Source organism: Streptomyces sp. NPDC048211, from assembly GCF_043202315.1.
Lineage (GTDB): Bacteria > Actinomycetota > Actinomycetes > Streptomycetales > Streptomycetaceae > Streptomyces.
Genome location: NZ_JBIDAD010000005.1, coordinates 57,087 through 113,591, shown reverse-complemented (window position 1 = coordinate 113,591; position 56,505 = coordinate 57,087). Strand labels below are relative to the sequence as shown.

The 56,505-nt window shown below is 70.3% G+C and carries 50 protein-coding genes (2 of these 50 running past the window's edge); 24 read left to right on the top strand and 26 right to left on the bottom strand.

Annotated features, from left to right (window positions below):
• The 7 genes from ureG to ACGFZA_RS20115 all read right to left on the bottom strand — a co-directional run.
• Positions 1-290: the 5' end (the start) of an urease accessory protein UreG gene (ureG, locus tag ACGFZA_RS20145; RefSeq protein ID WP_385285500.1), read on the bottom strand. Its footprint begins 331 nt before the window's first position; only the first 290 of its 621 coding nucleotides appear in the window; it begins with the start codon at positions 288-290; its stop codon lies off the left edge, out of view.
• Positions 291-318: 28 nt separating this feature from the next.
• Positions 319-1,071 (bottom strand): urease accessory protein UreF, encoded by a 753-nt coding sequence (locus ACGFZA_RS20140; RefSeq protein ID WP_393680712.1) that lies wholly within the window; start codon positions 1,069-1,071, stop codon positions 319-321.
• Between the two features lie 5 nt (positions 1,072-1,076).
• Positions 1,077-2,801, bottom strand: coding sequence for an urease subunit alpha (ureC, locus tag ACGFZA_RS20135; protein ID WP_385285496.1), 1,725 nt, complete (start codon positions 2,799-2,801; stop codon positions 1,077-1,079).
• Entirely contained in the window at positions 2,801-3,247 is a 447-nt protein-coding gene (locus ACGFZA_RS20130; protein WP_393680709.1) for an urease subunit beta, read from the bottom strand. Before ACGFZA_RS20130 ends, ureC begins: the two co-directional genes overlap by 1 nt.
• On the bottom strand, positions 3,244-4,197 hold the full coding sequence (locus tag ACGFZA_RS20125) for a sirohydrochlorin chelatase (RefSeq protein ID WP_393680707.1): 954 nt from the start codon (positions 4,195-4,197) through the stop codon (positions 3,244-3,246). The genes ACGFZA_RS20130 and ACGFZA_RS20125 overlap by 4 nt, the downstream gene beginning before the upstream one ends.
• A 2-nt stretch (positions 4,198-4,199) precedes the next feature.
• Positions 4,200-4,505, bottom strand: coding sequence for an urease subunit gamma (locus ACGFZA_RS20120; RefSeq protein ID WP_393680705.1), 306 nt, complete (start codon positions 4,503-4,505; stop codon positions 4,200-4,202).
• A 64-nt stretch (positions 4,506-4,569) separates the two neighbouring features.
• Positions 4,570-5,532 (bottom strand): urea transporter, encoded by a 963-nt coding sequence (locus tag ACGFZA_RS20115; protein WP_393680703.1) that lies wholly within the window; start codon positions 5,530-5,532, stop codon positions 4,570-4,572.
• A 203-nt stretch (positions 5,533-5,735) separates the two neighbouring features.
• Between ACGFZA_RS20115 and ACGFZA_RS20110 the strand changes: the two genes are divergently transcribed.
• Complete coding sequence (locus ACGFZA_RS20110) at positions 5,736-6,206, top strand: fluoride efflux transporter FluC (protein ID WP_393680701.1); 471 nt, start codon at positions 5,736-5,738, stop codon at positions 6,204-6,206.
• Positions 6,203-6,577, top strand: a complete 375-nt coding sequence (locus ACGFZA_RS20105; RefSeq protein WP_393680699.1) for a fluoride efflux transporter FluC — start codon at positions 6,203-6,205, stop codon at positions 6,575-6,577. Before ACGFZA_RS20110 ends, ACGFZA_RS20105 begins: the two co-directional genes overlap by 4 nt.
• A gap of 78 nt (positions 6,578-6,655) precedes the next feature.
• Here ACGFZA_RS20105 and ACGFZA_RS20100 read toward each other — a convergent pair whose 3' ends face one another.
• Together ACGFZA_RS20100 and ACGFZA_RS20095 are read right to left on the bottom strand one after the other, a co-directional pair.
• On the bottom strand, positions 6,656-6,832 hold the full coding sequence (locus ACGFZA_RS20100) for a hypothetical protein (RefSeq protein WP_385286610.1): 177 nt from the start codon (positions 6,830-6,832) through the stop codon (positions 6,656-6,658).
• A gap of 333 nt (positions 6,833-7,165) precedes the next feature.
• Positions 7,166-8,650, bottom strand: coding sequence for an SDR family NAD(P)-dependent oxidoreductase (locus ACGFZA_RS20095; RefSeq protein ID WP_393680696.1), 1,485 nt, complete (start codon positions 8,648-8,650; stop codon positions 7,166-7,168).
• Between the two features lie 359 nt (positions 8,651-9,009).
• On the opposite strand from ACGFZA_RS20095, the gene ACGFZA_RS20090 reads away from it, so the two are divergent.
• From ACGFZA_RS20090 to ACGFZA_RS20065, 6 genes are all read left to right on the top strand, one after another.
• Complete coding sequence (locus ACGFZA_RS20090) at positions 9,010-9,900, top strand: RNA polymerase sigma factor SigF (protein ID WP_393680694.1); 891 nt, start codon at positions 9,010-9,012, stop codon at positions 9,898-9,900.
• Positions 9,901-9,926: 26 nt separating this feature from the next.
• The gene (locus ACGFZA_RS20085; protein ID WP_385286616.1) at positions 9,927-10,133 is read left to right on the top strand and encodes a hypothetical protein; all 207 of its coding nucleotides are present in this window, start codon (positions 9,927-9,929) and stop codon (positions 10,131-10,133) included.
• Positions 10,134-10,265: 132 nt separating this feature from the next.
• Positions 10,266-11,525: a PP2C family protein-serine/threonine phosphatase gene (locus ACGFZA_RS20080; RefSeq protein ID WP_385286617.1), complete on the top strand. Its 1,260-nt coding sequence runs from the start codon at positions 10,266-10,268 to the stop codon at positions 11,523-11,525.
• Positions 11,515-13,137: a CHASE3 domain-containing protein gene (locus tag ACGFZA_RS20075; RefSeq protein ID WP_393680691.1), complete on the top strand. Its 1,623-nt coding sequence runs from the start codon at positions 11,515-11,517 to the stop codon at positions 13,135-13,137. Before ACGFZA_RS20080 ends, ACGFZA_RS20075 begins: the two co-directional genes overlap by 11 nt.
• A complete protein-coding gene (locus ACGFZA_RS20070) occupies positions 13,134-13,577 on the top strand; it encodes a response regulator (RefSeq protein ID WP_393680689.1) in 444 nt (147 codons plus the stop codon). Before ACGFZA_RS20075 ends, ACGFZA_RS20070 begins: the two co-directional genes overlap by 4 nt.
• A 101-nt stretch (positions 13,578-13,678) precedes the next feature.
• Positions 13,679-14,134 (top strand): ATP-binding protein, encoded by a 456-nt coding sequence (locus ACGFZA_RS20065; RefSeq protein WP_385286623.1) that lies wholly within the window; start codon positions 13,679-13,681, stop codon positions 14,132-14,134.
• Between the two features lie 29 nt (positions 14,135-14,163).
• On the opposite strand, the gene ACGFZA_RS20060 is transcribed toward ACGFZA_RS20065, so the two are convergent.
• Positions 14,164-15,339 (bottom strand): PP2C family protein-serine/threonine phosphatase, encoded by a 1,176-nt coding sequence (locus ACGFZA_RS20060; protein ID WP_393680687.1) that lies wholly within the window; start codon positions 15,337-15,339, stop codon positions 14,164-14,166.
• Between the two features lie 80 nt (positions 15,340-15,419).
• Between ACGFZA_RS20060 and ACGFZA_RS20055 the strand changes: the two genes are divergently transcribed.
• Together ACGFZA_RS20055 and ACGFZA_RS20050 are read left to right on the top strand one after the other, a co-directional pair.
• Complete coding sequence (locus ACGFZA_RS20055) at positions 15,420-15,932, top strand: MarR family winged helix-turn-helix transcriptional regulator (protein ID WP_385286627.1); 513 nt, start codon at positions 15,420-15,422, stop codon at positions 15,930-15,932.
• Positions 15,933-16,181: 249 nt separating this feature from the next.
• The gene (locus tag ACGFZA_RS20050; protein WP_393680684.1) at positions 16,182-16,514 is read left to right on the top strand and encodes an STAS domain-containing protein; all 333 of its coding nucleotides are present in this window, start codon (positions 16,182-16,184) and stop codon (positions 16,512-16,514) included.
• 73 nt (positions 16,515-16,587) lie between these two features.
• Here the strand turns inward: ACGFZA_RS20050 and ACGFZA_RS20045 are convergent, their stop codons facing one another.
• From ACGFZA_RS20045 to ACGFZA_RS20030, 4 genes are all read right to left on the bottom strand, one after another.
• A complete protein-coding gene (locus tag ACGFZA_RS20045; RefSeq protein WP_393680682.1) occupies positions 16,588-18,939 on the bottom strand; it encodes a GH92 family glycosyl hydrolase in 2,352 nt (783 codons plus the stop codon).
• A 129-nt stretch (positions 18,940-19,068) separates the two neighbouring features.
• The gene (locus tag ACGFZA_RS20040) at positions 19,069-21,675 is read right to left on the bottom strand and encodes a PA14 domain-containing protein (protein WP_393680679.1); all 2,607 of its coding nucleotides are present in this window, start codon (positions 21,673-21,675) and stop codon (positions 19,069-19,071) included.
• 248 nt (positions 21,676-21,923) lie between these two features.
• Positions 21,924-22,565, bottom strand: a complete 642-nt coding sequence (locus ACGFZA_RS20035; RefSeq protein WP_385286635.1) for a GAP family protein — start codon at positions 22,563-22,565, stop codon at positions 21,924-21,926.
• 47 nt (positions 22,566-22,612) lie between these two features.
• Positions 22,613-23,320, bottom strand: a complete 708-nt coding sequence (locus ACGFZA_RS20030; RefSeq protein ID WP_393680676.1) for a (2Fe-2S)-binding protein — start codon at positions 23,318-23,320, stop codon at positions 22,613-22,615.
• A 223-nt stretch (positions 23,321-23,543) separates the two neighbouring features.
• Between ACGFZA_RS20030 and ACGFZA_RS20025 the strand changes: the two genes are divergently transcribed.
• Positions 23,544-24,890: a DMT family transporter gene (locus tag ACGFZA_RS20025; RefSeq protein ID WP_393680674.1), complete on the top strand. Its 1,347-nt coding sequence runs from the start codon at positions 23,544-23,546 to the stop codon at positions 24,888-24,890.
• On the opposite strand, the gene ACGFZA_RS20020 is transcribed toward ACGFZA_RS20025, so the two are convergent.
• Positions 24,860-26,209, bottom strand: coding sequence for a transglycosylase family protein (locus ACGFZA_RS20020; RefSeq protein ID WP_393680672.1), 1,350 nt, complete (start codon positions 26,207-26,209; stop codon positions 24,860-24,862). The genes ACGFZA_RS20025 and ACGFZA_RS20020 overlap by 31 nt on opposite strands.
• Before the next feature lie 251 nt (positions 26,210-26,460).
• Between ACGFZA_RS20020 and ACGFZA_RS20015 the strand changes: the two genes are divergently transcribed.
• Both ACGFZA_RS20015 and ACGFZA_RS20010 read left to right on the top strand, forming a co-directional pair.
• Positions 26,461-28,971, top strand: coding sequence for a glycoside hydrolase family 3 C-terminal domain-containing protein (locus tag ACGFZA_RS20015; protein ID WP_393680670.1), 2,511 nt, complete (start codon positions 26,461-26,463; stop codon positions 28,969-28,971).
• An 8-nt stretch (positions 28,972-28,979) separates the two neighbouring features.
• The gene (locus ACGFZA_RS20010) at positions 28,980-30,074 is read left to right on the top strand and encodes a LacI family DNA-binding transcriptional regulator (protein WP_393680668.1); all 1,095 of its coding nucleotides are present in this window, start codon (positions 28,980-28,982) and stop codon (positions 30,072-30,074) included.
• Positions 30,075-30,606: 532 nt separating this feature from the next.
• Here ACGFZA_RS20010 and ACGFZA_RS20005 read toward each other — a convergent pair.
• Positions 30,607-31,965 carry an ROK family protein gene (locus tag ACGFZA_RS20005; RefSeq protein ID WP_393680666.1) on the bottom strand — a complete coding sequence of 453 codons (1,359 nt, stop codon included), beginning with the start codon at positions 31,963-31,965 and terminating at the stop codon, positions 30,607-30,609.
• A 145-nt stretch (positions 31,966-32,110) separates the two neighbouring features.
• Here ACGFZA_RS20005 and ACGFZA_RS20000 point away from each other — a divergent pair, with 145 nt between their 5' ends.
• Genes ACGFZA_RS20000 through ACGFZA_RS19985 form a run of 4 tightly spaced genes read left to right on the top strand, consistent with a single transcriptional unit; the run spans position 32,111 to position 36,725 of the window.
• Positions 32,111-33,424, top strand: coding sequence for an ABC transporter substrate-binding protein (locus tag ACGFZA_RS20000; RefSeq protein WP_385286646.1), 1,314 nt, complete (start codon positions 32,111-32,113; stop codon positions 33,422-33,424).
• Positions 33,425-33,434: 10 nt separating this feature from the next.
• A complete protein-coding gene (locus ACGFZA_RS19995; protein WP_385286647.1) occupies positions 33,435-34,445 on the top strand; it encodes a carbohydrate ABC transporter permease in 1,011 nt (336 codons plus the stop codon).
• Entirely contained in the window at positions 34,438-35,346 is a 909-nt protein-coding gene (locus tag ACGFZA_RS19990; protein WP_385286649.1) for a carbohydrate ABC transporter permease, read from the top strand. The genes ACGFZA_RS19995 and ACGFZA_RS19990 overlap by 8 nt, the downstream gene beginning before the upstream one ends.
• A 20-nt stretch (positions 35,347-35,366) precedes the next feature.
• Positions 35,367-36,725 (top strand): GH1 family beta-glucosidase, encoded by a 1,359-nt coding sequence (locus ACGFZA_RS19985; protein ID WP_393680662.1) that lies wholly within the window; start codon positions 35,367-35,369, stop codon positions 36,723-36,725.
• Between the two features lie 300 nt (positions 36,726-37,025).
• On the opposite strand, the gene ACGFZA_RS19980 is transcribed toward ACGFZA_RS19985, so the two are convergent.
• The gene (locus ACGFZA_RS19980; protein WP_393680659.1) at positions 37,026-37,625 is read right to left on the bottom strand and encodes a L,D-transpeptidase family protein; all 600 of its coding nucleotides are present in this window, start codon (positions 37,623-37,625) and stop codon (positions 37,026-37,028) included.
• 209 nt (positions 37,626-37,834) lie between these two features.
• Between ACGFZA_RS19980 and ACGFZA_RS19975 the strand changes: the two genes are divergently transcribed.
• Positions 37,835-38,944 carry an RICIN domain-containing protein gene (locus ACGFZA_RS19975; RefSeq protein WP_393680657.1) on the top strand — a complete coding sequence of 370 codons (1,110 nt, stop codon included), beginning with the start codon at positions 37,835-37,837 and terminating at the stop codon, positions 38,942-38,944.
• 299 nt (positions 38,945-39,243) lie between these two features.
• Here the strand turns inward: ACGFZA_RS19975 and ACGFZA_RS19970 are convergent, their stop codons facing one another.
• Positions 39,244-39,837 carry a TetR-like C-terminal domain-containing protein gene (locus ACGFZA_RS19970; RefSeq protein WP_393680655.1) on the bottom strand — a complete coding sequence of 198 codons (594 nt, stop codon included), beginning with the start codon at positions 39,835-39,837 and terminating at the stop codon, positions 39,244-39,246.
• Positions 39,838-40,553: 716 nt separating this feature from the next.
• Between ACGFZA_RS19970 and gndA the strand changes: the two genes are divergently transcribed.
• Positions 40,554-41,993: an NADP-dependent phosphogluconate dehydrogenase gene (gene gndA / locus ACGFZA_RS19965; RefSeq protein WP_393680652.1), complete on the top strand. Its 1,440-nt coding sequence runs from the start codon at positions 40,554-40,556 to the stop codon at positions 41,991-41,993.
• A 205-nt stretch (positions 41,994-42,198) separates the two neighbouring features.
• Here the strand turns inward: gndA and ACGFZA_RS19960 are convergent, their stop codons facing one another.
• Positions 42,199-44,046 (bottom strand): glycoside hydrolase family 15 protein, encoded by a 1,848-nt coding sequence (locus ACGFZA_RS19960; RefSeq protein ID WP_393680650.1) that lies wholly within the window; start codon positions 44,044-44,046, stop codon positions 42,199-42,201.
• 300 nt (positions 44,047-44,346) lie between these two features.
• Between ACGFZA_RS19960 and ACGFZA_RS19955 the strand changes: the two genes are divergently transcribed.
• The 5 genes from ACGFZA_RS19955 to ACGFZA_RS19935 all read left to right on the top strand — a co-directional run bounded on the left by ACGFZA_RS19955 (position 44,347) and on the right by ACGFZA_RS19935 (position 47,911).
• Positions 44,347-45,711 (top strand): glutamate decarboxylase, encoded by a 1,365-nt coding sequence (locus ACGFZA_RS19955; protein ID WP_393680648.1) that lies wholly within the window; start codon positions 44,347-44,349, stop codon positions 45,709-45,711.
• A 266-nt stretch (positions 45,712-45,977) separates the two neighbouring features.
• Positions 45,978-46,406 carry a hypothetical protein gene (locus ACGFZA_RS19950; protein WP_393680646.1) on the top strand — a complete coding sequence of 143 codons (429 nt, stop codon included), beginning with the start codon at positions 45,978-45,980 and terminating at the stop codon, positions 46,404-46,406.
• Between the two features lie 168 nt (positions 46,407-46,574).
• On the top strand, positions 46,575-46,916 hold the full coding sequence (locus tag ACGFZA_RS19945) for a S8 family serine peptidase (RefSeq protein ID WP_393680644.1): 342 nt from the start codon (positions 46,575-46,577) through the stop codon (positions 46,914-46,916).
• Complete coding sequence (locus ACGFZA_RS19940) at positions 46,900-47,511, top strand: S8 family serine peptidase (protein WP_393680642.1); 612 nt, start codon at positions 46,900-46,902, stop codon at positions 47,509-47,511. Before ACGFZA_RS19945 ends, ACGFZA_RS19940 begins: the two co-directional genes overlap by 17 nt.
• 73 nt (positions 47,512-47,584) lie before the next feature.
• Positions 47,585-47,911, top strand: coding sequence for a hypothetical protein (locus tag ACGFZA_RS19935; protein WP_393680640.1), 327 nt, complete (start codon positions 47,585-47,587; stop codon positions 47,909-47,911).
• Positions 47,912-47,981: 70 nt separating this feature from the next.
• Here ACGFZA_RS19935 and ACGFZA_RS19930 read toward each other — a convergent pair whose 3' ends face one another.
• From ACGFZA_RS19930 to ACGFZA_RS19900, 7 genes are all read right to left on the bottom strand, one after another.
• Positions 47,982-49,274 carry a DUF2254 domain-containing protein gene (locus tag ACGFZA_RS19930; protein ID WP_393680638.1) on the bottom strand — a complete coding sequence of 431 codons (1,293 nt, stop codon included), beginning with the start codon at positions 49,272-49,274 and terminating at the stop codon, positions 47,982-47,984.
• 124 nt (positions 49,275-49,398) lie between these two features.
• On the bottom strand, positions 49,399-51,165 hold the full coding sequence (locus ACGFZA_RS19925) for a cation:proton antiporter (RefSeq protein WP_393680636.1): 1,767 nt from the start codon (positions 51,163-51,165) through the stop codon (positions 49,399-49,401).
• 48 nt (positions 51,166-51,213) lie between these two features.
• Complete coding sequence (locus tag ACGFZA_RS19920) at positions 51,214-52,272, bottom strand: cytochrome d ubiquinol oxidase subunit II (RefSeq protein WP_393680634.1); 1,059 nt, start codon at positions 52,270-52,272, stop codon at positions 51,214-51,216.
• Positions 52,269-53,738, bottom strand: coding sequence for a cytochrome ubiquinol oxidase subunit I (locus ACGFZA_RS19915; protein ID WP_393680632.1), 1,470 nt, complete (start codon positions 53,736-53,738; stop codon positions 52,269-52,271). Before ACGFZA_RS19915 ends, ACGFZA_RS19920 begins: the two co-directional genes overlap by 4 nt.
• A 37-nt stretch (positions 53,739-53,775) precedes the next feature.
• Positions 53,776-54,570 carry an SDR family oxidoreductase gene (locus ACGFZA_RS19910; protein WP_393681336.1) on the bottom strand — a complete coding sequence of 265 codons (795 nt, stop codon included), beginning with the start codon at positions 54,568-54,570 and terminating at the stop codon, positions 53,776-53,778.
• A gap of 322 nt (positions 54,571-54,892) precedes the next feature.
• A complete protein-coding gene (locus ACGFZA_RS19905) occupies positions 54,893-56,416 on the bottom strand; it encodes a gluconokinase, GntK/IdnK-type (RefSeq protein ID WP_393680630.1) in 1,524 nt (507 codons plus the stop codon).
• Positions 56,417-56,424: 8 nt separating this feature from the next.
• Positions 56,425-56,505: the 3' portion of a hypothetical protein gene (locus tag ACGFZA_RS19900; RefSeq protein WP_393680628.1), read on the bottom strand. The gene runs 63 nt beyond the window's last position; only the last 81 of its 144 coding nucleotides appear in the window; the start codon falls outside the window, past its right edge; its stop codon occupies positions 56,425-56,427.

Sequence of the window (56,505 nt, the reverse complement as noted above, 5' to 3'; positions counted from 1 at the left end):
GGGAAGCGCTCCAGCATCTCCGCGCCGGCCGCCAGGTTCATCGTGGGGTCGTCGCGCACGGCGGTGTGCGGGCAGGCGCCCGTCTCGACCCCGACGACCCGCTCGGGTTCGAGGACCCCGGCCAGCGTGCGGCGGACGTGCTGGGCGTCCTCCTGGGTGTAGATGTCGTTGGTGATGACGGCGGGGCGGTGGCCGCGCGCGATCAGCAGCGGGACCAGCGCCTCGATGAGCGCGGTCTTGCCCGACCCGACCGGTCCGCCGATGCCGACCCGCAGTACGTTGTCGTCCATGGTGCTCCCTGTGTGATTCGGGTGGATGTCAGCTGGCGAAGAGCCGGGCCTCGGCGCGTTCATGACGGCCCGACATGATGTCCGACGCGAAGACGGTGGCGCCGACGTCGTCGAGCTCGCGCCGCAGTGCGGCCTCGACGGTCTTCTCGATGACGGGGGCGGCGCCCCGGATCAGCGTCTGCGTCGTACGGTGGTCGGTCAGCCGCAGCCGCAGGGCGGCGCCCGCGAAGCTGACGCAGAAGGCGAACAGGTCCGCGGCGACGGCCTGGCGGACCGGGACGCCGGTCGCCGCGTAGATGACCCCTGCGGCCACCGCCTGCGTTCCGGGTGCCTCGCGCCGTACGACCCGGTCGAAGTAGGCGGCGATCTCCGGCCGCCCGAAGACCTCCTGGCCCAGGTCCAGGAGCTGACGGCCGGTCCGGGTGGCCGCCTGGCGCATCTCGCGGCCGAGCTTGGTGGCCAGGAGGTGCTCGTCGATCCGGACGACGGCCGCCGGGTCCCCGGCCGCCGTCGCACGGTGGGCGAGGGCGAGCGCGGTGGCGTCGGCGGGACCGACACCGTGCAGCAGCAGGTCCTCCAGCAGCAGCGGCAGACTGCCGGAGTCGACGGCCCCGGCCTGCGCGAAGCCCTCCAGGCTGTGCGACAGCGTGTAGAAGCCGCTCGGGAACGCGGAGTCGGTCAGCTGGAGGCCGACCAGCAACGGTCCGAGCCCCGTGCCGCTACCGGTCCCGGTCACCGCGGCCGCGCTGTCTGCGGCGGTGTCGCCCTCATCGCGGTACATCGGCCCTAGACCAGGAAGTAGAGATGGTTGAGGGGCAGCTTCTCGGCCGGGTCGATGGTGGCGACCTTGCCGTTGAGCGTGACCTTGAACGTCTCCGGGTCGACCTGGATGTCGGGCAGGGCGTCGTTGCGCACCATGTTGTGCTTGCCGATGGTGCGGGTACGGCGTACGGGAAGCACGGTGCGTTCCAGGCCGAGCGCGGCGGGCACCCCGGCCGCGATGCCCGCCTGGGACATGAAAGTGGCGTGTGTCGCCTGCATCGCCTTGCCGTACTGGCCGAACATCGGCCGGTAGATGACGGGCTGCGGCGTCGGCAGCGAGGCGTTGGGGTCGCCCATCTGCGCCCAGGAGATGATGCCGCCCTTGATCACCATCTTCGGCTTGGCACCGAAGGAGTGGATGGGCCAGAGCACGATGTCGGCGAGCTTGCCCTTCTCGATCGAACCCACGTGGTCGGAGATGCCCGAGGCGATGGCCGGGTTGATCGTGACCTTGGCGAGGTAGCGCAGCACCCGCTGGTTGTCGTTGCGGCTGGAGTCGCCCTCCAGCGTGCCGAGCTTGTCCTTGCAGTGGTGCGCGGTCTGGAACGCGCGCGTGACGGACTCGCCGATGCGGCCCATGGCCTGGGAGTCGGAGGAGAAGATGCTGATCACGCCGAGGTCGTGCAGCACCGACTCGGCGGCGATCGTCTCGGCCCGGACCCGGCTGTCGGCGAAGGACACGTCCTCGGGGATGTCATGGCTGAGGTGGTGGCAGACCATGACCATGTCGAGGAGCTCGTCCACCGAGTTCACGGTGTACGGCAGCGTCGGGTTGGTGGAGGACGGCAGGACGTTCGGCTCGCCGGCGATGCGCAGGATGTCGGGTGCGTGACCGCCGCCGGCGCCCTCGCTGTGGAAGGTGTGGATGGCCCGGCCGTCGATCGCGGAGCGGGTGTCCTCGAAGAAGCCGCTCTCGTTCAGGCTGTCGGTGTGGATGGACACCTGGACGTCGTACCGGTCGGCGACGTTCAGCGCGTTGTCGATGACGGCCGGGGTCGCGCCCCAGTCCTCGTGCACCTTGAGCCCGCACGCACCCGCGACAACCTGCTCATTGAGCGCCTCCGGCAGGCTTCCGTTGCCCTTGCCCATGATCCCGAGGTTGACCGGCATGGTCTCGGCGGCCTGGAGGAGCTTGCCGATGTTGTACGGGCCGGGGGTGCAGGTGGTGCCGTTGGAACCGTCCGAGGGACCGGTGCCACCGCCGATGAGGGTGGTGATGCCGTTGGTCAGCGCCTGCTCGGCCTGCTGCGGGGCGATCAGGTGGACGTGGGTGTCGATGGCGCCCGCGGTGGCGATGAGGTGCTCCCCCGCGATGGCCTCGGTGCCGGGACCGATGACCAGGTCCGGATCGACGTTGTTCTGCGTCTGCGGGTTGCCGGACTTGCCGATGCCGACGATGAAGCCGTCCTTGATGCCGATGTCGCACTTGACGACGCCCACCATCGGGTCGATGACGACCACGTTGGTGATGACGGTGTCGAGCGCCCCCTGGGCGGCGGTGGCCTGCGGGTCGGCGGCCATACCGTCGCGCATGGTCTTGCCGCCGCCGTAGACGACCTCGTCGCCGTACTGGCCCTCGCTGTAGTCCTTCTCGACCTCGACGATGAGGTTGGTGTCGGCGAGGTGGAAGCGGTCGCCGACCGTCGGGCCGAACATGTCGGTGTACTGCTTGCGGGGCAGGATGGGCATCAGCGCGAACCCTTCTTCTTTTCCTTGGTGGCCTTGGAGCCCTTGGAACCCCTGGCGGCGCCGGGGGTGACGCCCTGCGCGCCCTCGAAGCCCTGCTCGATGGCCTTGCGGACGGCCTCGACACGGGCGGGGTGGGAGGCGAGGCTGCCGTTGAGCAGTCCGCTGAAACCGACGAGACGGCCGGTTCCGGCGTACGCGCACAGCTCCACCTCGCGCGAGCCGCCGGGCTCGAACCGGACGGAGGTGCCGGCGGCGATGTTGAGGTGCATGCCGAGCGTCTCCTGGCGGTCGAACGACAGCGCCGAGTTGACCTCGAAGAAGTGGTAGTGGGAACCGACCTGCACGGCACGGTCTCCGGTGTTGCTGACCGTGACCTTCAGCGTGCGGCGGCCCGCGTTCAGCTCGATCGGTCCCTTGCCGTACAGATACTTCTGACGGAACGTCATGCGATGCTCCCGATGACTCGGTCCGCGCCGGGGGCGGACGGGTGGTGGTCCGTGTGCAGGGGTCCGGGGCCGCGCTCGTGCCGGTGGCCCGGATCGTGGTGGTGGCCGTGCCCGTGGTCGTGTTCCTCACCCGGGGCGTGGGGGTGCGCATGGCCGTGCCCGTGGTCGTGCCCCTCACCGTTCGGATGCGTGTGGGGATGGCCGTGACCGTGTCCCTCGCCGGCCGGATGCGTGTGGGAATGGCCGTGGTTGTCGGCGGCCGTCAGTCCGGACGCCACGCCGTCGTCCCCGTGCTCACGGCGGCGCCGCAGCGCGTCGGCCACCCGCTCACCGAGGACGCGCCGCAGTGCCGACGCCGGGATGAGCGGACCGGCCACCTCGGCGGGCACCGTGTCCGTCCCGGGCACATCCGGCAGTGCGAACGCGGCCGGGAGCAGCGTCACGCGCTCCGCACCGAGCAGCAGGCACCGGCGGACGCCCTCGGCCAGATCCGGGTCTCCCCCGGTGAACGCCACCTCGACCAGGCCGTGCCGGCCGTAGCGGCGTACGAGCGCGGCGATCCGGTACAGCTCGGCGTCCTCGAACGGGTCGCCCGACGGGGCGGTGACCAGCAGCGCGGAGCTCGCGGGCGCCCGGCCCGCTGCCGCCCGCAGCCACGCGACCAGGTGCTGGGCGGTGCCGAACGGTTCGGCGAGCACGGCGGTGCCGCGCTCACGTGCGGGTACGGCACGGAGCGTGCGGGCGGCGTCCGCGACGAGTTCGGGATCGCGGCCGAGCGTCATGGGGACGACCACCGTCTCCGCGCCCCGGCGGCCGTTCGCGGCGATGCTCCGGAACAGTTCGCGCCCGCTCGGCACGATGCCGACCCCGGCGTCCACGACGCCCTCCAGCGCACGCCCGTAGGCGGCTTCGTGACCGCACACGGCGATGACGGCGACGGGCTCGGCCACGGTCAGCCGCCGATGGGGTCGTGGCAGGACACGAGCTTGGTCCCGTCCACGAAGGACGCCTCGACCTGAAGCAGGCCGAGCATCTCCCGCACGCCGTCCATGGTGTCGGCCTCACCGACGACATGACGGCCCAGTTCCATGCAGTCAGCGACGCTCCTGCCGTCGCGGGCCGCTTCGAGGATCGCCTCGGTGATCAGCGCGACCGACTCGCTGTAGTTGAGCTTGAGGCCGCGGTCCTGGCGCTTGCGGGCCAGGTCGGCCACCACGTAGACCAGCAGTTTGTCGATCTCGCGAGGTGCGAGGTTCATCGTCAGTACCTTCCTCGGTGATGTACGGGCTGAGGGCGGGAGGGCCGGTGCCGGCCGGGAGCGGTCACTCGCTCCGGCGCAGCCGGGGCAGCAGAGGTACGGCCGCCATCAGCACCCAGGTGGTGAGGATGAACGGCCAGGTGAAGGTGTGGCCGCCGAACGACTTGAAGAAGGACGTCAGCGACGCGGTGAGGCCAGTGGTCGCCGCCGCGCCGAACAGTGCGTAGACCCCCGTCCAGACCGTGTTGGCCATGAAGACGGCACCGACGGCGATGCCGACGAGCACCGCGTTGTAGCCGTAGATGCCGTTGGCGATCAGCGCCGTCGGCGCGCCCAGCGCCCAGGCGGCGACGATCCCCATCACGCTGCCTGCCGCGGCGTAGAGAACGACGCGCAGGCCGGCCAGGGCGAGTCCGACGAGCATGATCAGCCCGACGTACCAGCTCTCGACCAGGAAGACCTGCGAGACGTTGTTGAAGAACGCGTGCCACAGGTCGCTCCACGACAGTCCGGTGTCACCGCTCGTCGTGCTGGAGACGGCGGCCGGAGGGCCGTGCCAGACCCGCGCGAACGAAGGGGCGCCCAGCACCATGACTCCGGAGACCAGACAGAACGGCGCGGTCAGGGGCGTGAGTCCGTAAGGGGCGAGGAAGGTGCCCAGGGCGGCCATCAGGAGGGTGCACATGACGGCGCCGACCACCGTCAGCACGTACGTGGCCGGATGGTTGCCCAACGAGGAGACGAGGGCGATCCCCGTGAGGCAGCCGGCGTACCCCTGGAGGCCGGGCGTGATGCTCGCGCGGTCGACGGCCAGGGCGTAGGCGGTCGCTGTGGCGATCAGTGTGCCGAGTGTGGCGAAGAGACCGGTCTCCCAGCCCGCCACCCACAGCGCGGCAAGGATCGCCGCACCGGTCAGCAGACCGGGCTGGAGGTCCACCTGTCCGACACCCCGCAGGGACGCCAGGATGTATGCGGACGGCTGACGCGTCTCCAGCCGCCGAACGGTTTCCGGCTCGGCGAGGGGCAAGGCTGGCTCCAACGTCTCGGGAGTGAGGAGTTCTCCCGGCCCGCGGAGGGGAAGAGAACCAAAACCCTTACAACCCACATCAAGACACAGGGTGACCGGTATGTCGCGTTATGTGGTTGCCCGGTTCCCCCAGTCAGGTACTGAGCCTCGACTGCCCGCGTGCGGGCCCGGGCCGCCCCCCGTCGGCTCCGTAGATTCGCGGCATGTCCCTCAAGATGCAGCTGCACCGCCGCAGTCACCCCGATCACCATCCCGGCGTGCAGTTGTCGGTGGTGGGGGCCGTCGCCGTCGGAGGCGCCGCCGGAGCCGCGGCCCGGTACGGCGCCGAGCGCCTGTGGCCGACCGGCACATCGGCCTTCCCGTGGACGATCCTGCTGGTCAACACGGTGGGCTGTTTCCTGATGGGCATCCTGATGGTCACCCTGAAGCTGCGCTTCCCCGGCGCGCCCCGGCTGATCAGTCCACTACTGGGTACGGGCGTGCTGGGCGGGTTCACTTCGTTCTCGCACTACACGGACAACGTGCGGGAGCTGTTCGAGAACCAACAGCCCGGATACGCGGTCGGCTGCCTGCTCCTGACCGTGGTCGCCGCGCTGGCCGCCGTGACCGCAGGCGCCTTCGCGGCCCATTTCGCCTTCGGACGCTCCTACGGAGAGGGGAGCGAGGCCTCATGACCGACTGGCTGCTCGTACTCGCCGGCGGACTGGTGGGGGCGCCGCTGCGCTACCTGCTCGGTGTGGACGCGAAGTACCGCCTCCACACCGCCTTCCCGTGGGGCACCTTCGCGGCCAACGCGGGCGCGGCCCTGATCCTCGGCTTCGTGGCGGAGGCAGTGTCCGACGGCGAGCTGGGAACCCGGCTGAACCTGCTCCTGGCCACCGGGTTCTGCGGGGCCCTGTCGACGTGGTCGACGTTCTCCTACGAGCTGCTCACCCTGACGTCCGCCCGTCGGCTGAGCCTGGCGGCGGGCTATCTGCTGCTCACCGTCTGCGCGGGGGTGGGACTCTCGTTCGCCGGGGCCGCCGTCGCGAACGCGCTCTTCTGACCTGCGTGCACACCGCGGCACGAACGAGCTCCGGCCCGCCCCCGGCGAGGGGCGGGCCGGAGCTCGCACGGGAAGCACTCAGTCGACGCCGGGCAGGATGTGCGGCTCGGCGAGGTCGTCCTCGTAGCCGGCCAGCCGGATCGGAGCGGACCTGGCCCAGACCTCGATGTTCCGGAGCTTCTCGGGCCTGCGGGCCCGCTCTCCGTACCGTTCGGCCGTCCCCTGTTCGTGCTTCGTCAGTTCTGGTGTCGTCACCGCGCACTCCTTTGTGTCGCGTAGCCCCGGGCGCATCCGACGTCCCGGCTTCCTATCCGGTGGTCGACCGCCCATGGTGCGGGGCAGGGCAGGATCTGTTCGGTCGCGGTGGCGCCGGGTGTGGGGCGGGACGGCGGCCCGGTTGACGGGCCTGTCCCAGGACGGTCGAGGAACCTTCGTGGATTCCCTGATGGCGTCCGTTCCCCTCAGCGTAACCAAATGAGCGCTTCCATGCTCGATGGACCGTGTGCTCTGGGTCACTTTCAGCCACCATCCACGGAAAAGACCCGGCCCAGGAGGGTTCCCGGACCGGGTCTGTGACGACGAGGTGTCCTACCAGTTGGCGGGGGCGTAGTCCTTGAGGAAGCAGCCGTACATCGCCTCGCCCGCTTCGCCGCGGACGATCGGGTCGTAGACGCGGGCAGCGCCGTCGACCAGGTCGAGCGGGGCGTGGAAACCCTCCTCGGCGAGGCGCATCTTGTCGGGGTGCGGGCGCTCGTCGGTGATCCAGCCGGTGTCGACTGCGGTCATCAGGATGCCGTCCTTCTCGAACATCTCCTGGGCGCTGGTGCGCGTCAGCATGTTCAGCGCGGCCTTCGCCATGTTGGTGTGCGGGTGGCCCGCACCCTTGTAGCCACGGCCGAACACGCCTTCCATCGCGGAGACATTGACCACGTAGGAGTGCTTGGCGGCGGTCGCGGCCATCGCCGGGCGGAGCCGGCTGATCAGGATGAACGGCGCGGTGGAGTTGCAGAGCTGGACTTCCAGCAGCTCGATCGGATCGACCTCGTCGACTGTCTGGATCCAGCTGTTGGTGTGGTGCAGATCCGGGACGAGCCCGCCCGCGTCGATCGCGGTGCCGGCGGCGATGCGTGCCGGCGAGGCCGACCCCGTCACCAGGGCCAGCTCGGTGACGTCCTGCGCGCTCAGACCCTCCTTGCGGGCGGCGGGCAGCGCGGCCACACGGTCGACGGTGCCGCTGCCGAAGGTGCCGATCACTTCGGCGGCCGGCAGCTCGCCCGCGGGCAGCGGGGCGGACTCGGCGCCGAGCAGTTCGCTGTACGCCTGCGGGGACCGGCGGACCGTCTGTGCGGCGTTGTTGATCAGGATGTCCAGCGGCCCCTCGGCGGCCACCGAGTCGGCGAGCGCGACGACCTGGCCCGGGTCGCGCAGATCGATGCCGACGATCTTCAGGCGGTGGATCCACTCGTCGCTGTCCGGCATCGCCTTGAAGCGGCGGATCGCGTCGTTGGGGAAGCGCGTGGTGATCGTGGTGTGCGCGCCGTCGCGCAACAGCCGCAGCGCGATGTACATGCCGATCTTGGCGCGCCCGCCGGTGAGCAGTGCCCGGCGGCCGGTGAGGTCGGTGCGCGCGTCGCGCCGGGCGCGGTTCTCGCGGGCGCAGTCCTGGCAGAGCTGGTGGTAGAAGGCGTCGACCTCGACGTACCGCGTCTTGCAGATGTAGCAGGACCTGGGCCGCTGGAGGACACCCGCGATCTCGGAAGCGGCGGAGGACGACGGCAGGACGCCCTGCGTCTCGTCGTCGATGCGCTCGGCCGAGCCGGTCGCGGTCGCCTCGGTCACGGCCTTGTCGTGCGCCGTCTTCGCGGCGCGGCGCTCCTGGCGGCGCCGCTGCTTCACGGTGCGGTAGACACCGGCGGTGGCGCGGCGCACCGCGATGGCGTCCGGGTGGTCCACCTCGATGGAATCGAGCTCGTCGAGCACGCTCAGGCAGACGGCCAGCCGCTCCGGGTCGATGCCGGGACCGAACTCCTCGATACCGGGCACGAGCTCCGGGCCGTCCTCTGTCACCGTCATTGCCGTTCCTCTGTTGCTTGTGCCGCCGGATTCTCTCGGCGGACCGTGGCGCGCCACCGAGCCGGGCTCATGAGGACTGACATCCACGGGCTGAGACCCGGCCGCGGGCTTCTGCGCAAAGCCGCCGCACTGCGGGCCGAACGCCCCCGTCAAGTTTGCCATGCCCCGGGCGTTGCTCCATTCGGGCGCGGGAGCGGCCCCGCCCGCGATGGCCGTCGGGGTGCGTGTGCCCGGACGATCCGTCGCGGCCGGCCCCGCCCGCGGCGGCCTTCGGAAAAAAATCGCGCCCGTCCGGCATGACCTCGCCATTACCGGGCACACGAGGGCCAACGCACTTGGCAACATGGAGGGGCGACATCATGACGAGCACGACGGAGCAGGCCGGCACCACCCTCGGCGACGCGCGCACGCTGCCCGGGCACGGCGGTGCGGAAGCTTCGGAGCTGCCGTGGATCGAGGACACCGGCAAGGTGGCCCCGAAGGACGCGCGCGCCCTGTCGAAGGTCTTCCTCGACCGACTGCAGGTCCTCGAAGAGGGCACGCACGAGTACCAGTACGCGCGCAACACCCTCATCGAGATGAACCTCACGCTGGTGCGGTTCGCCGCCTCGCGGTTCCGCAACCGCGGTGGCGACGACACCGAGGACATCATCCAGGTGGGTACCATCGGGCTGATCAAGGCCATCGACCGCTTCGACCTCTCGCGCGAGGTCGAGTTCGCCACCTTCGCCGTCCCCTACATCGTCGGGGAGATCAAGCGCTTCTTCCGGGACACCACCTGGGCGGTGCACGTGCCGCGACGGCTCCAGGAGCTGCGGGTCGATCTCGCCAAGGCGAAGGAGCAGCTCGCCGCCGACCTGGACCGCGACCCGACGGTCAAGGAACTCGCCGGCCATCTCGGCCTCCCCGAGGAGGAGATCATCGAGGGGCTCGTCGCGGCCAACGGCTATTCGGCCGGGTCCCTGGACACGCCCTCGGCCGAGACCGACTCCGGCAACGACCAGCGGTCCATCGCCGACGTGATCGGCGAAGTCGATCCGGGGATGGACACCGTCGAGAACCTCCACACGCTGGCGCCGCTGCTGGAACAGCTCGACGACCGCGAGCGCAGGATCGTGCAGATGCGCTTCGGCCAGGAGATGACGCAGTCCCAGATCGGTGCCGAGCTCGGGGTGTCGCAGATGCACGTCTCCCGGCTGATCGCGCGCATCATCAAGCAGCTTCGCGCAGGGATGTCCGTCGAAGCATGAGCCCGGCGCATGAGAGCATCCCGTCCATGGATCTCTCCCCGCTGGAACTGGCCGTGCACCGGCTCCGGGACGCCGAGGCGGCAGTCGACGCCGCCCGCGCGGACGTCGAGCTGGAGTCGGTGCTCGCGGTCCGCGCGGGCGCCGGCATCGACGTGGTGTCCGGGCTCGCCGGCATCACCCCGCACGATCTGCTCAGGCTGGAGAAGGTCACCGGCGACATCCCCCCGAGCTGAACCACCGGGGTCCCGTACACGACCGGCCGCCGGACGACGCCCGACCGCACAGCGGCGGGCGTCGTTCACATATGCTGCGGGGCGACGACGGGCACCCGCTCGGACGCGACGAGAGGGTGAACCGTGGCTGAGATGCGCACCAGTTCCCACTCCCGGCACACGGTCGCGGCGGCGTTTCCGGTGCAGGCCGGCTCCGCACCGGCCGAACGGCCTTCTGTCTGGGACCTCAACGCCGCCATCCTCCTGGTCGAGGACGACGCCGGCGACGCCCTGCTCGTCGAGGAGATGCTCGCCGACGGCGAGCTGGACTCCGCACTCACCTGGTGCAAGACCCTGACCGAGGCGCTTACCTTCCTGCGCGGCCACCGGACACCGGTCTGCGTCCTGCTGGACCTGCACCTTCCGGACGTACACGGCCTGAGTGCCGTGAACCGGATCCTGGAGACCACTCCGGACGCCGCCATCGTGGTGCTGACCGGGCTGGCGGAGGCCGAGGCGGGGCTCGACGCGGTGGCCGCCGGTGCGCAGGACTATCTCGTCAAGGGACGGATCGACCCGCAGGCCCTGTCGCGCGCGGTCCGCTACGCCCTCCAGCGCAAGCAGGTCGAGCGGGCTGCGGCCGCCCTGCGGGCCACCCAGCTGATGGCCCAGGAGAACGCCCGCCTCGAACGAGGGCTGCTGCCCGTCCCGCTGCTGAACGACGACGGTTTCGAGGCCGTCGCCCGTTACGAGCCGGGCCGCGCGCACGGACTGCTCAGCGGCGACTTCTACGACGTGGTCCAGAGACCCGACGGCACCGTCCACGCCGTGATCGGCGACGTGTCCGGACACGGTGCCGCGGAGGCCGCGCTCGGGGTCTGCCTGCGGGTGGCCTGGCGCACCGCGGTCCTGTGCGACACCGACCAGCTCGGACAGCTCGCGCTGCTCGAGGAGATCCTCGTCGCGGAACGTTCCGACCCCCATGTATTCGCGACCGTCACCTCGCTCGTCCTGCCCCCCGGCGGGGATCACGTCCTCATCGTCAGGGCGGGACACCCGGGGCTCCTGCTGCGCCAGGGAACCGACATCGAGTGGGTGGAGCCGGAGGGCGGCATCGCGCTCGGCCTACTCCCCGGTCACGGCCAGTGGGTCTCCACCGAGCACGCGCTGGCACCCGGCGCCGGTCTCGTACTCTTCACCGACGGCCTGTTCGAGGGCCGCACCGGACCGGACACCCGGCTGGGGGAGGAAGGCCTCCTGGCCATGGCCAGGGACCGGTCCGCACTGACGGCCCGGCCGTTCGTCGACGCGCTGGTCGCCGGCGCCTCCGAGGGGGCCGCTCCGTACGGCGGCCTCGCCGACGACGTGGCCGTGCTGCATCTCGCTTGGAAAAGGACACCTCATGAGCAGTGACTCACCGGACGACACCCCGCAGCGGCCGGGACGGCTGGCGCGGCTGTCGGTCCAGAACTGGGTCCATCTGATCCTGGGCTGCTTCGTCCTGGTGGTCTGCGGATGCCTGGTGGTCGGCGGACTCGTCCTGGCCCGAATATCCGACCGGACCACCGAACTCGTCGACCGTATCCAGCCGGCCCGCTCGGCCTCCTTCCAGTTGCAGAACGCGCTGCTCGACCAGGAGACGGGCGTCCGCGGCTACGCCCTCACCGGGGACCCCTCCTTCCTGCAGCCGTACGCGAACGGCAAGCGCGACGAGCAGCGGCGCATGGCCCGGGTCCGCGAGGCCATGGGGGCCGGCGACCCGTACGACCACGATCTGGACCGGATCGCCGCCGCCTCGGCGAAGTGGCGCACGGAACATGCCGAACCGCTGATCGCCTCCGTCCGGCGCGACGGCCCGGAGGGCCGGTCGTCCACCAGGACCGCCGGGAGCAAGGCGGCCTTCGACACGCTCCGGCGCCTCTACACCGTGCAGCAGTCCCATCTCGACGCCGCCAGAGACCACGCGCGGGACCAGCTCGACGACGCGCGCGCCACACGCGACCGGGCGCTGATCGCACTGGTGGCCTGTTTCGTCCTGTGCGTGATCGCCCTCAGCCTGCTGCTGCACCGGGTGGTGGGACGCCCGCTCAACGCCCTGGCCGAGGCCTCCCGCCAGGTGCGGTCCGGCACCTTCGGCCGACGGATCCAGGTGCGCGGGCCCTCCGACGTAAGGGCGGTGGCCTCCGCCGTCGAGGACATGCGGCGCCGGCTGGTCGAGGAGCTCGATGCCTCCCAGGAGCGCGAGGAGCTGCTGGCCCAGCAGGCGGAGGAGCTACGCCGCTCCAACTCCGAGCTGGAGCAGTTCGCCTACGTCGCCTCGCACGACCTCCAGGAGCCGCTGCGGAAGGTCGCGTCGTTCTGCCAGCTGCTGGAGAAGCGGTACGGGACCGAGCTGGACGCGCGTGGCAAGCAGTACATCGACTTCGCGGTCGACGGCGCCAAGCGCATGCAGGTGCTCATCAACGACCTGCTCACCTTCTCCCGGGTCGGCCGGGTCCACGACAGCTGGAGCGCCGTCGATCTCGACCACGCTCTGGACCGGGGCCTGGCCAACCTGGCACTGGTCATCGAGGAGGCGGGCGCCACGGTCGTGCGTGCGGACCCGCTCCCCGAGGTGCACGGTGACGCGACGACGCTCGCGATGATCTGGCAGAACCTGATCGGCAACGCCGTGAAGTTCCGCCGCCCCGACGAGCCGTCCGTCGTCACGGTCGGCTGTGTGCGGGAGGAGGACGTCTGGCACTTCACCGTGACGGACAACGGCATCGGGATCGCCCCCGAGTTCGCCGACAAGGTCTTCGTCATCTTCCAGCGTCTGCACGCCCGTGACGAGTACGACGGTACGGGCATCGGACTCGCCCTCTGCCGCAAGATCATCGAGTTCCACGGCGGCCGGATCTGGCTCGACCCCGAACCCCGCCAGGGCACCCGCATCCATTTCTGCCTGCCCGCCGACGCCGACACCTCCCCGGCAGCCGCCGGGGAGACGGCCGGCCCCGACGAGATCCTCGGAGACACCGCGTGACCAACCCCGTACAGCCCATCGAGGTCCTTCTCGTCGAGGACGACCCGGGCGACGAGCTCATGACGCGTGAGGCGTTCGAGGACAACAAGATCCGCAATACGCTCCATGTGGTCCGCGACGGGCAGGAGGCGCTCGACTTCCTCTACCGCCGCGGCGCGCACGGTGACGCCCCGCGTCCCGACCTGATCCTGCTCGACCTGAACCTGCCCAAGTACGACGGGCGCCAGGTGCTGGAGCAGATCAAGCAGGACCCCGAGCTCTCACTCGTCCCCGTGGTCGTGCTGACCACGTCCTCCGCCGAGGAGGACATCCTGCGCAGCTACAAACTGCACGCCAACGCCTATGTCACCAAGCCGGTCGACCTCGACCAGTTCATCGCGGCGGTCCGCCAGATCGACGAGTTCTTCGTGACCGTGGTGCGGCTTCCCGGACGGGCGTAATATCCGCTGACATCGGCCGGGAGTGGGATCTCCCGGCGCGGGTACACGATCAGCGAGAAGAGAGGCCCACAGCCTCCCCCGCTGCGCCCTGGCTGGAGCACATGAACGAACAGGCCATCTCCCGGCCGGACGACTCCACGAGGAGTTGTCCGCCCACGGAGACACTGCACAGCGCCGAGGTGTTCGACGGCGAGCCCGGGTGCATCGCCCAGGCGCGCGCCCTGGCCGACCGCTTTCTCGCGCGGCTCGTCGCCGAGTGGATGGCCGTGCTCGGCACGCACACCCGCAACGATCTGATGCTCGCCGTGAGCGAGCTGGTCACCAACGCCGACCGCTACAGCCACGGCCCCTACCTGCTCGAGCTTGAGGGCAACGCCGAGCGCATCAGCGTCACGGTGTACGACAGCAGCAGCGCGCTCCCGGTCTTCTACTCCCCCGACCCGAGCCGGCTCGGGGGGCACGGCATGGAGATCGTCGTGGCCCTGTGCGACCGCCTGACGGCCGAGCGGGTGCCGGTCGGCAAGCGCATCCGCGCCGAGTTCATGCTCAGCAGCTGATCAGCCCCGCCGGCCCACGAGCCGTGGCGTCAGCCCTCGCTCCCCTGCCTGCCGAACCAGTCGATGCAGACGACCAGCGCGTCGTCGAGCGTGTCCGCGTCGCGATAGTCCGCGAGTTCACGCAGGACCGCCCCCGGGACCGACGCCGCGGGCAGCAGCCGCGTCGCGAGGATCACCCTGGCCAGTCCGCGTTCCACGTACGCCTCGCCGTGGGGTGACAGGGTGTCGTACACCCCGTCGCTGACGAGCAGCAGCCGGTCGCCCGGGAGCGCCTGAAGGTTCTGGACCACGTACTGCGACTCCTCGAACATGCCGAGCGGCAGCTGGGCGTCCAGTTCCACCCGGGCGACCGTGCGGCCGCGCAGCCGCCACAGCTGCGGGGACCCCGCGTCCACCGCGCCGATCCTCCCGGTGGCGAGGTCGAAGCGGAGCAGCAGGGTCGACACATGGGCGCTGCCGCGGTGCTGCTCGTAGAGCGCCTGGTCGGCGAGGGCGGCCTGGTCCGCGATGCCGATGCCGGCCCTTCTGGCGTTGCGCAACGCGTTCACGGCGAGGTTGGTGAGCAGGGAGGCCTGGATGCCCTCGCCCCAGCCGTTGGTCACGGAGACGGTCAGCTGGTCCCCGTCCGCGGCCCAGTCGAAGTTGTCCCCGTGGATGGCGTAGGCGGGTTCCAGCTGCGCGCCGATGGCGTACTCGGCCGCGGTGAAGGCCCGGGCGGGGAGCAGTTGCCACTGCATCTCGGCGGCGAGCGTGAGCCGGTTGACGCGGCGGGCCCGCCGGTAGTGGTCGGTGTCCCGCTCCGCCACGACGATCTCGTGGCCCAGGAGGTCGGCCACGTGGGCCAGCTCGTCCATGGTCTGCGGGGTGACCGCGTCGGCCGGGAGACGCACGCTGAGGATTCCGAGGCGCTCGCCCCGTACCGTCACGGGAAGGTGATGGTCGACCTGACCGCCGTCACCGGCCGGCACCTCGTGCGGGCGCTGGCTGCCGAAGGCACGGCCCTGCGGGCTGTTGTGCATCGACAGGACGCCTTCGTGTTCCGGTGCGGCGCCGACCGGCTTGAGGACGGTCATCCCGTAGTCCGCCAGCAACAGCTGCACGGACCGGGCGTCGTAGGCGATGGCCAGTGCGTCGCGCACCGTCTCCACCAGGGCGTGCGGCGCGGCGGCGCGTACGGCTCGTTCGATCTCGGTACGGGCGTTCACGGTCTTCCGCTCATTCTTCGTCGGGTGACAGGGACGGGGCCGGGCTGACAGGAGGACGCTCCGGATGACAGAGTGGATGGATGCCCCACCGCACCGGCCGTCCTCACCGTCTCGAACGGGTTTCCGAGGACGTCTGCGCCGCCTCCGAACTGCTGGAGGTGCTGTGGGGCCGCGGCCAGGAAGCGGCCCCTCCCGGCACGGTCTCGCCCTCGCAGCTGCGGGCTCTGCTCGTGATCGAGCGGCAGGAGGGCAGCAACCTCCGCTCGCTCGGTGAGGCGCTCGGTTCGCGCGCCCCGTCGGTGAGCAGGCTCTGCGACCGGATGGAGGCCATGGGCCTCGTCCAGCGGGACCCCAGCGCGACGAGCCGCCGCGAGGTCGAGCTGCGGCTGACCGCACGGGGCCGCGCGCTCCTGGAGGAGTGCCGGGCGATCCGCACGCGCGAGCTCTCCGCCGTACTGGAGCGGATGGAGCCCGCCGAGGTGGCGGCGCTCGCCGACGGGCTCGCCGCCTTCCGCTCGGCCGCGTCGGAGCGGCTCGCCGCCGGCCGGAGTCCGGCCGACCGGCTTCGCGACGACATCCCGGACAGCGCCTAGCTTCATCCAGCCCCTGCTTCCGCGTACCGAGGCACTCCGCGAGGGGGTGCGTACGTTGATCATTGGGGTACAGATTGTTGCCCCATGAAGAATGTTGTCAAATGGCAACTGTTACTTCTATCGTTGGCCGACACCCGCCGCGAGCAGGGACGGACTTGCATCGGACCGTCCACATCAACCGGCGTTCTCCCCCGCTGTCCAGTGCATCACGAGGTGAACGTGCTTCCGTCCCCCAGCGCCGGCAAAGCCATGAGAATCGTCCCACGCCAGGACCGTGGAGCGCTGGTCCTCGCCGTGACAGGTGACCTCGACATCGACAACGTCGCCCCCCTGGGCGCCGCGCTGCGGAGCGCGGCGCAGGACGGCGACGGGCCGGTGGTCGTCGACCTCTCGGAGGTGGGTTTCGCGGACTCCACGACGGTGAACGTGCTTCTTCAGGGCCAGACCCTTCTGGGACCCCGGCTGCGGCTCGCCGCGCCGTCCCCCTTCATGGCACGGCTGATCGGCGTGCTGGGACTCGACAGCGCCCTTCCGGTCTTCCCGACCGTCGCCGAGGCGACCGACCCGCCGCTGCCCGCCTGAGGCCACCGCATGCGAGCGCCCTTCCTCCCGTCGGACGGGAGGAAGGGCGCTCGCATGGTGTGCGGTGTCCGCCTCAGCCCAGTGCGGGCGGAGCGTCCTCGGGCGAGGTGCCCCACGCCGACGGCTCGCTGCCCACCGTGAAGGAGAGCGACCGGGCCGAACGGATGTCGTCCGTGGTGAGGTAGGTACGCGACTGCTGCGCACCGTCGAGCCGCGCCGACTGGATGTAGCGCTCGGTGTCCGAGGCGCCGGGCGCGCTCACCGTGAGCGATCCGCGCGGGTAGTACCGGCGGTCGAGCTTGATGTCGACGCGCTCGAACGCCGGCGTGGACAGACCCCAGGTGTCGGTGCCCGGCTGGACCGGGAAGACCCCGATCGAGGAGAGCACCATCCAGGCGGACATGGTGCCGAGGTCGTCGTTGCCCGTCATGCCGGTCGGGCCGTTGGTGAAGAGCGTCAGCGCCGCGTGGACCACGTCGGTCGTCTTCCACGGCTGGCCGGTGGAGAGATAGGTGTACGGGGCGATGAGGTCGGGCTCGTTCTGCGGGTTGTACTTGTCCGCGTTGTAGTACGCGTACGGGCCGTTGACCCAGACCTCACGGGCGGTCTTCGCCGGGTCGGCGAGGAGCTTGTCGTACGCGAAGAAGGAGTCGAGCCGCTGGTTGGCGGCGTCCTTGCCGCCGATCAGGTCGACCATGCCGGGGATGTCCTGCGGCACCATCCACTGGTACTGCCAGGACGTTCCCTCGTGGAAGCCCTCGCTCTGCGCCGGGTCCGCGGGTCCGGTGAAGGCGCCGGAGGCGTCGCGGGCACGGAAGAAGCCGGTGGAGGGGTCGAAGATCTTCCGGTAGTTCTGCGCACGGGCGTCGTAGCGGGCGGCGTCGGCGTCGTGGCCGAGGTCGCGGGCCATCTCGGCGAGCATGCCGTCGGACAGGGCGTACTCCAGGGTGGCGGAGGCGCCGTGGTCGTAGTCGGAGTCGCCCGGCTTGGCGTGCGGGCGGTCCTTGATGTACGGGGCGAAGCCGTCCTTCAGGTACTCGACGTTGGCCTCGCGGCCCACCGGTGCGGAGTCCGTGGCCGGTACACCGTCGGCGTTCTTCTTCAGGGCGCGGTACGCCTCCTCCTCGTACCCCTTCAGCAGTCCCTGCTGGTAGGCGTTGGTGAGGAAGGGGGTGACCGGGTCACCGGTCATGATGTTCGTCTCGACCGTGCCGTAGCCCCACTTGGGCAGCCAGCCGCTCTCGGCGTCGATCCGCAGGACGGATATCGCCATGTCGCGGGACTCGCGCGGGGCGAGGAGCGAGAGGAGCTGGGCCTGGGTGCGGTAGGTGTCCCAGAGCGACCAGTTCTGGTAGTACGTGAAGTTCTCGGCGCGGTGCTTCTTCTGGTCCCAGCCGGTGTAGCGGCCGTCCACGTCGCTGCCGACGTTGGGCGCGAGGAAGGAGCGGTAGAGCGAGGAGTAGAAGGTGCGGCGCAGTTCGTCGCTGCCGCCCTGCGCCTTCACGCCTTCGAGGCGGTCCTCCCAGTCGCGCTGGGCAGCGCGCTCGACGTGGTCGAAACTGTGGCCGCCCTCGGCGCGCAGGTTGAGCGCGGCGCCCTTGGCATCGACGTAGCTCAGGGCGGTGGTGGCCTCGACGGTCCGGTCCTTGCTGGTGTCGAAGCGCAGCCATGCGCCGTTGCGGGCGTCGGTCGCCGAGGACTTCTTCGAGCCCTCGGTGACGGTGTCGCCGTTCCAGGTGCCGGACGTGGTGAAGGGCCGGTCGAAGTGGGTGACGGTGTAGACCGTGTACGCCTTGGTGTCCTGGCAGAAGCCACTGCCCTTGATCGCGGTGCGCACGGTCCTGTTGTCGAGGATCTCGACCTCGGACGAGAGCGTCCTGTGCAGCGACTGGCCCGCGTTGAGCAGGACGTTGGCCTTGTCGGTGGCCGGGAAGGTGTAGCGCTGCACCCCGGTGCGCCGGGTCGCGGTCAGTTCGGCGTCGATGCCTGTCTTGAGTCCGACCTTGTAGTAGCCGGGGCTCGCCTTCTCGTCGTCGTGGCTGAACTCGGCCGCGTACTTCGCGTAGTCGGTCTCGGTGACGTCACCGGTGGTGGGCAGGGTCGGCAGATCGCCGCCCAGGCCGCAGCCGACGCCGGAGAGGTGGACCGAGGAGAAGCCGCGGATGTGGTTCTCGCCGTAGTCGTATCCGGTGTTGTGGCCGGTGTCCGGGGAGAGCTGCACCATGCCGAACGGCACGGAGGCGCCGGGGTAGGTGTTGCCCTCGTTCTGGGTGCCGATGAACGGGTTGACCAGGTCGGTCAGCCGGCCGTCGGTCCGGGGCGCGGCCTGGGCCGCGGCCCCCGTCGTGAGGACACCGCCCAACAGCGCGGCGGCGGCGAGTGCGGCCGCCGGGCCGCGCAGGCGCGGCCGTGGGATCCGGTGCATGGGGATACTCCTTTGGACAACGTTGTCAGAGCGCGATCATTCTTGGTTCCCCGTTGATCCACGTCAAGGGGTCGGGACGGTGCGACTCCGGTCCGCCCGCTGCGGGGCGGACCGGAGTCGCACCACTGGTCACGCGGCGGGGCAGCCCGCCACGACCGGCTTCGACGCGTCGCGGATCAGCGACTGCTGGGCGTCGTGCACCCGCTTCACATCGGGCTTCACGACCCTGCGGTCGTAGGTGAGCAGGCCGTTCAGCTCACCCTCCACGTCGGAGATCTGCGTGTACACCGCTCCGTTGCTGCCCTTGCAGGCCAGCGCGTGCACCTCGTCGAGCTTGGTGAGGTAGTCGTCGGTGTAGGTGGCCGGGTCGACCGCGATGTACGACTGCTGCACGGCCCAGGCGTGGCCCGGTACCGCGAGCCCGAGTCCGCCGTACTCCCCGCTGATCAGGGCGCGTCGGCCGTCCGGCTTCGGCAGCGCGGGGCTCGGGTAGCCGTGCTCGTCGATGATGTCCCCGGTGCCTCCGTCGACGCCCAGGTTGATCCCGGACATGCTGTTGACCAGCCGGGTCGGGTCCCAGGACTTGGCCTGGTCGGCGATGCGGGCCTCGTCGTACTGGCCCCAGCCCTCGTTGAAGGTGACCCACATGACGACGGAGGGGTGGCTGGAGTGTTCGTCGATCATCTCCTTCATCTCGTGCTCGTACTCGGCACGCGCGGCGGCGGACGGGTTGACGGTGTTCATCGCCGGCATGTCCTGCCAGACCGTCAGGCCCAGCTTGTCCGCCCAGTAGAACCATCGGTCGGGCTCGACCTTGATGTGCTTGCGGACCGAGTTGAAGCCCATGTCCTTGTGCATCTTCAGGTCGTACGCGAGTGCCTCGTCGGTGGGCGCGGTGTGCAGCCCGTCCGGCCAGAAGCCCTGGTCGAGGGTGGCCATCAGGAAGACCGGCTTGCCGTTGAGGACGGTGCGCGGGGTGCCGTTCACCTTCTCGACGGCGATGGACCGCATACCGAAGTAGCTGCCGACCCGGTCCGATCCGACCGTGACCTCGAGCTGGTACAGGTGCGGATCGTCCGCGGACCACAGGTGCGGGTCCGGGACGGACACCTTCAGCGCCGATCCGGTCCGGCCGGTGACGGTGCCCACCTTGCGCTTTCCGTCGTACGCGGTCGCCGTGACCGGCACCCCGTCCCGTACGCCACGCACCTCGACGGCGACGCTCTCACCCGGGACGTCCGGGGTGATCTTCAGCGAGTCCGCGTGGTCGGCCGCGACCGGCTCCATCCAGACGGTCTGCCAGATACCGGAGGACGGCGTGTACCAGATGCCGCTGGGGTCGAGGCGCTGCTTGCCCATCGGCGGGTTCTCGCCGTCCTCGGCGTCCGTCGGGTCGTAGACGCCGACGATCAGCTCCTGGGTGCGGCCGGGCTTCAGCGCGTCGGTGATGTCGGCGCCGAACTTGTCGTAGCCGCCCTTGTGTTCGGTGACCTTGTGCCCGTTGACGTACACCTCGGACTGCCAGTCGACGGCGCCGAAGTTCAGCTGGAGCCGCTTGCCGGAGCCGACCTTCCAGTTCTGCGGGACGGTGAAGGTCCGCCGGTACCACATGCGGTCCTCGTGCCGTTCGATCCCGGAGAGCTGCGATTCGACCGGGTACGGGACGAGGATCTTCTCCCCGAGCTTCCTGCCCACCGGGGGCCGCTCCCCCGCCTTCGCCGCGGCGAACTCCCAGGAACCGTTGAGGTTCTGCCAGTTCTCGCGGGTGAGCTGCGGGCGCGGATACTCGGGCAGGGCGTTCTTCGGCCCCACCTCGTCGGCCCACTTGGTGCGGAGCTGGTACGTGGAGTGGTTGGGCCCGCTGGACCAGAAGGCGCCGACCTGCTTGCCGTCCTCGCCGGCCAGGGCCCCGTCGCCGTCATAGCGGATGTCGGCGAGCCCGGTGGCGTTGCCCGCCTTGTTGCCGACGACCGGCTCCTTGAGGGCGACGGTCACGCTGCGCGGGTCGGCCGGATCGGCCTTGACCGCCCCGAGCGGCCACTCGGCTCCGCCGATCACGGCGTCGAGGTGGTTCACCAGACCGGCCGGGAGGGCGCCGAGCTTCTGTGCGAAGTCGAGCTTGAGGGTGCGGCCGTCGGCGAGCACGGTGGCGCCTATGGCTCCGTCGTACGCGAAGTCGTCCGGCAGCCGGAAGGCGGACTGGGGTACGGGCACCTCGGTGCCGCCCGGTTCGGTCCACTTGAGATGGAGGTTGGAGCCTCCCTCGTGCTCGAAGTACTCCACCTTGAAGTCATAGGCGGTCCCTGCGGTCAACTCGACCGGCTGGGAGGTCTGTTCCTTCTCCCAGTCGTCGACCCAGTGGTCGATGACCGGCTTTCCGTCGATCCAGAGGCGGAAGCCGTTGTCCCCGATCATCGAGAACGTATGGGCTCCGGTCTTCTCCGGCACGATCTTCCCGGTCCACCGGATGCTGGCGTCGTCGGCCTGCCCGGTGGCCGAGGTCAGCCGTGACTCCAGGGTCGGGAAGTCGATGGAGGGGTCGAATCCGGTGGCCTTGAGCTCCCCGAAGTCGAAGGCGCCCGGGGCGGACTGGGTGTAGTACTCCCCCTTCAGCCCCTGCACGCCGGCGGAGCCTCCGGGGTCCTGGCCCGCGGCGGACGCGGCGGGGACGGCGGACAGTCCGGCGGCCCCGACGGCGGCTGCCAGAAACAGAATCAGTCTCTTGTCGATACGCACGGAATTTCCTTCGTGGGGAAGGGTGGCGGCTCGTTGCCACACGATGTACAACGTTGGAAGGAATGGCAGTTGGCATGACAACACGCCGGATGTGGCGCTGTCCAGGTCCATGACAAGCCCCGCTGCGGGGTGGAGGAATTCGGAAGAGCCCAGGTCAGAGGCCTCGGGATGACGGTGTGGAGCGGATCGCCACGCCGCTGTTCGGCCTGCCCGTGGGAACTCCGGCACGACCCGGACCGGCTGTGGTGTCAGACGAGCTGATAGACGCTCTTGGCGACGAGCCAGAATCCGGCCAGCAGGGACAACGTCACGATCACCTGGTCCTGGTGACCCTCGATCCACTCGCGCAGCGCGGCGAGTCGCGCCCGGGCCGGCTCGGGCCTGAAGGTCGTGCAGAGCTCCATCACCAGCAGCCCGGAGGTGGCCAGCAGACAGAACACCATCAGCGCCACATACGAACCGAGGGACGTCAGGTGCGCCTGCACGACGGTCGCGGCGCCCGCGGCGACCAGGCCCCAGGGCTGCAGGATGACGCCCAGCCCGGCGGCGGTCCACCCGGAGGCGCTGTCCAGCCGTCCCAGCCACTTGGGCGTCGGGCGCGGCCGGCTGCCCCGGCGCCGTTTGCGCTCCGCGTAGGTCACCATGGCGAGGCCCAGTACCAGTTTGAGCGCCAGGGCGACGGTCGACGGTGCGCTCCTGGGAGCGGGCGGCTTGCCGCCGGTCAGCAGGATCACCACGGCGAGGACCAGAACCAGACAACCGAGCCAGGCCAGGATGAACGCCAACCCCTTCCGCACGCCCCCGGGCGCGGAGAGCAGCAGGATGAACGCGCTGTTGTGCAGGGGCCCCAGGTTGATGGCCAGCCCGATGACGACGAGGTCCAGAACCATGCGCGGCGCTCCGCTCTCCGTCTACTTCGCAACCCGACCGCCGCGCCTCAACCTCCGTCGGAGCGCCCGGGCAGCCTGCGCGGGGCTTCGTCGAAGACGCAGTCACCACACAGTCCGCCGCCCGGGAGACGGTAGTAGAGGCAACAGGTGTTCCGCCGGAAGCCCGGCCCGTGCGGCGCCCCCGTGTCGCGCAGATCCGGGTGGTCGAAGAGCTCCGCGGCCAGGGCCCGGGTCCGCGCGGCGACGTCCGCGCGGCCGTGGGCCCGTGCCCACGCGATCAGTTGGCGCACGGCTCCCGCCAGCGCGGATCCGGCGTTGCCCCACAGCAGCCGGACCGGGACGGGGGTGTCGCGCCGGACCGCCGCAGCGAGCGGTTCGAGGTGCCCGTACTGGACGATCTCCCGGATCCGGGCGGCGGACCCCGGAACGATGCCGGCAGCGGCCGGCCACAGGTCGTCGGGGGTGGCCGCACAGGGATCCCAGTACAGGCTCTCGGCCCGCAGCGCGGGGAAACCGCCCGTGACGGCCGCCGGTCCCAGCGCGACGGACCAGAGCCGCGCGGCGAGTCCCAGGTGTGCGACGGATGCCGCCACCCGCCGTTCGGACGTCCCGAGCCGCCGGGCGACGGTGTCGATCCGGGCCGCGAGCGGTGCGTCGTCCCCCGCGTACAGCCGTGCCAGCGGTCGGTGCCCGTCCCCCGGCACAGGGCCCGTCCGCATCGCGAAGAACCCGCCCGGGGAGACCTCCTCGCCCATCGCCCTGCCGCCCCCCTTCGCCCGGCCACCCGTTGTGACCCCACGGGCACCGGCAGTGCCGCGGCTCGCGGTTCACCGTACCCGTGCGGGATGATCGTTCTGAGGCCGGCCACGGGGAGGACTACCGTCGGGAGGAGGACACCCGGGCCACTCCCGTACTACCAAAGCAGTACGTCGAATCGCCGTCTCAGGGACGACGACGCGGCGGCTTTGAAGGGAGATCGTGGTGTACATGAGTTCCCTCGCGCTGTCCGTGCTCCTGTCACTGGTCTCCGCGGTCGCCTACGCGGCCGGGGCGATCGTCCAGGAGCGCGTGGCCACCTCCTCCGACGGCCGCTCACTCGCCCCGCTGCGCGACCGGGTCTGGTGGGCCGCGGTGGCTCTGAACGGCGTGGGTGCGGTGCTGCACGTGGTGGCGCTGGCGTACGGTCCGCTCAGCCTCGTCCAGCCGCTGGGCGCCCTGACCATCGTCTTCGCCCTGCCGATGGCCGCCCTCTTCGTGCGCCGCAAGGCCGGGGCGACCGCCTGGCGCGGCGCGGTCATGGCGACCGTCGGGCTTGCCGGGCTGCTGGCCCTGACCGGAAGCTCCGATACGCACTCGCTGGGCGGGCCGCAGCAACTCATGCTCGCCCTCGTGACGTTCGGCGCCGTGGCCGCCCTCATGCTGGTCGCGAAGGCCATGCGCCGGCCGGTGATGCGCAGCGTGGTCCTGGCCGGAGCCGCGGGTGTCGCCTTCGGTATCGCCTCGGTGTTCACCAAGACCGTGGCCATGCAGTGGACCTCGGGCTCGGTGGGCGCGGGCCTGCCGACACTGCTGGTGATCGCCGCGCTCGCGGGCGCCGGGCTGCTGCTGTCCCAGGCCGCGTACCGCGGCGCGGGTCTGACCGCCCCGCTCGCCACGGTGACCGTCGTGAACCCGGTGGTGGCCGCCGCGGTCGGCCTCACGCTGTTCGGTGAGCAGTTCCGGCACGGCACCGCGGGCACGATGCTCGCCCTCGCCTGCGGAGCCGTCGCGGCCGGTGGACTGATCATGCTCACCACGGAACGGATGAGCGCGGAGCGCCGCGGGGGCCAGGAGGCACCGGAAGGCGACGAGAGCACGCGGACCGCGTCCCGCACGGGCGGGACCGCGGGCAGGGCTTCGCGCGGCGCCACCGTCGTGGCGCCGCCTCCGGGCCCGGCGTCGTCGACCCGGGCTTCTCACATCTCCGGCGCCCCCGGCCCGTCCGGCGAGGACGCGCGGGATTTCGCCGGGCCCGCCGGCTCGCCGGACCCGGCGGGCGAGGTGCCGGGCCCGGTGGACGCGGCAGCAGCCCGGCCGACGGCACCGATCGTGGTGACCTTCCCCGAACCCACGGGGCCGATGCCGCCGGGAGCAGCCGCGGAAACGTTTCCCGCCCCGTTGCCGCTCCCCGTGCGGACACCGCTGGGACGCCGGGTGGGTCAGGCGGAGTTCGCACCGGATCCACGGCCGCGCGGCACCACCGTGCGAAGGGGCGCGTCATCCGCCGCTTCCGCTGCCGGTGACCGCCCCGGCGTTCAGACCTTGACGCCGCCCGCCCTGAGGTAGGCGAGCGGATCGACGTCGGAGCCGTAGCCGGGTCCCGTCCGGACCTCGAAGTGCAGGTGCGGCCCTGTGACGTTGCCGGTGGCACCGGAGCGGGCGATGCGCTGGCCGCCGCCGACGTGCTGACCCGAGCGCACGAGGAGCGACGACAGGTGCGCGTACTGGCTGTACTTGCCGTCGCCGTGCCGGATGACGATCTGGTAGCCGTAGGCCCCGCCCCAGCCCGCGGAGACGACCGTGCCGGGCGCCACGGCCTTCACCGACGTACCCGTCGGCACGGGGAAGTCGACGCCCGTGTGGTAGCCGCTGGACCAGGACCCCGCCTGGTGGTACGGGGTGCCCGTGCGGGCCGCCACCGGGGCGGTGAGCCCGGAGTGCTTCTCCGCCCGCTCGGTCTTGTGGCTTTCGGTCTTGTGGGTCTCGGTCTTGTGGGTCTCGGTCTTCTTGGGCTTCGGCTTGGCCTGCTGAGTCTGCTTCGGCTGCGCCGCCGGCTTGGGCTTCGCCTGCTGCGCGGGCTGCGCCGTCCGCTTCTGCTCGGGCTTCGCCGTTCCCTTCGGTGCGGGCGCCGCCTTCTCCTTGGCGCGCGGCTCCCGCACCGCATCCGTCTTCGGAGCGGCGCCGGTGACCGTCCTCGGGGTCCCTGCCTGGTCGAGGCTGAGACGCTGGCCGGGGAAGATCAGGTCCGGGTCGTCACCGACGACCTGGCGGTTCGCCGAGTAGAGCCGCTGCCAGCCGCCCTCCAGGCGCCGGTCCGCCGCGATCCCGGAGAGCGAGTCCCCGGTTGCCACGGTGTACGAGTCGCGTCTGCCCGGCACCGTCGTAGGCGTGGCCGAGGCGTTCCTCGTCTCCGCCCTGGCCGGCGCGGAGGGCCGGGGACCGGCCTTCTTCGGCGTCGCGACCTCGCTCGTCCGCTCGGTCTGCGGGCTGATGTCGGGGCCCCCGCCGCCCCGGGTCAGCCCGGCCTTCCCGGAACAGACCGGCCAGGCGCCCGGCCCCTGTCCCCCGAGGACCTTCTCCGCGATGGCGATCTGCTGGTCCCTGGTGGCCAGGTCCGCGCGCGGGGCGTAGACCGTGCCACCGTAGGCCGCCCACGTCGACCGGGTGAACTGAAGGCCGCCGAAGTAGCCGTTGCCCGAGTTGATGTGCCAGTTGCTGGTGGATTCGCACGCGGCAACCTTGTCCCAGACATCGCCCGACGCGGCACCGGCCGATGCGGCGGTGAGAAGCGGGAGCGCAATGCCCGCACCGCCCGCTGTGACCGTGAGCGAAGCACGGTTGATGCGGCTGGGCTGATATCTGCGGTGCCGTCCGTTCGCGGCCATGATGTTGGCTCCCCCACAGGCAGTAGGACACGTCGCAAGCGGTCAACTTATGTGCAGACAGCGGGTGATGACAAGAGCACAGCGAGTTCCGGCCACACCCTCCGCCGGGCCTCGTCCGGGCCCTCCCCGGCCGCCCGCCCGGAACCGTTCCCCATTGACATGGTCGGCGTCGGCCAGCGACGCTGGGCCCGGCAGACCGGGAGAGCGCTCTCCGATCGTGTGGGCGCGGGGGTTGAAGGGGCAGGGCCGTCATGACGGACGAAGAGATCGATCCGCTGCTGGAGAAGCTCGACGCGGCACAGAAGGTGCGCCTGCTGACCGGTGCGAGCACCTGGCGCACGCACGCCGAACCGGCTGTCGGACTGCGCGCCCTCACCCTCTCCGACGGGCCCGCCGGAGTGCGCGGCGAGACCTGGGACGAGCGCGAGACCTCGCTCGTCCTGCCCTCCCCCACGGCACTGGCCGCCTCCTGGGACGAGCGCCTGCTCACGGATCTCGGTGTGCTGCTCGCCGCGGAGGCTCGGCGCAAAGGAGTGGATGTGCTCCTCGCCCCCACGCTGAATCTGCAGCGGTCCCCGCTGGGTGGCCGGCACTTCGAGTGCTTCTCCGAGGATCCGTTCCTCACCGGCCGGACCGGCGCCGCTCTCGTCAAGGGCATCCAGTCCGGCGGCGTCGCCGCCACCGCCAAGCACTTCGTGGCGAACGACGCCGAGACGGACCGGCTGCGTGTCGACGTCCGGGTGGACGAACAGACCCTGCACGAGGTCTACCTCGCTCCCTTCGAGGCGGTCGTGGCGGCCGGAGTCCAGGCGGTCATGTCCGCGTACAACAAGGTCGACGGCGTCACCATGTCCGCCTCCCCCCTGCTGGAGCACCCGCTGAAGGAGGGCTGGGGGTTCGAGGGCCCGGTGGTCTCGGACTGGGGCGGTGTGCGCACGCTCCTGGACACCGCACGCTCCGCGCAGGACCTCGCGATGCCGGGACCGGACGGTCCGTGGGCGGCCGGCCTGCTCACCGCACTGGAACAGGGACTGGTCTCCCCCGAGGTGATCGACGACAAGGTGCGGCGGCTGCTCAGGCTTGCCGGACAGGTGGGGGCGCTGGGATCGTCCCGGCCGGTGTGGCGGCCCGTGATCGCGCCCGGTACGCAGCGCGCACTGCTGCGCCGGGCCGTCGCAGCCGGTTCGGTACTCCTCCGCAACGAAGGGGAACTGCTGCCGCTGGACCCGGCGGGGCTGCGCTCCGTCGCCGTCATCGGCCCGCATGCCACGGTGGTACGCATCCAGGGCGGAGGCAGCGCCGAGGTGTTCCCCGACGCCGTGGTGACCCCGCTGGCCGGGATCGAGGAGGCGCTGGAAGGCGCGGCGGCCGTGACGTACCACCGCGGCCTGCCCCTGTCGGCCCGGCCCGTCCCCCTCACACGGGAGCTGTCGCGCGATCCGCGTAGCGGAGAACCGGGCGTACTGGTCAGGCTGCTCGACGGGAACGGGGACGAACTCCACGCCGAGCACCGGCTGTCCGGGCGGATCGTCGAGCCCTCCGTCAGGGTCGACGGCGCCGCGGCCGTGGAGATCCGGGCCCTGGTCCGGCCTGCCGTCGGCGGCATGTGGACCTGGGCGCTGGGCGGCTGGGGCGACCTCTCGCTCTCCGTCGGCGGCCAGGAGGTGCTGTCCGGCACGTTCCCGCTGGACAGTGACGATCCGACCCGGGTCCACGTCGCCCCGCCCCTGCACCGTGCGCGGGCCGAGCTCGCCCAGGGCCAGGAGGTGGAGGTCGTGGCGCGGCGCTCGCTCGCACCGGGTTCGGGTGTGGCGACGGTCCTCGCCGCCGCCCCACCCGCCGACGACGCGGCCCGCGCCCTCGCCGGGGCCGTGGCCGCCGCACGGGCGGCGGACGTCGCCGTGGTCGTCGTGGGCACGACCGAGCAGAGCGAGTCCGAGGGGCACGACCGCACGAGCCTGGACCTGCCGGACGGCCAGGACGCCCTCGTACGCGCCGTGGCGCGGGCCAATCCGCGCACCGTCGTCGTGGTGAACTCGGGCGGCCCGGTCGCCCTCCCCTGGCACACCCGCGTTCCCGCGCTGCTGCTCGCCTGGTTCCCCGGACAGGAGGCAGGCGGCGGGACCGCCGACGTGCTGTTCGGCCGGGCCGAACCGGGCGGCCGGCTGCCGACCACGTGGGGCACCGTCCAGGACGACGTACCGGTGCTCGACACCGCCCCGACCGCCGGTGGACAGCTCCGCTACGAGGAGGGCCTCCACATCGGGTACGCGGCCTGGCTGCGCTCCGGTGCCGTGCCGGCCTACTGGTTCGGTCACGGGCTGGGATACACGAACTGGGCGTACGAGGAGCTGACGGCGCCCGCCGAGGTCCGGGACGGGGACCCCTTCGACGTACGCGTACGGGTGCGCAACTCGGGCCGGCGGCGTGGGCGCGAGGTGGTCCAGGTCTATCTGGCCAGAAGCGGGACGGCGGTGGAGCGCCCCGCGCGCCGGCTGATCGGGTACGCGGCGGTCGAGGCGGAGCCCGGGGAGAGCGCGGTCGCGGTGGTCCGGGTGTCCGGGCGGGCCTTGGCGCACTGGTCGGCCGCACGGCACGGATGGGAGACGGAGACCGGTGAGTTCGCCCTGCTGGGGGGCCGTTCGGCGGGCGATCTGCCACTCATCGCGGCACTGACCGCGGTCGCGCCGCGCACCCCGGCCGGAACGGATGCCACCGTCGATCCGAAGCACCCAGGAGAGCGCTCTCCGTTGGTGCTATAAATGCACGCATGACGGATGATCTGCGACCGGCCGGTACACCCACCCTTGAGGACGTGGCGAGGGCGGCCGGTGTCTCCCGCGCCACCGTTTCCCGGGTGATCAACGGCGTACGGAATGTTGACCCGGCGATCCAGGAGGCCGTGCGCCGGGCGGTCTCCCTCACCGGCTACGCACCCAACCGCGCGGCGCGCTCCCTGGTGACCCGGCGCACCGACGCCATCGCCCTGGTCGTGTCCGGCGCGGGGGTCGAGCCCGAATCGGCCGATGGCGGACCGGCCGGGGACACGGCCGATCCGGAGAACGGATCGTCCTTCACCGCACAGGTCTTCGCCGACCCGTTCTTCGGCCGGGTCGTGACCGGGGTGGTCAACTACCTCCGGCCGCGCGGCATGCACCCGGTCCTGATGTTCGCCGAGACGTCACGGGCCCGCGAGGACGTGGTCTCGTTCCTGCGCCAGGGCAGCGCCGACGGCGCGCTGGTCGTCTCGACGCATGCGGAGGACCCGCTGCCCGGCATGCTCACGGACGCCGGACTGCCCGCGGTGCTGTACGCGCGGCCCGCACGGCCGGTCCGGATCAGCTATGTCGACCTTGCCCACCAGGACGGTGCTCGACTGGCCGCCGAGCATCTGCTGGCCCGCGGCTGCCGGCGCGTCGCGACCATCACCGGGCCGCTCGACGTGCCCGCGGGCCAGGAGCGGATGGCGGGCTTCCGCGACACCCTGGCCGGGCACGGCCATTCCTACGTCCCGATCGCCGAGGGACAGTTCACCCAGGAGAGCGGCGAGGCCGCGATGGAACGGCTGCTGGTGGAACACCCCGATCTGGACGCGGTGTTCGCGGCGAACGACCTGATGGCGATGGGCGCCTGCCACGTCCTGCGGGAGCACGGCAAGCGGGTACCCGAGGACGTCGCGGTGATCGGCTTCGACGACAGCAGCGCGGCCTCCGCCTGCCGCCCGCCGCTGACCACGGTCCGCCAGCCGGTCGAGGCGATGGCCGCCGAGATGGCCCGTCTCCTCATCGAAAGGCTGTCGAAGCCGGACGGGGCGGCGACGTCGGTGATCTTCGAACCTTCGCTGGTGGTACGGGAGTCTGCCTAGAGCGGTGCGGGTGCCGGTACGGGTGCCGGTGCCGGTACGGTCATCGGCCGCCGCCCCGGGGGTGTTGTGCCGCCCCGGCCGCAACGGAAGGGATCAGGTAGGTGCCGCGCTGAGCGATCGAGGTCCTGCGTCCTGCCTGAGTCCGACCGGCCGGATCCTCCCCTGGCGGGTGTCGCTCCCGGAGCGCTGATGTCGTTTCTGCGGGGTGTTCCCGCAGAAGTCGGACAGAACCGGGATCAGGCGTTCCAGGACCCCCGGACTGCACGCAGCCGCTCCGTGGAACGCGCGCGGGCGAGCCTCGGCACCTCGCGGGCCGTCGCACGGGAGGTGGCCCGGCCGGCCGCCTGGCGCAACATCCCGGTCGTCGCCCCCGCAATGAGCCGGGGAGGCCCGGTCCCCCTGCCCGAAGGCCGGCCCGCCCGAGCAGAACCCGCCCGGATGCCGACGCCACCGACGCGCGCCGCCGATGCGGGCCGCCGGTGCACACTGCCGCCCTGCACGCCCGTCAGCTCGCGCCTCCCCACGTCTCACCTCACCCCGTCGCGTCCGACGACGTGCGCGCGCGCTCCCTCCCCCGTACCGCGTCGGCGGCGGTACGGAAGCCCGGCACCGGAGGGCCGGTCCGGGGCTCGGCGGACGGGCGGGTGCCGCCCCTCGCCAGGAAGTCGGCCAGCGGCAGCGTCGCGGCGCCGACCGTGACCGCGTCGGGGCCGAGGCGGCCCAGCTCGATCGTGGTCCGGTCCGCGGCGTGGCGGAGCGCGTACTCCTGTGCGTAGCGCCGGATGTCGGGCAGGAGATGCGGGCCGATCAGCAGGCCCGCCCACCCTCCGAGGAGGATGCGCTCGGGCAGGAAGAGGTTGATCAGGTCACCCAGGGCCGCACCCAGGCATGCGGCCGTCTCGTCGAGGACCGAGACCGCCAGCGGGTCGGGTTCGCCGCCGGGGCCGGGGTAGGCGGCGGCGAGCAGTGCCGCGAGTGCGGTCTCGTCGTCGGCGTCGGCGGGCAGCGGGCCGCCCGCCTCGTGCCAGCGCTCGCGCATCGCCTCGGCGCCCGCGTACGCCTCCAGGCACCCTATCGAGCCGCACCGGCAGCGCCGGCCGCGCAGCTGCACGGTGGTGTGGCCCCATTCGAGGGCCATGCTGCTGCGGTCCTCGTCGAGCAGGTCGCCGTGGTTGACACAGGCGCCGACTCCGGAACCGATGAGGGCGACGGCCGAGGCACCCGCGTCGCGGCCACCGCCGAACCACATCTCGGCCTGGCCGAGCGTCTTGGCGCCGTTGTCGATGAAGAACGGCACCTCCGGCGGGATCCGGACGGCGTCGCGGAGCAGCCGCTCGAAGGGGACGGCACTCCAGTCGATGGTCTGGCCGTGCACGACGGACCCCACATCACCGACCGCACCGTCCGGCGCGTGGCGCTCGATGATGCCGGGGACGCCGATCCCGATGCCGAGGAGCCGGCGCGGGTCGGCGTCGGCGTCCCGCAGCACGTCGGCGACCCCGCTGCGGACGTGGCCGACGATGCGGTCGACGTCGTAGCCGTGCTGGGCCAGCAGTCTCTCGGTGCGGGCGAGTTCGGTGAGAGCGAGGTCGAAGAGCTCGACCCTGATCCGCGTCTCCCCGATGTCGATGCCGATGAGGAGGCCACCCCCGGGCGTGACGCGCAGCAGCGTGCGGGGACGGCCGCCGTCGGAATCGACGACTCCGGCTTCCTCCAGGAGACCCTCCGAGGCAAGTTCCGCGACGACGTTGCTGATGGAACCCGAACTCAGCCCCGTCGCGGGACCGAGCTCCTGACGGCTCAGCGGGCCGTCGAAATACAACCGTTGCAAAACCCTCGCCCGGTTGCCCCGTCGCAGGTCACGCACGGTCCGTCTGTTGCGCTCAGCCATGTGGCTCCTTCCCTTCCCGCAACATACCGCGACCGCGGGACTTGACGCGACCTTCGCTCACCTCTTAAATCACGTCATAAATTAAGCCCTGAAGGTCGTTCGTTTCTCGAACGCGGCCTTCCTCCCCGGAAAGGGGCCATCCCGCATGCGCACCATCAGAGCCGCAGCAGCCGCCACCCTCGCGATCTCCATCGCCGCCGGAGTCACCGGCTGCGGAGGCGGGACGTCGTCGAGCGGCGGCAGCAACGATTCGCCCAAGACCCTCACGTACTGGGCCTCCAACCAGGGCCCCAGCATCGAGGCCGACAAGAAGATCCTGACCCCCGAGCTGAAGAAGTTCGAGGAGCAGACCGGCATCAAGGTCAAGCTGGAGGTCGTCCCCTGGGCAGACCTGCTGAACCGGATCCTCGCGGCCACCACGTCCGGTCAGGGCCCGGACGTACTGAACATCGGCAACACCTGGTCGGCCTCGCTCCAGGCGACGGGTGCGCTGCTGCCCTGGGACAAGGCGAACTTCGACGCGATCGGCGGCCGGGACCGCTTCGTCGACTCGGCGGTCGCGTCGGCCGGCGCCGAGGGCAAGGACCCCTCCGCGGTGCCGCTGTACTCGCTCGCGTACGCCCTCTACTACAACAAGAAGAGCTTCGCCGAGGCGGGCATCGCCAAGCCCCCGGCCACCTGGGACGAGCTGGTCGAGGACGGCAAGAAGCTCTCCAAGAACGGCAAGTGGGGCCTGGGCGCGGAGGGCTCCAACCTCTCCAACAACATCCACCAGACCTTCGTTCTGGGACAGCAGCACGGCGCGGACTTCTTCGACGCCGCCGGAAAGCCGACGTTCACCTCCGACGGTGCCGTCTCGGCCGTGAAGCAGTACGTCGACTTCATGGCCAAGGACAAGATCATCGCGCCGGGCAACGCCGAGTACGCCCAGAACCAGTCCCTGACGGACTTCGCCAAGGGCAAGACCGCGATGGTGCTGTGGCAGGCCGCCGCCTCGACGTTCGCCTCCCAGGGCATGAAGCCCGAGGACTGGGGCGCGGCCCCCGTGCCCGTCGCGTCCGGCACTCCCGGCCAGGGCAAGAACGTCAACTCCATGGTCGCCGGCATCAACATGGCGGTGTTCAAGAACACCAAGAACATCGACGGCGCCAAGAAGTTCGTGAAGTTCATGACGAGCGACGCCGAGCAGAAGCTGCTCAACAAGACCTACGGGTCCATCCCGCCGGTCAAGACCGCCCAGGCCGACGCCGCGTTCTCGGCGCCCGACCTCGCGGTCCTGCGCGACACGCTGGCCAAGAGCGCGGCCCCGCTGCCGCAGGTGCCCAACGAGTCGCAGTTCGAAACGGCCGTCGGCACCGCGGTGAAGGAGCTGTGGGCCGACGCCGCAGCCGGACGCCCCGTGACCACCGAATCCGTCAAGGCGCGCCTCGAAAAGGCCCAGCAGACGATGCAGCAGTAAGGCACCTTCCATGACCGCCACCGTGACCACCGACAGCCGAACCGAAAAGTCGGACAGGGTGACGAGCCGGGGCACCGGGGGTGCGCGCAGGAGACTGCCGCGCATCCCCGGCCGGATCCGCCAGGGCGGACTGCCCTATCTCCTGCTCCTGCCGGCCGTCCTGCTCGAACTTCTCATCCATGTGATTCCGATGATCATCGGAATCGTGATGAGCTTCCGCCAGCTCACTCAGTTCTTCATCGGCAACTGGGGCGCGGCGCCCTGGACCGGCCTCGACAACTACAGGATCGCCGTCGATTTCAACGCCCCGATCGGCGAGGCGCTGCTCCACTCGTTCTTCGTCACCTGCGTCTTCACGTTCTTCGCCGTCGGCCTGGCCTGGCTGTTCGGTGTCACGGCGGCGATCATGCTCCAGGAGAACTTCCGGGGCCGCGGATTCCTGCGGGCGATCTTCCTCGTCCCCTACGCCCTGCCGGTCTACGCGGCCGTCATCACCTGGGCGTTCATGTTCCAGCGGGACAACGGGCTGGTCAACCACGTGCTCCACGACCAGCTCGGGCTGACCGATCAGCCGTCCTTCTGGCTGATCGGTGACAACAGCATCTACGCACTGATCGTCGTCTCGGTCTGGAAGGGCTGGCCGTTCGCCTTCCTCATCGTGATGGCGGGGCTGCAGAACATCCCGCGCGAACTGTACGAAGCCTCCGCGATCGACGGCGCCGGCATCTGGCAGCAGATCCGCAAGATCACGCTGCCGTCGCTGCGCCCGGTCAACCAGGTCCTGGTGCTCGTCCTGTTCCTCTGGACGTTCAACGACTTCAACACTCCGTACGTGCTGTTCGGCAAGGCGGCACCGGAGAACGCGGACCTCATCTCGATCCATATCTACCAGTCGTCGTTCGTCACCTGGAACTTCGGCACAGGATCCGCGATGTCCGTGCTCCTGCTGCTGTTCCTGCTGGTCGTGACGGCCGTCTACCTGCTCATCACCTCGCGCGGAAGGAAGGGTGCAGATGCCTAGCCATGCCCAGCCGGCCGCACTGTCGAAAGCGGCCCGATCGAGATCGCGATCCCGGTCGCCGATGGCCGCACCCCAGTCCTTCCTCTGGACCCGCCGCATCATCCTGGCCTTCCTGACCGCCTTCGTCCTGCTGCCCGTCTACGTGATGATCAGCAGCTCGCTCAAGCCGCTCCAGGACGTCTCGGGGAAGTTCCACTGGATCCCGTCCGGGCTGACGGTCAAGCCGTACCTCGACATCTGGGAGACCGTCCCGCTCGCCCGGTACTTCGTCAACTCGCTGGTCGTGGCGGGCTCGGCGACGGTGCTGTCGGTGATCATCGCGGTGTTCTCGGCATACGCGGTCAGCCGCTACAAGTTCCGCGGCAAGCGGGTCTTCACCGTCACGGTGCTCTCCACCCAGATGTTCCCGGGCATCCTCTTCCTGCTCCCGCTGTTCCTCATCTTCGTCAACATCGGGAACAGCACCGGTATCGCCCTGTACGGCTCGCGCGGCGGACTGATCCTCACGTACCTGACGTTCTCGCTGCCGTTCTCCATCTGGATGCTCATCGGGTACTTCGACTCGATCCCGAAGGATCTGGACGAGGCAGCACTCGTCGACGGCTGCGGACCGCTCGGCGCCCTGTTCCGGGTCGTCGTGCCCGCCGCGGTGCCCGGCATCGTCGCCGTCGCCGTCTACGCGTTCATGACGGCCTGGGGCGAGGTGCTCTTCGCCTCCGTCATGACCAACGACACCACCCGCACGCTCGCCGTCGGCCTGCAGGGCTATGCCACGCAGAACGACGTCTACTGGAACCAGGTCATGGCCGCCTCGCTGGTCGTCAGCGTGCCGATCGTCGCCGGCTTCCTGCTCCTCCAGCGCTACCTGGTCGCCGGTCTGACCGCGGGAGCCGTCAAGTGACCACTTCGGAAAGGAAGTCCGTGAACGACCTCAGCGCCCTCCCGGCCGACTTCACCTGGGGCGTCGCCACCGCCGCGTACCAGATCGAGGGGGCCGTGGCCGAGGACGGCCGCGCGCCCTCGATCTGGGACACCTTCTCCCACACCCCGGGCAAGGTGGACGGCGGTGACACCGGCGACGTCGCCTGCGACCACTACCACCGGGTCCCCGAGGACATCTCCCTGATCAAGGAGGTGGGGGCGGGCGCGTACCGCTTCTCCCTCGCCTGGCCCCGGATCGTCCCGGGCGGCGACGGCCCGGTCAACGCGGCCGGTCTCGACTTCTACGACCGGCTGGTGGACGGACTCCTCGCATCGGGGATCACCCCGTTCGCCACGCTCTACCACTGGGACCTCCCCCAGGCGCTCCAGGACCGCGGCGGCTGGACCGTACGCGAGACGGCCGAGCACTTCGCCGCGTACACCTCCGTCGTCGTGGACCGCCTCGGCGACCGGGTCAAGGACTGGGCCACGCTCAACGAGCCGCTCTGCTCGGCGTGGATCGGCCATCTGGAGGGCACGATGGCGCCGGGTCTCACCGACCTGACCGCCGCCGTCCGGGCCTCCTACCACCTGCACCTCGGTCACGGCCTCGCCGTACAGGCGATCCGGGCGGCGTCCCCGGACGCCCGCGTCGGCATCGTCAACAACCTCAGCCCGGTGGAGGCCGCCACCGACCGCGAGACGGACCGGGCCGCCGCCGTGCGGGGCGACGGACACACCAACCGCTGGTGGCTCGACCCGATCCTCGGGCGCGGCTACCCGCAGGACATGGTCGACCTGTACGGAGTCGAACTCCCCGTCCAGGACGGCGACATGGAGCTCATCTCGGCGCCGCTCGACTGGATGGGCGTGAACTACTACTTCCGCCAGGTCGTCACCGCCGACCCGAACGGCCCCGTCCCGCACGCCAAGCAGGTCTACCTGCCCGGCTCCCGCCACACCCACATGGACTGGGAGGTCCACGCGCAGGGCCTGGAGCAGCTCCTCCTGCGCCTGACCGAGGAGTACGGCGTCCAGCGCCTCTACGTCACCGAGAACGGCGCCGCCTACCGGGACGTGGTCCTCGCCGACGGTTCGGTGCACGACCCGGAGCGGACCCGGTACCTGGAGGAGCATCTCGCCGCCTGCGCCCGCGCCGTCCGCAAGGGCGCCCCGCTGGCCGGCTACTTCGCCTGGTCCCTGCTCGACAACTTCGAGTGGGCGTACGGCTACGACAAGCGGTTCGGCCTCGTCCACGTCGACTACGCGACGCAGCGCCGCACCGTCAAGAGCAGCGGCCGGCGCTACGCCGAGCTGATCCGCGAGGCGGCGGCAGGCCGCACGCGCAGGGCCGCCTGACCCCGGGACCGGGGCCCGGGGGCCACCCCATCGACCTCCGGCCGCGGCGGACTACCGCCGCCGCCGGAGGTTCCGCGTGCCCCGGCACGGGAAGGCCGCCGTCACCGAATGCGTGAGTGACGCGTCAGCGAAGCCACTCGGAGCGTCGGTGGCCTGCGACCACCGCGTGGTCCTCTGTTCACGCGCGGGAAGCGGTCCCTGCCCCACCGGTCCCGTCCGGCGCCGGCGTACAGCACCCGCACGCGGCCCGTGGTGCCCGGGAAGACATCCCGGGCACCACGGGCAGAACACCGGGGCCGGTCAGTCCACCACGTACAGCTTCTTCGGCCAGCCGATTCCATCCAGGCGCTTGAAGAGGTTCTTGATGTCGGTGGGGTTGAGCTTGATGCAGCCGTTGGAGTAGTAGTCGTTGGGGCCGCTGTTGGTCCACCGCTCGGACTCGATGACGCCGCTCTTGCCGTTCGGCTTCATCTCGCTGTGGATGAACAGCTCGGTGCGCTTGGTGCCGTTGTGGCATGTGCGGTCGGCGATCTTGATGACCAGGCCGTTGATGATGCCGTCGAAGTTCTTGCGGTGCCACTCGATGGCATACGGCTTGCTCGCCCCGGCGTTGGGGAGCCAGCCCTTGCCGACGGCGCAGGTGTTCTTGACCTGGCCGGAGCCCGCCTTGTACGTCTTGATCACCTTGTCCCGGCCGGGAGTGCGCTTGACCAGCTCCAGGCGGGAGTTCGTGACCGATCCCTTGTTGAAGCGCAGGTAGTGGGCGTCACTCACCTTGGCGGCCGCCTGCGTCCCGGCGCGCGCCTGCGCCGGGACGGCCGTGGTGGCGCTCAGCCCGCCGACGAAGACGGCGGCGAGCGCGAGAGGGACGATGCGTGCGGTCCGTGCGTTGTTGCGCATGAGAACACTCCTGTGTGGCCTGGGACTGCGCCTGGCTGTTCCGCCGGCAGCACCGACACTGCTCGGCCGGTGTTCCGTCCGGCAAGGGATGCCCGTTGTCCCGGACAGGCCGGTCCTGTCCTGGCTGGTCACCGCCGCCTTTCGGACAAAGCCCCGTGCCGCCCCGAGCCCCCTTGCTGCCCGCCGGACGGAGGGCCAAGGATGGAACCATGAACACCACGGGGGGCGTGGAGCCCGAACGCGCGGACAGCGTCGAGCAGTTCGTCGTCATGATGAAGCGGCTCAAGGACGCGTCAGGACTGACGTACCGCCAACTCGAAGAGCGCGCCGAACGGGAGGGGCGGGTCCTTCCGCGCAGCACGATCGCAGACGTCCTGCGCAGACAGGCGCTGCCGCGGCCCCACATGCTGAATGCCTTCGTCCACGCCTGCGGCGCGGGCGAACATGCCGAGGCCTGGCTCCGATCCCGTAACCGCCTTGTCCTGCCCGGTGGTTCCGCAACCGGTACGGTGCATGCGCTTCCCGTCCGTGAGGGCCGGGCCGCTCTGTCGCCTGCGGCCGACGGCGACGACGCCGGAGGGTCGTCCGGAGTCGGCGGTGCGCACGATCTGGGCGTGGAGGAGGGCGCCGGGCACCCTGCCGACCAGTCGGAGCCCGGAGCGGCACCGCGGCGACGGTGGTATCGCAACCGTGCCCTGGCGACGCGTCTGTCGGTGTCGCTGTCCGTCCTGCTCCTGGTGGGCGCCGTCTCCTGGCTGATCCTGCCGGACGATCGGCGCGAGGATCCCGCGGTGACCGCGCCCGCATCCCAGGAACCGGCATCCGGGTGGTACAGCATCCGGCCGGTCCGGGCCACCGGCCTGTGCGTGACCGAGGGCCGCGGGCCCGGCGGTGACACCGTCGCCGTGCAGCGCGCGTGCGCTCGGTCCACGCCCCCGTACACCAGACTCGATCCGCTCGGCGGCGGCCGCTTCCTCGTCAAGTGGGCGCATCCGGTGCATGGCTGGGGATGCCTGACCGTTGTCGCGGGCGGGCTGCTCGAACCCTGGGACGACTGTCGCAGCGACAGGAACACCCAAGTCTTCACCTTCGAGCGGGTCGACACGGCCGGGACGCCCGCATCGAGCAGCGCGCGGACCACGCCGTACCGGATACGGTCCGCGAGCGACGGGCGGTGCATCGGCATCTCGGGTACGGATCCCGGGGCCGCGTCGGCCGTGGCGGTCGCCGGGCGCTGCACCGGCAGCACCGCCCAGCACTTCCTTCTGACGCCGGCAACCGCACCGGCAGCGAGCGCGCTGCCCTCGGCCTCGGGCTGACGGCGGGCGCGTCGGCCGGAGACAACGATCACGAGGTCGCCGGCACGGCAGCCCGTGCAGTCGCCCGACCACCACAGCATTCCGGCAGTTCCGGTACGCCCACCGGACCGGTCGGACGCAACCGTCGCCTCACCGCCCGGCGCCGCGGTGGAGGGCTGCGCCCCGGCCCGGCCTAAGAGGCAGAATCCCGCTGACCTCTTCAGGGCGTGACCTGCGCGTACGCCCCACGGTTCGGTCATCACGGTGTACGCGCGCCACGGCCCCCGCTGTCACCCGGGAAGGGAACGGGTCCTACGGCGTCACGCGCCGTGCTCCGCCCCGCCGGTCGCCGAAGGCCAGTTGGCAAGCAGGAAGTGAAGGGCCTCGACCGCACGCTCCCAGGACACCTGCACGGAGCGCGGCGCGCCGAAGCCGCCGTCGGCCTCCAGGGAGGTGAACCCGTGGAAGGTGCTGCGCAGCAGCCGTACCGCGTCCGTGAGGTCGGGTTCGGTCAGGCCGTACGCGCGCAGCATGGCCGAGGTGGTCGCAATGGTCCGGTGGTACGCGGGCGCTTCGGCGACGACGGCGGGGTCGACGCGCATCCGTGTCGCCTCGTAGCGGCCCGGGCACTCCAGCGCGAACGACCGGTAGGCGTCGGCGAAGGCGATCAGTGCGTCCTTCCCGGCCCGGCCGGCCACGGCCGCCTCGATCCGGTCGATGAACTCGGCGGCGGCGAGCAGCGCCACGCGGGTGCGCAGGTCCTGGAGGTTCTTGACGTGGGAGTAGAGGCTGGCGTCCTTGACGCCGAAGCCGCGGGCCAGCGCGGAGAGAGTGACCTTGCCGAAGCCGATGGAATCGGCCAGGTCGGCAGCAGCCGCCACGACCCGGTCGGTCGTGAGCCCCGCACGGACCATCCCCGCCCCCACCCTGTACTGCCTCAGGGCTGCCCCTAGGACCTTTAGCTTCTCTCCGAATATACACAGGCGGGCGGTCCGGCCGAGAACGCCGCAGGCCCGCGGTGGCCACGTCGTTCCGTGGCCACCGCGGGCCTGTGCACCGTGCCGACAGCGGGGAGTGGGACGGCACGGCGTGCATGGCCCGGTCGGAGTCGGCACTCCCCGTCGAGCGCGGTACAGCGGTCCGGGTCCGTCCGGTCCGACGCGACCGGGCGGGAGGCCGGGCAGACGTTCTCGTTGGCGCCCTGAGCACACCGACAGGCAGTGTGCGCCTGGTCCGAGGCGTTCCGGGCGGACCGGGAGAGCGCTCTCCCGGGCATGGTCAGTCTCGCGCCGCCGTTGAGCGAGTGTCAAGCCCTGGTGAACCACGGCCTCGGCACCGTCTGTTGGCGTTGGCCCGCGGAACGTCCGCCCCGGCACGCCCGAGCGGCAAGGACAGGGCCGCCGGGGCCGAGACGGTGCGACGCGAACGGTTGCGACCGGCCCGCTCGTGCGCCGAGCACAGCCTCGGGGCCGTCGAACGAGCTCCAAGTGGCGAAGTCGCCCGCCGTCCGGATACTGAACAGGCCGTCCCCGGCCCCGCTATCCATACTGGACATCGCAGCACTCCGGGCCCCGCCCCAGCCTCCACCGGCCCGGTCTCCCCGTTTCCCCGAGATCGCAGGAGCAGACAGATGAGCGGCACTGCACAGATCGGCGTCACCGGACTCGCGGTGATGGGCCGCAACCTGGCCCGCAACTTCGCCCGCAACGGCTACACGGTCGCGGTGCACAACCGCACGTCGGCGAAGACGGACGCCCTGGTGAAGGAGTTCGGTGACGAAGGCACCTTCGTCACCGCGCACACGCCGGAGGAGTTCGTCGCGGCACTCGAACGGCCGCGCCGACTGGTCGTCATGGTGAAGGCGGGCGAACCGACGGATGCGGTCATCCAGGAATTCGCCCCGTTGCTGGACGAGGGGGATGTCATCATCGACGGCGGCAACGCCCACTTCGAGGACACCCGGCGCCGCGAGAAGGAGCTGCGCGAGCGCGGCGTCCACTTCGTCGGCGCGGGCATCTCGGGCGGTGAGGAGGGCGCGCTGAACGGACCCAGCATCATGCCGGGCGGCAGCAAGGAGTCCTACGACTCCCTCGGACCGATGCTGGAGAAGATCTCCGCGAAGGCCAAGGACGGCGCCCCGTGCGTGGCGCACATCGGGCCCGACGGCGCCGGCCACTTCGTGAAGATGACCCACAACGGCATCGAGTACGCGGACATGCAGCTCATCGGCGAGGCGTACCAGCTGCTCCGCGACGTGGCCGGGTACTCCCCCGCGCAGATCGCGGAGACCTTCCGCACCTGGAACACCGGACGCCTGGACTCGTACCTCATCGAGATCACCGCAGAGGTGCTCTCGCATGTGGATGCGGTGACCGGAAAGCCCTTCGTGGATGTCGTGCTCGACCAGGCGGAACAGAAGGGAACCGGCCGCTGGACCGTGCAGATCGCCCTCGACCTGGGCGTTCCCGTCTCCGGAATCGCCGAGGCCGTCTTCGCCCGCTCCGTGTCCGGTCACGCCTCGCTCCGTGATGCCTCACGCCACCTCGCCGGACCGGCCGCCCGCCCGCTCGGCAAGGACGAGGCGGCAGCATTCGCCGACCAGGTCGAACAGGCGCTGTACGCCTCGAAGATCGTCGCCTACACCCAGGGCTTCCACGAGATCGCGGCCGGCAGCGAGCGATACGACTGGAACGTCGACCTCGGGAAGGTCGCCTCGATCTGGCGCGGCGGATGCATCATCCGGGCCGCGTTCCTCGACAGGATCACCGACGCGTACGAAGCCCAGCCCCAGCTGCCGAGCCTCCTCTCCGACAAGAGCTTCGCCGAGGAGATCGCTGCCGCACAGGACGGCTGGCGCACCGTGGTGGCCACCGCCGTCACCCAGGGGGTGCCCACCCCCGCGTTCGCCGCGACGCTCGCCTACTACGACTCCCTGCGCGCCGAGCGCCTCCCCGCTGCCCTCACCCAGGGCCAGCGCGACTACTTCGGCGCACACACCTACCACCGCGTCGACCGCGACGGCGTCTTCCACACGCTCTGGGGCGGCGACAAGACCGAAGTCGAAAGCTGACCGGCGTCCCCGGCCCCGCGTCGCGGCACCTGCCGGAAGCGACGAGGGGCCGGGGTTCGGGGCGGACGTCCTCCGGGTCCTTCGTGCAAGTGGAGGACCCGTGAGAAGCCCCCGGCTCAGCCCTCTCGCGAGACCCGTGGCCCGGCCCCCGGATGGGGGTCTCCGACGCGGATCCGCCGTTCCGGCCGAGGGCGGACCCGTACCGCTACATCCCTCCCCTGCGCACGCCGCCCAGCTTCGCGTCCAAGGTGATCGCCGCGTCGATCAGGGCCAAGTGAGTGAAGGCCTGCGGGAAGTTGCCCAACTGCCGCCCCGTCAGACCGATCTCCTCGGAGTAGAGGCCCAGATGGTTGGCGTAGGTGAGCATCTTCTCCAGCACGAGCCTCGCCTGGTCGGTACGTCCGGCCCGCGCCAGAGCATCGACGTACATGAACGTGCACAGGGAGAAGGTCCCTTCGGAGCCCCGCAGCCCGTCCGGTGACGCCTCCGGGTTGTAGCGGTAGACCAGACTGTCGCTGACCAGCTCGTGCTCCATCGCGTCCAGCGTGGATGCCCACATCGGATCGTCGGGCGTGATGAAGCCGACCGTCGGCATACGCAGCAGCGAGGAGTCGAGCACATCGTCGCCGTAGTGCTGGACGAAGGCCCGCTTGTTCGGATCCCATCCCCGCCTGAACACCTGCGCGTAGATCTCGTCCCGCGCTTCCACCCAGCGACCGCGGGCGGCGGGGCGGCCGTCGTCGTAGGCGATCCGAATGGCACGGTCGAAGGCCACCCAGGACATCACACGCCCGTAGGTGAAGTCCTTGCGGCCGCCACGGGTCTCCCAGAGCCCTTCACCGGGGCGGTCCCAGTTCTCGACCAGCCAGTCGAGAAGGGTGTGGAGCGCCGTCCAGCCCCTGTGGTCGAGGTGCATCCCGTGCTGGTGCGCGAAATAGATGCTGTCGAGGGCCTCGCCGTAGATGTCCAGCTGTCGCTGGGTCGCTGCTCCGTTGCCGATGCGGACCGGGGCGGAACCGCAGTACCCCTCCCAATGGTCCAGGGACTCCTCGACCATGTCGGAGGAGCCGTCGACGCGGTACATGATGTTCAGCGGCCCGGCACCGTCTCCTTGGCCGGCCTCCTCCTTCACGCGGTCGTGCAGCCAGCTGTTGAACGCCGCCGCCTCCTCCTTGAAACCCATGCCGAGCAGGGCGTACACGGAGAACGACGCGTCACGGATCCAGGTGAACCGGTAGTCCCAGTTCCGCTCTCCGCCCAGTTGCTCGGGCAGCGCCGTGGTGGGGGCGGCGACCAGAGCGCCCGTCGGCGCGTAGGTCATGAGCTTCAGAGTCACGGCTGACCGCTCCACCGCTTCCCGCCAACGCCCCGTGTAGGTGGACTGGCTGAGCCACGAGCGCCAGAAGTGAGCACACTCGTCGAAGAGCCGCTCGAACTCCGCTTCCCCGACTTCGTGCGGCGGCCCTCCGGGAGAGGACTCCATGATCAGCCCGCGCTGCTGCCCCGCGCGCAGGTTCACGGTGAAGCGCAGATCGTTGTCACCCGGGCGAACGGTCAGCAACCGCTCGTCCTGCGGCTCACGGACGGCATGGACGGCAAGGTCCATGTCCCGCGAAGCGAACCGAGCACCATGCTCCGTGATGTGCAACTCGTGCGGCTGACGACCGTAGTCGAAGCGCGGAGCGATCTCGCCCTCGAACGTGATGCTGCCGCGGACACAGCGCAGCATGCGGACCAAACGGTGTCGATCGGTGGCGGCCGTGCCGGTCACCGGCATGAAGTCGACCACCTCGCCGGCTCCGGCTTCCGTCATGAACCGCGTCACCAGCACGGCGGTGTCCGGGTGGTACAGCTGCTTCGTCGTGTAGGTCTCCGCAGCCGGCCTGACGGTGAAGTGGCCACCCCGCTCTCGGTCGAGCAGGGCGCCGAAGACACTGGGGGAATCGAAACGCGGACAGCAGAACCAGTCGATCGTCGCGTCGGTGCTCACGAGGGCGGCGGTCTGCAGATCACCGATCAGGCCGTGGTCCTCGATCAGGGGGTATTCATCCATCTTGATCCCCTTTCGACCCCGAATGACAATCCTAGGCCAGTGAGCACGCTCCAGCCTGGCGGAGCCATATCGCGAGGTCGCGGCGAGGGCTCCGATTTCGGTGATCGAGGAATGCACCTCCCAAGGCCTTCCGGCCGCCGCGGCCTTTCTCCCAGTATCTGCTGCCCTGCCGCGCTTCCCCCTGGAGAAGAGCGTCCTCGAAACGGCCGCGACAGCGGGCCTCTCGATGAACGAAGCCTCACTACCGCGCCTCGGTGTGTCCCGCCCGGAGCCAGGCTTCGGAACTGTTTGAATCGTCGCATGACGATGCGCGACGACGCGGCCCTCTTCGGTAATCGGTTTCTCACCGCACCCGCTCCCTCGGATCACTTCCCCGAGGGAGGCATGGCCGCGACGGACGCAATGAGGCTCGTGGACGTGGATCTCGCCATGGAAGGCGACCCGCAACGCAACCTCGCCACGTTCGTCACCACTTGGATGGAGCCGGAGGCGCAACGGCTCATTGCCGAGAACCTCCACCGCAATTTTATCGACCATGCGGAATACCCCATTTCCGCCGAGATCGAGCAGCGTTGCGTGCGCATGCTCGCCGATCTCTTCCACGCGCCCGGCAGAACGACCGGCTGCCGTACCCAGGGCTCGTCCGAGGCGATCATGCTCGGCGCGCTGTCGCTGAAGTGGAAGTGGCGCGAGAGGCGCGAGGCTGCCCATCTCTCGGCAGACCGGCCCAACTTGGTCTTCGGCGGCGACGTCCACGTCGTATGGGAGAAGTTCTGCCGCTACTTCGACGTCGAGCCCCGGATCGTGCCGCTTTCCGAGGGCAAGTACACGATCGGCCCGGAGGACGTCGAGCCCCACCTCGACGAGAACACGATCGGAGTCGTAGCAGTTCTCGGCACCACGTTCACCGGGCACAAGGACGACGTCGTCGGAATCGACAAACTCCTGCGCGACGTACGCAAGGAGCGGGACCTCGACATCCCGATCCATGTCGACGGCGCCAGCGGCGCATTCGTGTGGCCCTTCCTCTACCCGGATTCGAAATGGGACTTTCAGCTTGAGCAGGTCCGTTCGATCAACGTCTCGGGGCACAAATACGGTCTGGTCTACCCCGGGATCGGCTGGCTGATCTTCCGTGAGGAGTCCGACCTTGCCAAGGACCTTGTGTTCTACGAGAATTATCTGGGCAAGACCGACGCGACGTTCACACTGAACTTTTCCACCGGCGCGTCGATGGTGCTCGCGCAGTACTACAACTTCGTGCGGCTCGGCCGACAGGGCTACACCTATGTCATGAAGGTGATGCAGGAGAACGCCCAAGCGCTGGCGGACAACCTGCGTAGCAGTGGCCGCTTCGAAGTGATCGGCAGCGACCTCGAACAGCTGCCCCTGGTTGCTTTCCGGCTCGCCGGCGAACACCCCTACGACGAGTCCGACGTCGCCTGGCAGCTCTCGGCCGAGCGCGGATGGATGGTGCCAGCCTATACCCTCCCGCCGAACGCGGAGCGGGTGAAGATCATGCGTGCCCTGGTCAAGGAAACCTTGAGCCGCGAGCAGATCGATCGCCTGAGCCAGGACATTTCCGATGCGTGTCGCACCCTGGACGGCAAGGGTGCGACCCACGGAATCGAGCGGGCCCAGGTCAAGCGCGGTACCGGCTACTGACGCACAGCCGCCCTTGTGGCACCTGCCGTCCCGCTCCGGAGCGTCCTCGCCACCCTCGCCCTCTTCGGACCGTGAGCCGCCCGTCGGTTCCCCGGGCCGCGGGCGGTCGACAGCGGTGTTGCGCTCGCGTCGAGGACGGAACGTCGGCGCCGGCAAGCAGCTTGCCCGGGTTCCGGCTCTTTGCGACCGGCAAGTCCTTGCCATGGGCGCGGACTTGCCGCCTTCAGGCCTTCACGTCGTACGCAGCCGGCCGGTAGACCCATGCCATGTCCTCCCCCTCTCAGTCATCCGCCTTCCGGCGCAGACGCTGGCAGCTGATCTCGGCCGCCACCGCGGTCCCGCTCCTGGAGTCGGTGCTCGCCATTCCGCAAGCGCCCGCACTGGCCGCTCCGAGCAGGCCCACCGTCCCCGCCAGGCCCTCGGCAACCCACAAGGTCACCCTGGTCACCGGCGGCGTCGTCACCGTCACCACGTCGGCCGACGGCAAACAGACCGCCGACGTCGACCGGCCTGACACGGCCGTCGGCGGAGTAAAGGTCCAGTCGGTCAAAGGTGACCTCTTCGTCATACCGGACGAGGCGGCACCGCTGTCGGGCACGGGCAGGCTCGACCGCCGGCTGTTCAACGTCACCGATCTGATCGAGATGGAGTACGACGACGCGAAGGTGGCCGCGGTGCCACTGATCGCGACGTAGGCCCAGTCGAAGTCCCGCTCGGCCGCGGAACCGGCGGCCCCTCGCGGCAGCAGAACGACCCGCAGGCTCAAGGGCATCCACGGCGCCGCGCTCAGCACCGACAAGCAGGAGGCCCGCACCTTCTGGAACACCGTCGCACCGCAAGGCAGCGCGAAGCTGGGCGCGGGGGTGACCAAGCTGTGGCTCGACGGTCGTGTGAAGGCCGGCCTGAAGGACAGCGTGCCGCTGATCGGCGCGCCCGAGGCGTGGGCGGCCGGGTACACCGGCAAGGGCGTCAAGGTCGCCGTGCTCGACACCGGCATCGACGTCAACCACCCCGACTTCGCCGGTCTGATCGACGGCACGGTCAGCTTCGTGCCCGGTGAGGGCGTCACCGACGTCAACGGGCGCGGCACCCATGTGGCCAGTACGATCGTCGGTTCGGGCGCGGCCTCCGGAGGCGACAACAGGGGCGTCGCCCCGGGCGCCGACCTGTTCGTGGGCAAGGTGCTCAGTGGCGCGGAGCTATAGCCAGGACTCCTGGTTCATGGCGGGCATGCAGTGGGCCGCCGAGTCCGGTGCGGACGTTGTCAACATGAGCCTCGGCGACACCTACCCGACGGACGGCAGCGACCCGATGTCGCAGACGGTCGACGCGCTGTCCGCGCAGTACGGCACGTTGTTCGTCATCGCCGCCGGGAACGCCGGCCCGGAGAGCGTCTCCGCACCGGGCGCGGCCTCCTCGGCGCTGACCGTGGCAGCCACGGACACGCAGGACCAGCTCGCCCCCTTCTCCAGCACCGGTCCGCTGGCCTACTCCGGCGGCATGAAGCCTGACATCGCGGCGCCCGGCGTGGACATCACCGCGGCCCGCTCGCAGGAGATGACCGACGGCGGCGAGGGCCTCTACCGCACCCTCAGCGGCACCTCGATGGCCACCCCGCACCTGGCCGGCGCGGCTGCGGTCCTGGCGCAGCAGCACCCGGACCCATGGCCATCGGCCGCGGCGTGCACTTCCGGGTGGTGCTGGACCGGGCCGTGCTGGCAGAGCCGGGCATCATCGCCGACGCGATCGAATCACTGCGCAACGGCGTGGAACTGCGTGTCGCCGACGGGTTGCCGATGAAACTCGTGCTGGCCGACGCCGACCTCGGCCTCGTCCCACTCGCCGTCACACCGGCTGGAGTCCCTGGCGCCGTGTGCTGCACCGCAGCGGCCTGCTGGATGCGCTGGACGCCTTGTTCGAGACCGTATGGCGCACCGCGCACCCGCTCGAACTCTCGGGCTCCGGCGGGGAAGCCGAACCCACCGTCGAACGCGGCCCGGAAGGCCCGACCGACCTCGACCGGAGGTTCCTCGCCCTGCTGCTGGCAGGCCTGACCGACCCGACAGCCGCAACGCAACTCGGACTCTCGCCGCGCACGTTGCACCGACGCCTGCGCCGCCTCATGGATATCGCCGGAGTCCGGACCCGGATGCAGCTCGGCGGCCACGCCGTCCGGCACGGCTGGGTGGAGTCCCGCTGAGTGGTGCTCAGGCCCCCGGCGCGGGGAGCAGTGAGGCGGACTCCGGGGTGTCCGGAGGTCGGGTCACCGGCTACCGATCGGGCCGGCACGTTCCGCCCACACCCTGGCTGTCGGCGGTCTGCGCGGTGGAACGGCGAGCCGCGTCGGGGAACGCCCGTTCCACCGATTCCCGCAGGAGATCCGCTTCTGCCCGGATCGCCGAATGATGGATGGGCGGCAGGCTGTCGAGCAGTGCGTCGAACAGCCGGCGCAGCCGTCGGCAGACCTGCACGGATGTTGCCCCGTAGTCGCGGATCTCGGAGACAGCGAGCTGAAGGCAGGCCTCCCACGATCTCCCCCGCAGCACGAGCCGCGGTCTCCCGTCGGCCCCGGCCAGCACGTACCGTCCGGGAAGCGGGGACTGGCCGACCACGGTGAGGAACGATTCGATGTGGTTGAGGACCTGTACGGCGGTGGTGGGGTCGTTGACAGCGGGAGAGAGCGCGCGGATGGCGATGTCCACCAGCACCCGCAGAGCGAAGGCCGGGTCCTGTTCGATCGTCCGCTCCGGACCGAGCGCGACGAGGCCGGTGACGTGGCGGCTGTCGGGCACGGACGTGCCGCCACGGACCTCGACGAGGACGGCGCCTCGGGGGACGTAATCGCCGATCACATGGGGCACCGAGAGCACACAGTCATGGCGCGCGGCGACAGACAAGAGGCCCGTCGTGTGGAGGGCCTGGATGGCACCGCCCTCCCTCGCGCGGACCACGGCCACCGGTCCGCCCGGTTCCACGGCTTCACCGCTGTCCGGCGCCGAGGCCCTGACCCTTCCGGCTCCGCGTTCGAAGACGTCCTCCCCCATGCGGCCGACGAGATCGGCGATGGCGACCGGCCTGAGGTTGTGCGTGAAGCGGTTGAGGTAGACGAGCAGCAGCAACAGGCTGACTGCCACGGCGCCGCCGGCGAGGGTGACGCCCAGGTCCGGCACCGAGTTCGACTCGATACTGCGCAGCAGCGAGAAGGCGAACGCGAATGTGCCGGTGAACGTGGCCAGCACGGTCTTCTGCAGCCGGTCCCTGTACCAAAGCCGCATGTACCTCGGGGACAGTGTTCCCGTGGCCTGCTGAATCACGAGGACACCGATGGTCACCACGAATCCCAGAAGGGCGATCATCGCTCCGACGATGGAGCTCAGAACTCCACTGGCCGTGGTCGCCGAATAGCGCCATCCACTGGGCGGCCAGTCCGAACTGTCAGCGTTGATGGCCAATTCGGCCAGGACGACTCCCAGCACGAGGCCGATCAGCGGCATGATCCACAGGCTCGCTTTCGCGTACTGCCGCAGTCGGAATGCCGAGGACCAGGACATCATGGTGCGCATCCGGCACCCCTTCCTCCGGCCGGCCGGCTCTCCGGCGGCGCGGCGCGGCCCACGTCCTTGCGGCCGGCTCCGTCCTGGTGCAGCCGCTCCACCGTCCGGTGAGCGGCGCATGGACGAGCAGGCCTCATCGCTCGGTGCCGATGGTCAGCAGCACAACGCTGTCGTCTTCGCCCGGGGCGACCCGCCGCCTCTCGGTGACGGGTTCCAGCCGCAGGTCCTCATGTACCACGAAGAGGGTCTCGCTCCCCGGCGGCCGTGGGGCGGAGGCAGGCTGGACCAGGAACCGCGCGCCCGCCTCGTACCGCGCAGCCAACGCGTGGCGGACGAGCGACCTGCCGAAGAGGATGTCCCCGCCGGTGTAGGGAGCCACGACTCCGTGGCTGTCATGGGGAGGCCCGACCCGGTAGACGGGCCCTTCGACGCTGTCCTGCATCACGACCGACGCGAGCGCGTTGAAGTCGTCGTCGTCCGTGGCCAGGAACACCGCAGTCACTCCTTCCAGCCGGGCCCCCGGGTTGGTGGCCGTAGCCAGCAGATCACCCGTGGCGAGTGCGATACCCGCGTCCGCAATCCGCTGCCGCTCCTGCGCGAGGCCGGCCCACATCAGCAGGTCGAGGCCGGCTGATCGCAGGCTCCTTCCCAGATCCACCACCCATGGTTCACCGCCCACGAGCAGGATCCGGGTGCCGACAGGTCTGACGACGCCCAGCCTTCTGGCGACCGGTGCCGCGGTCAGCGCGTACAGAAGGACGGTTCCGACGATCACCAGGAACGTGACGGGAAGGATCCTGGCGGCCCCGTCGACTCCCCTGTCGACGAGGTTCGCGGAGAAGGCGGTAGCTGTGGCCGCGGCGACGATCCCGCGAGGGGCCATCCAGCCCACGAAGGCCCTCTCGCCCATGGACAGACCGGAGCCCGCGGTAGATACGTAGGCCACGAGAGGCCGCACCACGAGGACCAGGACGGCGATGAGGGCGAGGGCCGGGAGGAGGACGGGCACGAGGGAGGCCGGCGTGACGGTGGCGGAGATCGAGATGAACAGCACGCCGATGATCAACTGCGCCAGCGTCTCGAAGAAGGGGCGCCGTGCCGGCATGTCGAAACCCTTGAGGTTGGTGACGGCAAGACCCGTGACAATGGCGGCGATGAGTCCCGTGTCGTCCCTGATGATGTCGGCGCCGGCGGACACCGCGATCACGGTGGCCAACTGCGCCAGCGTCCCGAGCGTCTCGCCGAGTCGCAACATGCGAAGGGTCAGCCAGAGCAGCGCCGCCCCTACGGCCCCGCCGATCAGCCCCACAGCCAGGCTGAGGGCGAACTGGCCGAGTTGGTAGCCCCGGCCGATGTCGACCCGGTGGGTGGAGGCGATGGCGTGGAAGACGAGCGCGCCCAGGATGCCACCGATCGGGTCAGTGAGCGTCCCTTCCCAGATGAGGATGCGGCGCGCCTTGTCCGTAGGCCGTACGACGTCGAGGATGGGGCCCACGACCGTGGGGCCGGAGACGACCAGGATCACGCCGAGCATCGCGGCGACCTTGAGAGGCATGTCGAACATCGCCGGCGCCACGGCCGAGGTGACCAGGAAGGTGACGATCACTCCGAGCAGCAGCAGCCGTCCCACGATCCACCGTGTGCGGCCGGTGAGCTTGCGCAGGTTGAGCCCGAGACCGGCGTCGTACAGGATCACCGCCACGGACATGGACACGAGGACGTCGAAGTTCTGCCCCATCACCTTGTCGGGGTGAACGACGTCCGTCAGCGCGCCCGCTGTGAACCCCGCGGGCAGCAGAATGATGAGAGCGGGCACGCGCAGCTTGCTCGCAAGGATCTGCGACCCGGTGGCGAGGATCAGGGTGAGTGTGATTCCGAGGTAGATCTCGTCGTCCGTCACAGCAACTCCTTTCGGCTGAGACCTGGCGTGATGGGACCGTGCTGACGATCAGGCGGGGCCGGCCCCGCCGCCGCTTTCGGGATCACCGCCCCGGCGCAGATCGGCCTCGCTGAGCTCTTCGAGATCGCCTCTGGTGTCGAGCCAGTACAGGAAGACGACGGCCGGGACCACGATCACCAGCGCCACCAGGGTGACGAACGCCAGCCAGGTCAGCGTGGTCGATGCGCCGGCGCCTTCGGCGACGGTCATCGAGGGCGGGAGGAGGTACGGGCGCTGGGCCATGCCCCAGGCGAGGACCGCGCAGGCGACGGCTCCAACGGCCGATGCGCGGGCCCAGCCTCCCGGTCTCCGCACAAGCAGCCACGCCGCGGTGACGGAGGCGGCTCCGGCGGCGATGCCGAAGGCCAGTCCCGCCCCGTGGGTGAGCCCGTGCCATATGTGCGGTGCGTCGTCGCGGGTGACGAACAGGGTGATCACCACCAGCACGACGAGCCCGGTGAGGCTCAGCAACCCGCGCCGCCGGAAGTAGGCGACCAGGTCGGGAGAGTCGAAGCGGCGGGCATCCCCCGTCAGGAAGACGGCTCCCAGAAAGGCCGTCGCCGCGACGGCCAGCAGGCCGAACATGAGGGAGGTGGGGTTGGCCCAGGCGTCCGTGGACGCCTGGGTACCGGGCTGCACGCGGCCTGACGCGACCCCGCCCACGGCGGCGCCGAGGAAGAACGGCGTCACGACCGAGGACAGGGCGAACACCGCACCGTAGAGCCGCCGCTCGGTGAGCCGGCGGACGACCTTTCGGAAGGCGAAGCCGCCACCACGCAGGACCAGGCCGACGGCGGCCAGCGCCAGTGGCAGCCACATCGCGGAGAACACGGCCTGGAAGAGCGTGGGGAAGCCGGTCCACATGATGACGAAGACGAAGATCAACCAGACGTTGTTGACCTCCCATACGGGCGCCATCGCGTGATCGATGAGCCATCGCGGCCGCCTGCCGCGTTCGCTGCCTCCCGCTGTCAGATCCCAGAAGCCGGCCCCGTAGTCCGTACCGCCCGCACAGGTGTACGCGGCAATGGCCAGCAGCAGTACGACTGCCATCAGGTCGGCCGTCACGGCCGGTCACTCCGGGACGAGGCCACGCCGCTGCCGTCACCTGCGGGGACAGCCGCACGAGGTCCATACGGACTGTCCGTCTCCGGATCGTCCGCAGTCCGTCCGGTGGCCTGCTGCGCGTCGGCGAGCCGCCAGCGGGTCCGCAGTTTGAGCAGGACGGCGAGGAGCGAGCCGAAGATGAACAGATAGACGACGATCACCAGGCCGAACATGGTCCACAGTGCGGTCGAGTGCGTCGACGTGACTGCCTCGGCGACGCGCATGTTCTGGTAGACGATCCAGGGCTGCCGCCCCACCTCGGTCGCGACCCAGCCGCACTCGACAGCCACCACCGCCCCCGGACCGGCGCAGGCCGCACTGCGGTAGAACCACTTGGAATCGGGAAGTCTGCGGTGCCGCAGCCAGACCAGGCCGTACCAGAGCGCGAGGAGCACCAGGGCGGAGCCGATGAGGACCATGATGTCGAAGGCCCAGTGCGCGATCGTCGCCTGGACGGCTGTCGGCCGTTGGTCCGCCGGGACGGAGGTGAGCCCGACGACCTCGGTGTCCGCGCTGAAGCCGGCCAGGAAGGAGTCGAGCAGCGGAACCCTGATACCGCCCGAGATGGAACCGTCGGTGTGAAGGCGGCCGAACAGGTACTCCGGTACGCGGGTGTCGGTCTTCCAGACGATCTCCATGGCCGCGAACTTCACGGGCTGCTTGTGGAACACCGACCGGGCGATGGAGTCGCCCAGGACGAACTGCACCGGGGTCACCACCGCGGCGATGGTGAACGGAACAGCGAAGCCGAGCCGGTGGTAGCGGTCACGGCGTCCCCTCAGTCGGCCGACCGCGTAGACGCCGGCCACCATGTAGCCCGCGGTCAGCAGCATGGCCACGACGAAGTGCCAGTACTGCGGCCCGAACATCGGCGTGAAGATCGCCTTCCAGATGTTCACGTCCACCGGCTTTCCGCCGGCGTCGAGGGAGAAGCCACGCGGTGTGTTCATCCACGAATTGGCCGCCAAAATGCCGAACGCCCCCAACAGTGCCGCCGCCGGAAGCGGCAGCCCGAGCAGGAAGTGCGTCCGGGGCTTCAGCCGCCGCCATCCGTACAGATAGATGGCGATGAGGACCGCTTCGAGGAAGAACGCCCAGGCCTCGACCCCGAAACCGATCCCGAAGACATCACCCCACCGGCCCATCATCCCCGGCCAGAGCAGACCGAATTCGAAGGAGAGCACCGTGCCGGTGACGACACCCACGGCGAACTGGACCGCCATGACCGCCGACCAGCGCCGCGCCAGCAGAAGGGCTGTCGCGTCCTTGTGGCGCAGCCCGCGGTAGTGCATGACCAGGGTGATCAGGGGGAGGGCAACGCCCAAGGGGACCAGGATGATGTGGGACGCCAGGGTGAAGGCCATGAGCTCCCGGGCCGGCAGGAGTTGGTCCGGAGCGGTCGCCAGCAGGTGGACCGAGGTATGCATAACCGCCTTCACTGCTTTTCGGGGCCTGCGAAAGGGGTCAGCCGCCGGTGGCGAACCCGGGGAAGAGCGTCATTCCGCCGTCGACGTAGAGAGTTGTCCCCACGACGTAGTCCATGAGGTCGGACGCGAGAAGCACCACGGCGTGGGCGATGTCCTCGGGGTCGCCGATCCGGTCGTAGGGGATCAGGCGCAGCAGGGCCTCCCGGGCCGCCAGCGTCTCCCACGCACTGCGGTTGATGGGGGTCTTGATCGCCCCTGGGGCAACGGCGTTCACCCGGATCTTCTCCGGTGCGAGCTCCTGGGCCAGCGTCTCCATCATCATCTGCACGCCGCCCTTGGAGGAGGCGTAGTTCACGTGCCCGGCCCAGGGAATGAGCTGGTGCACCGAGCTCATACAGATGATCTTCCCGGCCGCGCGGGACACCTCCGGGACCACCCCTCGCCGGCGGAACTCCTTGGCCGCCTCCCGTGCGCACAGGAACTGGCCCGTGAGGTTGACGTCGAGGACCTTCTGCCACTGGGCGAGAGTCATGTCGGTGAACTTGGCATCCCGCTGCATACCGGCATTGGCCACCACGATGTCGAGGGTCCCGAAGTCCCGGACCGTGCGGTCCACCATCGCGATCACCTGGGTCTCCTGCGACACGTCGGCCTCGTGGGCCACCGCGCGCACCCCGAACGAGGCGATCTCCTCGACCACTTCCTCGGCGGTGTCACGGCCGCTCACGTAGTTGACCACGACGTCGGCGCCGGCCCGGCCCAGTCCGATGGCAGTGGCCTTGCCGATGCCAGAATTGGCTCCGGTCACCAGTGCTGTCTGACCTTTCAGCAAGTTGGCCGGCAGAACACCCCGCGCTGCCTCGCCGTGGGAATCCACGATGCCTTGTCTCCTCGCTGCGCCGTTCCGGTCCGCCGGGCCGCTGCCGGGCAGACGGCGATCACGTAATCACCGGACGAGCGCGGCGGGAGCCCCGGCGGAACCGTGTTGAGCCATTGAGCGCAACGGCTTCCCCCGCTCAGCCCAGCCGTGGCGCCTGGTACTCGGCTCACGGGCTCGCGCCGGTGGCCGTCGATCCGCAGGGCACATCCGCCGGCAGTGCGCACGGCAGACCGCCCCGCCGTGCGAGGAAGAATCCCGGAGGGCCCGCACCCGGTCATGAGGACTGCCATCCCGTGAGGCCCCATCGAAGGACGTGGGTCTCACCCTGCTCCAGTACGTCGGGTCCCGCGTCGCTGCGAAAGGCATCCGGCGGACATGACATGGGCTCTACCGCGACGCCCCGGCGGCGTTCGGTCTCCGCAAGCGTGTCGCCCGTGTAGATCTGCACGTATCGAGTGCCCTCGCCGAGCCGGACGTCCACTCCGTGAGCCCCTGAGGGGTGCTCCAGCCGTACGACAGCCACTTCGCCGTCGGCGCGGTCGAGGCTGAAGGCGGTGTCCAGCCGTCGGGAGCCGATGGAGCGAGCCGTGCGGAAGTCGAAGTCCGAACCCTCGACCGGTTCCCGGCCGATCGGCAGGCCCCGCTCGTCCGTGAGGAAGCGGGCCCGTGCGGGCACTGTCAGCACAACCGTGTCGACCGGTCCGGTGCCGAGCGTGAGATACGGATGCTGCCCCACACCATAGGGAGCGGGTCCGTCACCCACGTTGGTCGCCGAAACCATGACGTCGAGGCCGGCGGGTCCCAGCCGGTACTCGGCGGTCACGTCCAGCATGAAGGGATAGCCCGGTTGCGGACGGAGCACCGTACCCAGCCGCAGCGATTGGGCGCTTCGGGCCTGCAACTGCCACGGGACCCAGCGGACCAGGCCGTGAATGGCATTGCCCTGCTCGGGTTCGGTGAGCGGGAGTTGCAGGTCGGCGCCGTCGAAGCGGTAGCGGCCTTCACCGATACGGTTGGGCCAGGGGACGAGCAGTTGCCCTCTCCCGCCGGTGATGGGGGCATCGGCTGCGAAGCCGTCCAGCAGGGTCCGCCCGTCCACTTCGTAGTGGCGCAGGGCCGCGCCCAGTTGGACCACGACGGCCTGCTGCCCCCGCCACCTCAGGGTCCATTGATCGCCTGTCGGGCTGGCGGGAGTCACGGTGGACGAGGCCGGGGGGCCCGCGGCGCGCCCATGGGGCTCCCGGCCATCTGCCGGGGCGTCGTGAAGCAGAAGCGAGGCCAGCGCGGCCACGATCGCCTCCGGCGGCTGATCGATCTCCACCACCACTGGATACTCGTCCGGTTCCGGTTCCTCCAGAGCGGCAATCTGACTGTCCAGCAGGCTCACCGGGAAGAAGTGGCCTCGCCTGTCCGACAGCCGGGAGCGAATCAGCTCCGGTGAGCCATGCAGATACACCAGACGCACTTCAGGCCTTCCGCGCAGCAGCCGGTCCCGATAGCCGCGCTTGAGGGCGGAGCAGGTGACGACAGCCGGCCGGCCCGCGGCGTTCTCGTGGTCCAGCCATGCGGAAATGGCATCCAGCCAGGGCTCGCGATCGTTGTCCGTGAGAGCCTGACCGGCTGCCATCTCGGCGCGGGCCGTTGCGGAGTGGAACTCGTCCGCGTCCCGGTACGACCAGCCGAGCCGCTCGGCAAGAAGCCGGCCCACTGTGGTCTTGCCGGAGCCGGACATACCGACGATCAGTACGGAGCGGGGCGGCGGTCCGCAGGCCTCGTCACGGGCGGCGTCTGTCGACATGCCGGACGTCAGCCCCTCCGAGCCATGGGGGCCGTGCGCACGGCCCGGACGTGGTCCTCGGCGAACGCCGGGATACCTGCGAGCAACAG

What these genes read in the sequence shown, in the direction of transcription:
- ACGFZA_RS20140 (WP_393680712.1), bottom strand. Translation starts at nt 1,071, where the DNA reads ATGTACCGCGATGAGGGCGACACCGCCGCAGACAGCGCGGCCGCGGTG.
- ureC (WP_385285496.1), bottom strand. Translation starts at nt 2,801, where the DNA reads ATGCCCATCCTGCCCCGCAAGCAGTACACCGACATGTTCGGCCCGACG.
- ACGFZA_RS20130 (WP_393680709.1), bottom strand. Translation starts at nt 3,247, where the DNA reads ATGACGTTCCGTCAGAAGTATCTGTACGGCAAGGGACCGATCGAGCTG.
- ACGFZA_RS20120 (WP_393680705.1), bottom strand. Translation starts at nt 4,505, where the DNA reads ATGAACCTCGCACCTCGCGAGATCGACAAACTGCTGGTCTACGTGGTG.
- ACGFZA_RS20110 (WP_393680701.1), top strand. Translation starts at nt 5,736, where the DNA reads ATGTCCCTCAAGATGCAGCTGCACCGCCGCAGTCACCCCGATCACCAT.
- ACGFZA_RS20105 (WP_393680699.1), top strand. Translation starts at nt 6,203, where the DNA reads ATGACCGACTGGCTGCTCGTACTCGCCGGCGGACTGGTGGGGGCGCCG.
- ACGFZA_RS20095 (WP_393680696.1), bottom strand. Translation starts at nt 8,650, where the DNA reads ATGACGGTGACAGAGGACGGCCCGGAGCTCGTGCCCGGTATCGAGGAG.
- ACGFZA_RS20090 (WP_393680694.1), top strand. Translation starts at nt 9,010, where the DNA reads ATGACGAGCACGACGGAGCAGGCCGGCACCACCCTCGGCGACGCGCGC.
- ACGFZA_RS20085 (WP_385286616.1), top strand. Translation starts at nt 9,927, where the DNA reads ATGGATCTCTCCCCGCTGGAACTGGCCGTGCACCGGCTCCGGGACGCC.
- ACGFZA_RS20080 (WP_385286617.1), top strand. Translation starts at nt 10,266, where the DNA reads ATGCGCACCAGTTCCCACTCCCGGCACACGGTCGCGGCGGCGTTTCCG.
- ACGFZA_RS20075 (WP_393680691.1), top strand. Translation starts at nt 11,515, where the DNA reads ATGAGCAGTGACTCACCGGACGACACCCCGCAGCGGCCGGGACGGCTG.
- ACGFZA_RS20065 (WP_385286623.1), top strand. Translation starts at nt 13,679, where the DNA reads ATGAACGAACAGGCCATCTCCCGGCCGGACGACTCCACGAGGAGTTGT.
- ACGFZA_RS20055 (WP_385286627.1), top strand. Translation starts at nt 15,420, where the DNA reads ATGCCCCACCGCACCGGCCGTCCTCACCGTCTCGAACGGGTTTCCGAG.
- ACGFZA_RS20050 (WP_393680684.1), top strand. Translation starts at nt 16,182, where the DNA reads ATGAGAATCGTCCCACGCCAGGACCGTGGAGCGCTGGTCCTCGCCGTG.
- ACGFZA_RS20045 (WP_393680682.1), bottom strand. Translation starts at nt 18,939, where the DNA reads ATGCACCGGATCCCACGGCCGCGCCTGCGCGGCCCGGCGGCCGCACTC.
- ACGFZA_RS20035 (WP_385286635.1), bottom strand. Translation starts at nt 22,565, where the DNA reads ATGGTTCTGGACCTCGTCGTCATCGGGCTGGCCATCAACCTGGGGCCC.
- ACGFZA_RS20030 (WP_393680676.1), bottom strand. Translation starts at nt 23,320, where the DNA reads ATGGGCGAGGAGGTCTCCCCGGGCGGGTTCTTCGCGATGCGGACGGGC.
- ACGFZA_RS20020 (WP_393680672.1), bottom strand. Translation starts at nt 26,209, where the DNA reads ATGGCCGCGAACGGACGGCACCGCAGATATCAGCCCAGCCGCATCAAC.
- ACGFZA_RS20015 (WP_393680670.1), top strand. Translation starts at nt 26,461, where the DNA reads ATGACGGACGAAGAGATCGATCCGCTGCTGGAGAAGCTCGACGCGGCA.
- ACGFZA_RS20010 (WP_393680668.1), top strand. Translation starts at nt 28,980, where the DNA reads ATGACGGATGATCTGCGACCGGCCGGTACACCCACCCTTGAGGACGTG.
- ACGFZA_RS20005 (WP_393680666.1), bottom strand. Translation starts at nt 31,965, where the DNA reads ATGGCTGAGCGCAACAGACGGACCGTGCGTGACCTGCGACGGGGCAAC.
- ACGFZA_RS20000 (WP_385286646.1), top strand. Translation starts at nt 32,111, where the DNA reads ATGCGCACCATCAGAGCCGCAGCAGCCGCCACCCTCGCGATCTCCATC.
- ACGFZA_RS19995 (WP_385286647.1), top strand. Translation starts at nt 33,435, where the DNA reads ATGACCGCCACCGTGACCACCGACAGCCGAACCGAAAAGTCGGACAGG.
- ACGFZA_RS19990 (WP_385286649.1), top strand. Translation starts at nt 34,438, where the DNA reads ATGCCTAGCCATGCCCAGCCGGCCGCACTGTCGAAAGCGGCCCGATCG.
- ACGFZA_RS19980 (WP_393680659.1), bottom strand. Translation starts at nt 37,625, where the DNA reads ATGCGCAACAACGCACGGACCGCACGCATCGTCCCTCTCGCGCTCGCC.
- ACGFZA_RS19975 (WP_393680657.1), top strand. Translation starts at nt 37,835, where the DNA reads ATGAACACCACGGGGGGCGTGGAGCCCGAACGCGCGGACAGCGTCGAG.
- ACGFZA_RS19970 (WP_393680655.1), bottom strand. Translation starts at nt 39,837, where the DNA reads ATGGTCCGTGCGGGGCTCACGACCGACCGGGTCGTGGCGGCTGCTGCC.
- gndA (WP_393680652.1), top strand. Translation starts at nt 40,554, where the DNA reads ATGAGCGGCACTGCACAGATCGGCGTCACCGGACTCGCGGTGATGGGC.
- ACGFZA_RS19960 (WP_393680650.1), bottom strand. Translation starts at nt 44,046, where the DNA reads ATGGATGAATACCCCCTGATCGAGGACCACGGCCTGATCGGTGATCTG.
- ACGFZA_RS19955 (WP_393680648.1), top strand. Translation starts at nt 44,347, where the DNA reads ATGACGATGCGCGACGACGCGGCCCTCTTCGGTAATCGGTTTCTCACC.
- ACGFZA_RS19950 (WP_393680646.1), top strand. Translation starts at nt 45,978, where the DNA reads ATGTCCTCCCCCTCTCAGTCATCCGCCTTCCGGCGCAGACGCTGGCAG.
- ACGFZA_RS19930 (WP_393680638.1), bottom strand. Translation starts at nt 49,274, where the DNA reads ATGCGCACCATGATGTCCTGGTCCTCGGCATTCCGACTGCGGCAGTAC.
- ACGFZA_RS19915 (WP_393680632.1), bottom strand. Translation starts at nt 53,738, where the DNA reads ATGCATACCTCGGTCCACCTGCTGGCGACCGCTCCGGACCAACTCCTG.
- ACGFZA_RS19905 (WP_393680630.1), bottom strand. Translation starts at nt 56,416, where the DNA reads ATGTCGACAGACGCCGCCCGTGACGAGGCCTGCGGACCGCCGCCCCGC.